48 protein-coding genes, 1 tRNA gene and 1 pseudogene are annotated in these 57,671 nt (G+C 64.8%); 16 read left to right on the forward strand and 34 right to left on the reverse strand.

Features of this window, described 5'->3' with window-relative positions:
• From BraRD5C2_RS25705 to BraRD5C2_RS25740, 8 genes are all read right to left on the reverse strand, one after another.
• The coding region (locus BraRD5C2_RS25705; RefSeq protein ID WP_223973070.1) for an acetyl-CoA acetyltransferase at positions 1–1,131 on the reverse strand (1,131 nt) is incomplete at its 3' end.
• A 45-nt stretch (positions 1,132–1,176) separates the two neighbouring features.
• Entirely contained in the window at positions 1,177–1,827 is a 651-nt protein-coding gene (gene eda / locus BraRD5C2_RS25710; protein ID WP_223973072.1) for a bifunctional 4-hydroxy-2-oxoglutarate aldolase/2-dehydro-3-deoxy-phosphogluconate aldolase, read from the reverse strand.
• Positions 1,824–2,780 carry a sugar kinase gene (locus BraRD5C2_RS25715; protein WP_223973074.1) on the reverse strand — a complete coding sequence of 319 codons (957 nt, stop codon included), beginning with the start codon at positions 2,778–2,780 and terminating at the stop codon, positions 1,824–1,826. Before BraRD5C2_RS25715 ends, eda begins: the two co-directional genes overlap by 4 nt.
• A gap of 26 nt (positions 2,781–2,806) precedes the next feature.
• Positions 2,807–3,793 carry a D-erythronate dehydrogenase gene (gene denD, locus BraRD5C2_RS25720; RefSeq protein WP_223973076.1) on the reverse strand — a complete coding sequence of 329 codons (987 nt, stop codon included), beginning with the start codon at positions 3,791–3,793 and terminating at the stop codon, positions 2,807–2,809.
• Between the two features lie 49 nt (positions 3,794–3,842).
• Entirely contained in the window at positions 3,843–4,742 is a 900-nt protein-coding gene (locus BraRD5C2_RS25725) for a carbohydrate ABC transporter permease (RefSeq protein WP_223973078.1), read from the reverse strand.
• The gene (locus tag BraRD5C2_RS25730) at positions 4,735–5,694 is read right to left on the reverse strand and encodes a carbohydrate ABC transporter permease (RefSeq protein ID WP_223973080.1); all 960 of its coding nucleotides are present in this window, start codon (positions 5,692–5,694) and stop codon (positions 4,735–4,737) included. The genes BraRD5C2_RS25725 and BraRD5C2_RS25730 overlap by 8 nt, the downstream gene beginning before the upstream one ends.
• 109 nt (positions 5,695–5,803) lie before the next feature.
• Entirely contained in the window at positions 5,804–7,126 is a 1,323-nt protein-coding gene (locus BraRD5C2_RS25735; RefSeq protein ID WP_223973089.1) for an ABC transporter substrate-binding protein, read from the reverse strand.
• Positions 7,127–7,246: 120 nt separating this feature from the next.
• On the reverse strand, positions 7,247–8,314 hold the full coding sequence (locus BraRD5C2_RS25740; protein ID WP_223973091.1) for an ABC transporter ATP-binding protein: 1,068 nt from the start codon (positions 8,312–8,314) through the stop codon (positions 7,247–7,249).
• A gap of 206 nt (positions 8,315–8,520) precedes the next feature.
• Here BraRD5C2_RS25740 and gntR point away from each other — a divergent pair, with 206 nt between their 5' ends.
• From gntR to BraRD5C2_RS25760, 4 genes are all read left to right on the forward strand, one after another.
• Positions 8,521–9,549 carry an HTH-type transcriptional regulator GntR gene (gntR, locus tag BraRD5C2_RS25745; protein ID WP_223973093.1) on the forward strand — a complete coding sequence of 343 codons (1,029 nt, stop codon included), beginning with the start codon at positions 8,521–8,523 and terminating at the stop codon, positions 9,547–9,549.
• Positions 9,550–9,762: 213 nt separating this feature from the next.
• Positions 9,763–11,601, forward strand: coding sequence for an IlvD/Edd family dehydratase (locus BraRD5C2_RS25750; RefSeq protein ID WP_223973095.1), 1,839 nt, complete (start codon positions 9,763–9,765; stop codon positions 11,599–11,601).
• A gap of 111 nt (positions 11,602–11,712) precedes the next feature.
• Positions 11,713–12,441 carry an SDR family oxidoreductase gene (locus BraRD5C2_RS25755; RefSeq protein WP_223973097.1) on the forward strand — a complete coding sequence of 243 codons (729 nt, stop codon included), beginning with the start codon at positions 11,713–11,715 and terminating at the stop codon, positions 12,439–12,441.
• Between the two features lie 190 nt (positions 12,442–12,631).
• Positions 12,632–13,378, forward strand: coding sequence for an SDR family NAD(P)-dependent oxidoreductase (locus tag BraRD5C2_RS25760; protein WP_223973099.1), 747 nt, complete (start codon positions 12,632–12,634; stop codon positions 13,376–13,378).
• Here BraRD5C2_RS25760 and BraRD5C2_RS25765 read toward each other — a convergent pair.
• A complete protein-coding gene (locus BraRD5C2_RS25765; RefSeq protein WP_223973101.1) occupies positions 13,375–14,244 on the reverse strand; it encodes a LysR substrate-binding domain-containing protein in 870 nt (289 codons plus the stop codon). The genes BraRD5C2_RS25760 and BraRD5C2_RS25765 overlap by 4 nt on opposite strands.
• A 94-nt stretch (positions 14,245–14,338) precedes the next feature.
• Between BraRD5C2_RS25765 and BraRD5C2_RS25770 the strand changes: the two genes are divergently transcribed.
• From BraRD5C2_RS25770 to BraRD5C2_RS25785, 4 genes are all read left to right on the forward strand, one after another.
• On the forward strand, positions 14,339–15,241 hold the full coding sequence (locus tag BraRD5C2_RS25770; RefSeq protein ID WP_223973103.1) for a DMT family transporter: 903 nt from the start codon (positions 14,339–14,341) through the stop codon (positions 15,239–15,241).
• A gap of 85 nt (positions 15,242–15,326) precedes the next feature.
• Positions 15,327–16,007, forward strand: coding sequence for a site-2 protease family protein (locus BraRD5C2_RS25775; RefSeq protein WP_223973105.1), 681 nt, complete (start codon positions 15,327–15,329; stop codon positions 16,005–16,007).
• 102 nt (positions 16,008–16,109) lie between these two features.
• On the forward strand, positions 16,110–16,517 hold the full coding sequence (locus BraRD5C2_RS25780) for a hypothetical protein (RefSeq protein WP_223973971.1): 408 nt from the start codon (positions 16,110–16,112) through the stop codon (positions 16,515–16,517).
• Positions 16,518–16,756: 239 nt separating this feature from the next.
• A complete protein-coding gene (locus BraRD5C2_RS25785) occupies positions 16,757–17,965 on the forward strand; it encodes an ABC transporter substrate-binding protein (protein ID WP_374708049.1) in 1,209 nt (402 codons plus the stop codon).
• 114 nt (positions 17,966–18,079) lie between these two features.
• Here the strand turns inward: BraRD5C2_RS25785 and BraRD5C2_RS25790 are convergent, their stop codons facing one another.
• The 7 genes from BraRD5C2_RS25790 to BraRD5C2_RS25820 form a co-directional block, all read right to left on the reverse strand.
• Positions 18,080–18,874 carry an energy transducer TonB family protein gene (locus tag BraRD5C2_RS25790; protein ID WP_223973108.1) on the reverse strand — a complete coding sequence of 265 codons (795 nt, stop codon included), beginning with the start codon at positions 18,872–18,874 and terminating at the stop codon, positions 18,080–18,082.
• 12 nt (positions 18,875–18,886) lie between these two features.
• Positions 18,887–19,351, reverse strand: coding sequence for a TonB system transport protein ExbD (gene exbD, locus BraRD5C2_RS25795; RefSeq protein WP_223973111.1), 465 nt, complete (start codon positions 19,349–19,351; stop codon positions 18,887–18,889).
• 3 nt (positions 19,352–19,354) lie between these two features.
• Positions 19,355–20,422: a tonB-system energizer ExbB gene (gene exbB, locus BraRD5C2_RS25800; protein WP_374708046.1), complete on the reverse strand. Its 1,068-nt coding sequence runs from the start codon at positions 20,420–20,422 to the stop codon at positions 19,355–19,357.
• 3 nt (positions 20,423–20,425) lie between these two features.
• On the reverse strand, positions 20,426–21,115 hold the full coding sequence (locus tag BraRD5C2_RS25805; RefSeq protein ID WP_223973114.1) for a Fe2+-dependent dioxygenase: 690 nt from the start codon (positions 21,113–21,115) through the stop codon (positions 20,426–20,428).
• Between the two features lie 20 nt (positions 21,116–21,135).
• Positions 21,136–23,700, reverse strand: coding sequence for a TonB-dependent receptor (locus tag BraRD5C2_RS25810; protein ID WP_223973116.1), 2,565 nt, complete (start codon positions 23,698–23,700; stop codon positions 21,136–21,138).
• A 227-nt stretch (positions 23,701–23,927) separates the two neighbouring features.
• Positions 23,928–24,167 carry a hypothetical protein gene (locus BraRD5C2_RS25815; protein ID WP_092085525.1) on the reverse strand — a complete coding sequence of 80 codons (240 nt, stop codon included), beginning with the start codon at positions 24,165–24,167 and terminating at the stop codon, positions 23,928–23,930.
• 127 nt (positions 24,168–24,294) lie between these two features.
• Positions 24,295–24,756: a MarR family winged helix-turn-helix transcriptional regulator gene (locus BraRD5C2_RS25820; protein WP_223973131.1), complete on the reverse strand. Its 462-nt coding sequence runs from the start codon at positions 24,754–24,756 to the stop codon at positions 24,295–24,297.
• A 182-nt stretch (positions 24,757–24,938) separates the two neighbouring features.
• On the opposite strand from BraRD5C2_RS25820, the gene BraRD5C2_RS25825 reads away from it, so the two are divergent.
• From BraRD5C2_RS25825 to BraRD5C2_RS25835, 3 genes are all read left to right on the forward strand, one after another.
• The gene (locus BraRD5C2_RS25825) at positions 24,939–26,108 is read left to right on the forward strand and encodes an efflux RND transporter periplasmic adaptor subunit (RefSeq protein ID WP_223973133.1); all 1,170 of its coding nucleotides are present in this window, start codon (positions 24,939–24,941) and stop codon (positions 26,106–26,108) included.
• Positions 26,105–29,251, forward strand: a complete 3,147-nt coding sequence (locus tag BraRD5C2_RS25830) for an efflux RND transporter permease subunit (RefSeq protein WP_223973140.1) — start codon at positions 26,105–26,107, stop codon at positions 29,249–29,251. Before BraRD5C2_RS25825 ends, BraRD5C2_RS25830 begins: the two co-directional genes overlap by 4 nt.
• A gap of 64 nt (positions 29,252–29,315) precedes the next feature.
• Positions 29,316–29,870, forward strand: a complete 555-nt coding sequence (locus tag BraRD5C2_RS25835) for an invasion associated locus B family protein (RefSeq protein ID WP_374708050.1) — start codon at positions 29,316–29,318, stop codon at positions 29,868–29,870.
• A 114-nt stretch (positions 29,871–29,984) separates the two neighbouring features.
• Here the strand turns inward: BraRD5C2_RS25835 and BraRD5C2_RS25840 are convergent, their stop codons facing one another.
• Positions 29,985–32,270 (reverse strand): arylsulfatase, encoded by a 2,286-nt coding sequence (locus BraRD5C2_RS25840; RefSeq protein WP_223973142.1) that lies wholly within the window; start codon positions 32,268–32,270, stop codon positions 29,985–29,987.
• 117 nt (positions 32,271–32,387) lie between these two features.
• On the opposite strand from BraRD5C2_RS25840, the gene BraRD5C2_RS25845 reads away from it, so the two are divergent.
• Complete coding sequence (locus BraRD5C2_RS25845) at positions 32,388–33,032, forward strand: TetR/AcrR family transcriptional regulator (RefSeq protein WP_223973144.1); 645 nt, start codon at positions 32,388–32,390, stop codon at positions 33,030–33,032.
• A 24-nt stretch (positions 33,033–33,056) separates the two neighbouring features.
• Here BraRD5C2_RS25845 and BraRD5C2_RS25850 read toward each other — a convergent pair whose 3' ends face one another.
• The 4 genes from BraRD5C2_RS25850 to BraRD5C2_RS25865 form a co-directional block, all read right to left on the reverse strand.
• Positions 33,057–33,464 carry a GNAT family N-acetyltransferase gene (locus BraRD5C2_RS25850; protein WP_223973146.1) on the reverse strand — a complete coding sequence of 136 codons (408 nt, stop codon included), beginning with the start codon at positions 33,462–33,464 and terminating at the stop codon, positions 33,057–33,059.
• 185 nt (positions 33,465–33,649) lie between these two features.
• Positions 33,650–33,723 (reverse strand) — tRNA-Gln (locus tag BraRD5C2_RS25855).
• A 191-nt stretch (positions 33,724–33,914) separates the two neighbouring features.
• Positions 33,915–34,115 (reverse strand): hypothetical protein, encoded by a 201-nt coding sequence (locus tag BraRD5C2_RS25860; protein ID WP_223973148.1) that lies wholly within the window; start codon positions 34,113–34,115, stop codon positions 33,915–33,917.
• A gap of 176 nt (positions 34,116–34,291) precedes the next feature.
• Positions 34,292–36,769, reverse strand: a complete 2,478-nt coding sequence (locus BraRD5C2_RS25865) for a penicillin-binding protein 1A (RefSeq protein ID WP_223973150.1) — start codon at positions 36,767–36,769, stop codon at positions 34,292–34,294.
• A gap of 470 nt (positions 36,770–37,239) precedes the next feature.
• Between BraRD5C2_RS25865 and BraRD5C2_RS25870 the strand changes: the two genes are divergently transcribed.
• Entirely contained in the window at positions 37,240–37,668 is a 429-nt protein-coding gene (locus tag BraRD5C2_RS25870; RefSeq protein ID WP_223973152.1) for a hypothetical protein, read from the forward strand.
• A 62-nt stretch (positions 37,669–37,730) separates the two neighbouring features.
• Here the strand turns inward: BraRD5C2_RS25870 and ggt are convergent, their stop codons facing one another.
• From ggt to BraRD5C2_RS25900, 6 genes are all read right to left on the reverse strand, one after another.
• Positions 37,731–39,467, reverse strand: a complete 1,737-nt coding sequence (ggt, locus tag BraRD5C2_RS25875) for a gamma-glutamyltransferase (protein ID WP_223973154.1) — start codon at positions 39,465–39,467, stop codon at positions 37,731–37,733.
• A 126-nt stretch (positions 39,468–39,593) separates the two neighbouring features.
• Complete coding sequence (locus BraRD5C2_RS25880) at positions 39,594–41,207, reverse strand: ABC transporter ATP-binding protein (protein ID WP_223973156.1); 1,614 nt, start codon at positions 41,205–41,207, stop codon at positions 39,594–39,596.
• On the reverse strand, positions 41,204–42,016 hold the full coding sequence (locus BraRD5C2_RS25885) for an ABC transporter permease (RefSeq protein ID WP_223973164.1): 813 nt from the start codon (positions 42,014–42,016) through the stop codon (positions 41,204–41,206). The genes BraRD5C2_RS25880 and BraRD5C2_RS25885 overlap by 4 nt, the downstream gene beginning before the upstream one ends.
• Positions 42,017–42,032: 16 nt before the next feature.
• Positions 42,033–42,977, reverse strand: a complete 945-nt coding sequence (locus BraRD5C2_RS25890) for an ABC transporter permease (RefSeq protein WP_223973166.1) — start codon at positions 42,975–42,977, stop codon at positions 42,033–42,035.
• A 15-nt stretch (positions 42,978–42,992) separates the two neighbouring features.
• Positions 42,993–44,534, reverse strand: coding sequence for an ABC transporter substrate-binding protein (locus tag BraRD5C2_RS25895; RefSeq protein WP_223973987.1), 1,542 nt, complete (start codon positions 44,532–44,534; stop codon positions 42,993–42,995).
• Between the two features lie 29 nt (positions 44,535–44,563).
• Complete coding sequence (locus BraRD5C2_RS25900; RefSeq protein WP_223973167.1) at positions 44,564–45,724, reverse strand: C45 family autoproteolytic acyltransferase/hydolase; 1,161 nt, start codon at positions 45,722–45,724, stop codon at positions 44,564–44,566.
• A gap of 56 nt (positions 45,725–45,780) precedes the next feature.
• Between BraRD5C2_RS25900 and BraRD5C2_RS25905 the strand changes: the two genes are divergently transcribed.
• Positions 45,781–46,722, forward strand: a complete 942-nt coding sequence (locus BraRD5C2_RS25905; RefSeq protein ID WP_223973169.1) for a GntR family transcriptional regulator — start codon at positions 45,781–45,783, stop codon at positions 46,720–46,722.
• A 13-nt stretch (positions 46,723–46,735) separates the two neighbouring features.
• Complete coding sequence (aptA, locus tag BraRD5C2_RS25910; RefSeq protein WP_223973171.1) at positions 46,736–48,085, forward strand: omega-aminotransferase AptA; 1,350 nt, start codon at positions 46,736–46,738, stop codon at positions 48,083–48,085.
• Between the two features lie 101 nt (positions 48,086–48,186).
• Here aptA and BraRD5C2_RS25915 read toward each other — a convergent pair whose 3' ends face one another.
• The 7 genes and pseudogenes from BraRD5C2_RS25915 to BraRD5C2_RS25940 form a co-directional block, all read right to left on the reverse strand.
• Entirely contained in the window at positions 48,187–49,674 is a 1,488-nt protein-coding gene (locus BraRD5C2_RS25915) for an amino acid permease (protein WP_374708051.1), read from the reverse strand.
• A 156-nt stretch (positions 49,675–49,830) separates the two neighbouring features.
• On the reverse strand, positions 49,831–50,148 hold the full coding sequence (locus BraRD5C2_RS25920; protein WP_223973173.1) for a BA14K family protein: 318 nt from the start codon (positions 50,146–50,148) through the stop codon (positions 49,831–49,833).
• A gap of 136 nt (positions 50,149–50,284) precedes the next feature.
• Complete coding sequence (locus BraRD5C2_RS25925; RefSeq protein ID WP_223973998.1) at positions 50,285–50,782, reverse strand: c-type cytochrome; 498 nt, start codon at positions 50,780–50,782, stop codon at positions 50,285–50,287.
• A 34-nt stretch (positions 50,783–50,816) separates the two neighbouring features.
• Complete coding sequence (soxC, locus tag BraRD5C2_RS25930; protein WP_223973175.1) at positions 50,817–52,094, reverse strand: sulfite dehydrogenase; 1,278 nt, start codon at positions 52,092–52,094, stop codon at positions 50,817–50,819.
• Positions 52,095–52,240: 146 nt separating this feature from the next.
• Positions 52,241–53,197: a catechol 2,3-dioxygenase gene (locus BraRD5C2_RS25935; RefSeq protein ID WP_223973177.1), complete on the reverse strand. Its 957-nt coding sequence runs from the start codon at positions 53,195–53,197 to the stop codon at positions 52,241–52,243.
• A 213-nt stretch (positions 53,198–53,410) separates the two neighbouring features.
• On the reverse strand, positions 53,411–53,533 hold the full coding sequence (locus BraRD5C2_RS39435; protein WP_263009993.1) for a hypothetical protein: 123 nt from the start codon (positions 53,531–53,533) through the stop codon (positions 53,411–53,413).
• A gap of 95 nt (positions 53,534–53,628) precedes the next feature.
• Positions 53,629–55,404 (reverse strand): annotated as a pseudogene (locus BraRD5C2_RS25940) (putative bifunctional diguanylate cyclase/phosphodiesterase); the annotation flags it as partial.
• Between the two features lie 514 nt (positions 55,405–55,918).
• Between BraRD5C2_RS25940 and BraRD5C2_RS25945 the strand changes: the two are divergent.
• Positions 55,919–57,670, forward strand: coding sequence for an ATP-binding protein (locus tag BraRD5C2_RS25945; protein WP_223973179.1), 1,752 nt, complete (start codon positions 55,919–55,921; stop codon positions 57,668–57,670).
• Position 57,671: the final 1 nt, after the last annotated feature.

Genomic DNA, 57,671 nt, shown 5'->3' on the forward strand with positions numbered 1-57,671 from the left:
CGCAGCACCACCCATGTTGAAGATGCCGCCGATCTGCGGGTTCTTGAGCTGCATGCCCTCGGGCGCTTGGCCTGTGAGCTGCATCGCGCTCATCACGTGCATGGAGACGCCGGTGGCGCCGATCGGATGGCCCTTGGCCTTGAGGCCGCCGGACGGATTGACCGGCAGCTTGCCGTCCTTCTGGGTCCAGCCTTCCATGATCGCGCGGGCGCCCTGGCCCTTCGGCGTCAGGCCCATCGCTTCATATTCGATCAGTTCGGCGACCGTGAAGCAGTCGTGGGTCTCGACAAAGGAGAGATCGGAGAGCTGCAGGTCGGCCTTTTGCAGCGCGCGCTGCCAGGCGGTGGTGCAGCCCTCGAACTGCAAGATGTCGCGCTTCGACATCGGCAGGAAGTCCTGCGCGTGGGCGGTGGCGCGGATGTTCACGGCCTTGCCCATGGTCTTGGCGGTCTCGGCATCGGTCAGCACCAGTGCGGCTGCGCCATCCGACACCAGCGAGCAATCGGTGCGCTTCAAGGGACCGGCAACGAACGGATTCTTCTCGCTCTCGGCGCGGCAGAACTCGAAGCCGAAATCCTTGCGCATCTGCGCATAGGGATTGGCGACGCCGTTCTTGTGGTTCTTGGCGGCGATCATCGCCAACGCATCCGACTGGTCGCCGTATTTCTGGAAATAGGCCTGCGCGATCTTGCCGAACACGCCGGCAAAGCCGCCGACCGTGTCGCCGTCCTCAGGCAGATACGACGCCTTCAAGAGGTTCTTGCCGATCTCCGGACCCGGAGTCTTCGTCATCTGCTCGACGCCGACGACAAGCACGATCTTCGCGGCGCCCGCCTCGATGGCGCGGATGCCCTGATGCACGGCGGCCGAGCCCGTGGCGCAGGCGTTCTCGACGCGGGTGGTCGGCTTGAAGCGCAGCGCAGGATTGGCCTGCAGCACCAGCGAGGCCGTAAAGTCCTGCGGCGAGAAGCCGGCGTTGAAGTGGCCGAGCATGATTTCGTCGACGTCGGATGCGGCAATGCCGGCGTCCGCTAGCGCTTCGTTGGCGACCTTGACCACGAGGCCCTCGACGGTCTCGGCGTCGAACTTTCCGAATGGCGTGTGCGCCCAACCCACAATGCTGGCGGTCATGGCCGTATCTCCCTGTTCCTGTTCAGGGAGTTATGTAGCGTATCTTCAGGCTGCTTTCAGCGTTTTCATCGCCTTCGCGCACATGGCGGTTATGCCCGCCCAGTTGCCGGCGCGGATATCGGCTGCCGGGCACAGCCAGGAGCCGCCGACCGCCAGCACATTGGGCTCGGCAAGCCAGGTCGCCGCGTTGGCCTCGCCGATGCCTCCGGTCGGGCAGACCCTGACGTTCGGGAATGGACCGGCCAAGGCGCGCAGTGCCTTGATACCGCCGGCCTGCTCGGCGGGGAAGAATTTGACGACGTCGAAGCCGTGCGCCAGTGCCTGCATCAGCTCCGAGGCGGTTGCGATCCCCGGCGCGAAAGGCAGCCCGCCGGCTGCGACCGCCTTCAACAGCTCCGGCGTCGCGCCCGGGCTGATGCCGAATTTGGCGCCGAGCGCCTCGGCGCGCGCCAGATCGTCACCATTGAGGATCGTGCCGATCCCGACCACCGCGTCGGGCACCTCTGATATGATGGCCTTGGCCGCATCGACCGCGACCGCCGTCCGCAGCGTCACCTCGAGCGTCCGCACGCCGCCCGCGACCAGCGCCTTGGCGAGCGGTACCGCATCGGCAAGCCGCTCGATGGTCAGCACCGGGATCACGGTGGCCTGGCGGATCAGCTCGGCGATCTGCTCCTGCTTCGATGTCGTTGTCATTGCGAGGCCTTGCGGGATGGTGGGGGACGAGGCGCCTTCTTCGGCGGCATGGCGTAGCGGGGAATGATCGCACCGGGATAGCAGACCACGACGCCGGCCAGACGATGGCCGGCGCGCGCCGCCTCCTCGGGCTCGGCGCCGCCGAGCCGCGCGGCGAGATAGGCCGCGGCAAAACTGTCGCCGGCCGCCGTGGTATCGACCACCAGCTGGGCCAGCGGCTCCGCTCTCACCTCGCGCGTTCCGCCGGCGGAGCGCACGATGCAGGCGGGTTCGGCCAGCTTCAGCACGACCTCGGGGCTCGGGATGCCGGCGAGCAGTGCGGTGTTGCCCTCGCCGGGATAGAGCGGCGCCAGATCCTCGGTCGAGGCCAGCACGATATCGGCGGTCTCGAATGCGCTGCTGAAGACTGTTCGCGCGACATTCAGGTCCGGCCAGCCGCGGGCGCGGAAATTGGTGTCGAACGCAAACCGCGTACCCAGCAGCCGCGCGCGCTTCAGCGCCGCCATCAGCCGTTCCCGTCCGTCCTCGCGCAGGATCGAGAGCGTGATCGCCGAGAGATAGACGATGTCGTAGGTCGCGAGCGAGTTCAGGAGGTCGGCCGTCTCGGGCAGGTCCATCAGCTCGCGCGCCGCGGCGCTGTCGCGCCAGTGGAAGAAGCGCCGTTCACCCTTGTCGTCGGTCTGGATCAGATACAGCCCGGGCAGCTTGCCTGCCAATCGCGCGACATGCTTGGTGCCGATGCCTTCGCTCGCCCAACCCGCGATCATCTCATCGCTCAGCACATCATCGCCGAGCGCGGTGATATAATCGATGTGGACGCCGAGCCGGGACAGATAGACGGCGGTGTTGAGCGTGTCGCCGCCAAAGGCGCGCGAATACAGACCTCCGGGCTGGCCGCCCGGTGCCTGGCGCAACTCGATCATGCATTCGCCGATGCTGGCGACCCTTGTCATGCCAAGACCCGCGTGCCTGAGCGGAGCTAGGCGGCGAACTTGCCGCCCAGTTCGTCCTCGATGTGGATGCGGATGATGTCGTCGAACGTCTTCTCCGCCGTGGTGAAGCCGAGCTTCAGCGCGCGCTCGGTGGCGAAATCGCGCGGCCAGCCCGAGACGATGCTGATGATGGTCGGATCGGGCACCCGCCTGATCCGCGCGGTGACGTTCTTGCCGGCAACGCGCTCCAGCGAGGCGATCTGCTCGCCGACGCTGACACACATCCCGGGCATGCTGAGATTGCGCCGCGGCCCCATCGCGTTGAGGTCCATGGTACCGGCGTGAACCAGGAAGCCGACCGCCGATTTCGGCGAGGCGTGCCAGTGCCGCACGTCCTCGGACACCGGCAGCACCGCCTCCTCGCCCGCCAGCGGCTCGCGGATGATGTTGGAGAAGAAGCCGGACGCCGCCTTGTTCGGCTTGCCCGGGCGCACGCAGATCGTCGGCAGGCGGATCGAGATCCCGTCGAGCAGGCCCTTGCGGGTGTAATCGTTGATCAGGAGCTCGCAGATCGACTTCTGTGTGCCGTAGCTGGTCAGCGGCGTATGGAAGAACTCGTCGCCGATCTTCTCGGGGAATGGCGCGCCGAACACGGCGATCGAGGAGGTGAACACCAGCCGCGGCTTGTAGCCGTCGCCGACGGCGCGGATCGCGTCGATCAGGTAGCGGGTGCCGTCGAGATTGATCCGGTATCCCTTGTCGAACTCGGCCTCCGCCTCGCCCGAGACGATCGCGGCGAGATGGAAGATCACGTCCGGGCGCTCGGCGATCAGGGGCGCCGCGGCACCGGCGTCGGCGAAATCGGATGCGACGACATTGACCGGAATCGAGGCGTTGGCGGGCTTGGCCGGCGCGACCACGTCCTGCAAGGTCATCCTGCTGATGTCCTGCTTGCCGAGCCGGCCCTCACGCAACAGACGCTCGGTCAATTTGCGGCCGACCATGCCGGCGGCGCCCAGAATCAGAATGTGCACGACCCTGCTCCTTTTCTTCTGTTCGAATTCGTCCGCGGGCCCTGCGCGCTTATTCCTTCACGGCACCCGTCATCGCCGAGACATAATGCTCAACGAAGAAGGCGTAAAGAATAACCAGCGGCAATGAGCCGACCAGCGCTCCCGCCATCAGCGATCCCCATTTGTAGATATCGCCGTCGACGAATTCGTTGACGATGGCGACCGGCACCGTCTTGTTCGGGGTCGATTGCAGGAACGTCAGCGCATAGATGAACTCGTTCCAGCACAGAGTGAACGAGAAAATAAAGGCGGAGATCAGGCCGGGGATCGCCAGCGGCACGATGATCTTGACCAGAATCTGCCAGCGCGACGCGCCGTCAATCAGCGCACACTCCTCGAGCTCATAGGGGATGGTCTTGAAATAGCCCATCAGAAGCCAGGTCGAGAACGGGATCAGCAGTGTCGGATAGACCAGGATCAGCGACAGCGGAGAATCGAACAGCCCATAGGCCTGGATCACCGAGGCCAGCGGGATGAACAGGATCGACGGCGGCACCAGATAGGCCAAGAAGATCAAAACGCCGACGGCCTCCGCGCCCTTGAAGCGCAGCCGCGTGATCGCATAGGCCGACAGCACGCTGGCGACGATCGACAGGAAGGTGGCGCCGACAGCGACATACATCGTGTTCCACAGCCAGCGCGGATACTGCGTCTCGAACAGCAGCTTGCTGATGTGCTTGAAGGTCGGATGAACCACCCAGAACGGGTTGAACTTCTCCATGTCGATGAGCTGCTCGTCCGGCTTGATGGACGTCAGCACCATCCAATAGAACGGGAACAGCAGCACCACGAGGATGATGAACAGCGGCAAATAAAGCGTAACGAGGCGCCGCGGCAGCGACTCCAGATAGCTCATGCCCTCGCTGTCGTCGCCGGTCGCGGTCTTCGATTGCAAGGTTGAATCAGTCATTGCTCGATCCTTGCTGCCATTTGCGGCGCTGCATTCCGAACCAGGAGATGGCGATGGCCGCCACCAGGAAGGGAATCATCGCGGTGGCGATCGCGGCGCCCTCGCCCAGCCGACCGCTGATGATGCCGCGCTGATAGCTCAGCGTCGCCATCAGGTGGGTGGCGTTGACCGGGCCGCCGCGGGTCAGCGCCCAGATCAACTGGAAGTCGGTAAAGGTGAACAGCACCGAGAACGTCATGACCACGGCGATGATCGGGGTCAGCAACGGATAGGTGATGAAGCGAAAGCGCTGCCAGTTGGTGGCACCGTCGAGCGTTGCGGCTTCATAGAGCGATGGCGAGACCGTCTGCAGGCCGGCCAACAGGGTGATCGCGACGAAGGGAACGCCGCGCCAGACATTGGCGAAGATCACGCTGGCCCGTGCCCAATCCGTGTCGCCGAGAAAGTTGATGTTGCTGTGGATCAAACCGAGTTTGATCAGCGACCACGAGATGATCGAGAACTGCGAATCGTAGATCCACCAGAACGCGATGGCCGACAGCACGGTCGGCACGATGAACGGGATCAGCACGATCGACCGGATCACGGCCTTGAACGGCATGTGCCTGTTCAACAGCAGCGCGAGATAGAGCCCGATCGCGAATTTGATGGCGCTTGCGATCAGCGTGTAAAGCAAGGTGTTGAACACCGACAGCCAGAAGATCGAGTCGTCCCACAGCCACTGGTAGTTCTCGACACCGACAAAGGCTCCGGCGCGACCGATGCGCTCGTCGGTGAAGCTCATCCAGACGCCGAGGCCGAGCGGATAGGCCAGGAACAGGATCAGGAACGCTGCCGTCGGCAGCATGAACCAGAACGCGGCCCAATTGCGGTTTCCGCTGAGCCGCGACCAAAGCGACGGCTCGCCTGCCGCGGCGGCTTGCGCCGGCATCGATGTCTGGACAGTGCTCATTCGCTCTCAACTCCGAATCAGACGGTGACGCGCGACCGATTTTGGATCGTGCGCCACCTCAGATCGCTCATGAACTTGAGCCGGCACGGCTTGCCGCGCCGGCCGTCACCTAGCGGAAAATGCGCTTGGCCGCGCGTTCGGCCGAGGCCATCGCGGTCTTCACATCCTCGCGTCCGGTGCAATAGTTCGCAAACATGTCGACCACGACGAAGTCGGCAATCGCGGCCGCCGCGTTTTCGCTCATCTGCGCCTCGCCAGCCGGGGTCGACGCCGTCTGAGCCACGCTCCGATAGGGCGTCGTCTTCGGGTCGGCCGTCCAGACCGGGTTCTTGTCGTAGTCGAGCAGGAAGTGCGACAGGTAGCCCTGCGCCGCTTCGACCCACGGATTGAACTGATCCGGCTCCAGCATGAAGGCCGTGAACGCCTTGCAAGCCTGCGGATACTTCGAGAAGCTGAAGATCAGGATCGGGAAGCCGAGATGCATCTCCCGCGTCTTGCCATCGAGACCGGCCGGCAGGTGGGCATGATTCATGTCTTCGGCGATCTGCGGATTTTCCTTCTTCGCCGTGACGTAGATCGAAATGCCGTTCACGGTGAGATGAAGCTGCCCGGCAAGGAACGCCTTGTTGTTGGAGCTGTCGTTCCACGACGCGGTGCCCGGCACGAAATTGTCATACAGGCCCTTGACGTATTCGAGCGACTTCGCGGTCTCCGGCGAGTTGACGACGACCTTGTTGTCCTTGTCGATCAGCTTGCCGCCATGCGCCCACAGCGCCCAATGCAGCCAGCCGTTGGCATCGCCCGAGGCGTGGCCGAGCGCCATGCCGGCCGGGGTGCCGTTCTTGTTCATGCCCTTTACGAGATCGGCGAAGCCGGCGAGATCCTTCGGGAACTCCTTGTGGCCGGCCTTTTCCATGGCCGCGACGCGATAATTGACCAGCCCGCCGGTGGCGGCGACCGGAATTCCGATCCACTTGCCGTTCAGCATGCCATACGCCTTGCCGGAATCGGCCCAGCCACCGCACTTCTTGCCGAGATAGTCGGCGACGTCGGTCACATCGACACACTTGCTCGGGAACAGGAACGGCAGCGAATAGAGGCCCCACACCATGTCGAGGCCCTGCCCGGTATTGGCCGCGACCGACGCTTTCGGCTGGATATCGTCGTAGGATTCGTTGGAGACGTTGATCGTAACGTTGTTGGCCTTCTGGAACGCATCGACGATCTTCATGAAGGCCACGTCTTCGGCTTCCACGAAGCGCTTCCAGCGCAGCAGGTTGATCTTGGCGCCCGGCTCCGGCTTCCATTGCGAGGTTTGCGCCCAAGCCTTGGCGTAGCCGAGCAGTTGATCGCTCGTCATCGTCGCCGCGGCGGCCAGCATGGTGGCGCCGCCCTTGAGCAACGAGCGGCGGTCAGTATCAAAAATCGACATTGGCAATTTTCTCCCGTTTTTTTGGTTGTCGCTTCAGACGTCGCTTGTCCCGCCCAAATACTGCGGGCCGGCATTCTCGTGATGAAGATGCGCCGACGCTGCCTGCGGGCGCGGCATCGCTCAGCCGTTCAGCCGCTTGCCCGTCGAATCGTCGAACAGATGGACCAGCGCCGGATCCGGCTTGAGCCGAACCTTGTCGCCCGGGTTGAACAGATGGCGCTCGCGGAACACGGCCACCACCTGCTCGCCGCCGAGCTTGGCGAACACCTGGGTCTCCGAGCCGGTTGGCTCGACCACCACGATCTCGGCTTCGGCGCCGTCATCGGCGATGGTGAAATGCTCGGGCCGCACGCCATAGACCGCGGGCTTGCCGTCGGAATTGGCCGGCGCCGATTTCAGCGGCAACTTGACGCCATTCGGTCCCTCGAAATAGGCAGCGCCGTTCACCTTGACGTTGCCCTTGAGGAAATTCATCGCGGGCGAGCCGATGAAGCCCGCGACGAACTGGTTCGCAGGCGTGTCGTAGAGCTCGAGCGGCGAGCCCATCTGCTCGACGATGCCGTCATGCATCACCACGATCTTGTCGGCCATGGTCATGGCCTCGATCTGGTCGTGGGTAACGTAGACGGTCGTGGTCTTCAGCCGCTGATGCAATTCCTTGATCTCGGTGCGCATGGCGACGCGCAGCTTGGCGTCGAGGTTCGAGAGCGGCTCGTCGAACAGGAACACCTGCGGATCGCGCACGATGGCGCGGCCCATTGCGACGCGCTGGCGCTGGCCACCGGAGAGCTGGCGCGGATAGCGATCGAGCAGCGGCGTCAGCGCGAGGATTTCCGCGGCGCGCTTGACCCCGCTCGAGATTTCCTCGGGCTTGGCGCCGCGCAGCTTCAGCGAGAAGCCCATATTGTCGGCGACCGTCATGTGCGGGTAGAGCGCGTAGTTCTGGAACACCATCGCAATGTCGCGCTCTTTGGGCTGGACATTGTTGACGACGCGGTCGCCGATCGAGATCGTTCCAGAGGTGATGTTCTCAAGTCCCGCCAGCATGCGCAGCAGGGTCGACTTGCCGCAGCCGGAGGGGCCGACCAGAACGACGAACTCGCCGTCCTCGATCGGGATCGACACGCCGTGCAGGACTTCAAAATTGCCGAACGATTTCCGCACGTCGCGAATCTGGACCGACGACATCCACTTCCCTCCCTCAAGTTCCCGACGGCGTACGACAAGTGCCGCCACCGCTCTGTTTTGTTCCGGCCACGCTGGGTACGCGGCTCTGTCGGACTTGCTTTATTGTCCGCAGTTTATCCGGTTTTGGCAATCGTTCGATTAGCAATCGCTTGGTAGCGCTGTCAATATCGGTTTGTCTGCGACGAAGGTCGTGATATGAGCGGCAAATGGCCCGAAAACACATCACGCCAGGCAAGATCCGGCTCACCGAAGTCGCGAAACTCGCCGGCGTCAGTCCGATTACGGCCTCGCGCTTCTTCAGGAATCCGGATGCGCTCTCGGCCGGCAAGCGCGCCAGGGTCGAGAGTGCGGCAAAAGAACTCGGTTACGTGCCCAATCTCGCGGCACGCGCGCTTGCGTCGCAGCGCACCGAGGTGATCGGTGTCCTGATCCCGTCGTTGACCAACAATGTGTTTGCCGACGTGCTGCGCGGCATCTATGACGCGCTCGACGGCAGCCGCTACAGCATTCAGCTCGCCAACACCCGCTACAGCATCCTCCAGGAAGAGCGCCTGCTGCGTCTTTTTCTGGCACAGAAGCCGGCCGGGCTGATCGTCACCGGCATCAACCAGACCGCGGATTCCCGCCGCATCATGGAAACCGTCGATTGCCCGATCGTGCAAATCATGGAGGTCGGCCCCTCCCCGATCGACATGATGATCGGATTTTCGCATTTTGACGCGGCAAAAGCCGCAATTGCCCACCTTCTCGCGCAGGGCAACCGGCGGATCGGCTTCCTCGGCGCGCGAATGGATCCGCGGGTGCAGCGGCGGCTTGACGGCTATCGCGCCGCGATGACCGAGGCCGCGCTGTTCGATCCGCAGCTCATCGTCACGACCGCGATTCCAACCTCAGTGACGTTGGGCGGGACGCTGTTTGCCGACCTGCTCGCCAAGACGCCCGACATCGACGCGGTATTCTGCGTCAATGACGACCTTGCGCTCGGCGCGCTGTTCGAATGCAAGCGCCGTCACGTGGCGGTGCCGGAGCAGATGGCGATCGTCGGCTTCAACGACCTCGAATTCATGGCGTCGAGCGAGCCGACGCTGAGCAGCGTGCGGACCAATCGCTACGAAATGGGCAGAAACGCTGCCATGATGGTGATCGAGACACTCGAAGGACGCCGGCCCACTGACCCCGTCGTCGATCTGGGCTTCAGTGTCATGGAACGGCAAAGCTCGGCGCGACGCAGCTGACATCAGCCCGACACCAGCCCGTCACATGGGACGCGAAAAATGACAAAATGGTAGCGCAACCAAGTGCCTTCAACTAAGGTCCAATCCATCCAGTGAAACACCTGTGCGTGATCGTCGAGGTTTGTAATGCGTGACGATTTGCGCAAGGTAGAACAACGTTGAACCAGAGCCCTTGAATGGGCCCATCAAGAGTTTGCATTGCGGGAGAAACCAATGACAAAACCCCACACCAACGGGCACAGCGCCGCAGGCGAGACCAGCAAGGGCAAGGGCCGCAGGCTCCGCTCCCAGGAATGGTTCGACAATCCGCACAATCCCGGCATGACCGCGCTCTATCTCGAGCGCTACCTCAATTACGGCCTGACCCGCGAGGAATTGCAGTCGGGCAAGCCGATCATCGGCATCGCCCAGACCGGCAACGACCTGTCGCCCTGCAACCGGCATCACCTTGAGCTCGCGCACCGCGTCCGCGAGGGTATCCGCGCCGCCGGCGGCATCGCCATGGAGTTTCCGACCCATCCGATCCAGGAGACCGGCAAGCGCCCGACCGCGGCGCTCGACCGCAACCTCGCCTATCTCGGCCTGGTCGAGATCCTGTTCGGCTATCCGCTCGACGGCGTGGTGCTGACCACCGGCTGCGACAAGACCACCCCGGCCTGCATGATGGCGGCTGCGACCGTCAACCTGCCGGCGATCGTGCTGTCGGGCGGCCCAATGCTGAACGGCTGGCACGAGGGCCAGCGCACCGGCTCCGGCACGGTGGTTTGGAAGGCGCGCGAGCGGCTCGCTGCGGGCGAGATCGACTATGAGCAGTTCATCGAGATCGTGGCCTCCTCGGCTCCGTCGGTCGGCCATTGCAACACGATGGGCACGGCCTCCACGATGAACTCGCTCGCGGAAGCGCTCGGCTTCTCGCTGCCGGGCTGCGCGGCGATCCCGGCCCCCTATCGCGAGCGCGGCCAGATCGCCTACGAGACCGGCAAGCGTATCGTCGACATGGTCTGGGACGACTTGAAGCCGTCGGACTTCCTGACCCGCGAGGCGTTCGAGAACTGCATCGTGGTCAACTCCGCGATCGGCGGCTCGACCAATGCGCCGATCCACATCAATGCGCTGGCGCGCCATGTCGGCGTCGAGCTGTCGATCGACGACTGGCAGAAATACGGCCATGACGTGCCGCTGCTCGTGAACATGCAACCGGCCGGCTTCTATCTCGGCGAAGAATATCACCGCGCCGGCGGCGTGCCGTCGGTGGTGCGCGAGCTGATCAAGCACAAGCGCATCCATGAAGGCGCCCTCACCGTCAACGGCCGCACCATGGGCGAGAATTGCAAGGAAGCGCCGAAGCCCGACGGCGACGTGATCTGGGGCTACGACAAGCCGCTGGTGAAGGATGCCGGCTTCCTGGTCTTGCGCGGCAATCTCTTTGATTCCGCGATCATGAAGACCAGCGTGATCTCGAAGGAATTCCGCGACCGCTATCTGTCCAACCCGAAGGATCTGAACGCCTTCGAGGGCCGCGCCATCGTGTTCGAGGGCCCCGAGGACTATCACGCGCGGATCGAGGATCCCGCACTCGACATCGACGAGCACTGCGTGCTGTTCGTTCGCGGCACCGGCCCGATCGGCTATCCGGGCGGCGCCGAGGTCGTGAACATGCAGCCGCCGGCGGCACTGATCAAACGCGGCATCCTGTCCCTGCCCTGCATCGGCGACGGAAGGCAGTCCGGGACCTCGGGCTCGCCCTCGATCCTCAACGCCTCGCCCGAAGCGGCGGCCGACGGTGGGCTCGCGATCCTCAAGACCGGCGACAAGGTGCGCATCGACCTCAACAAGGGCAGCGCCAACATCATGATCTCGGAGGATGAGTTGCGCACCCGCCGCGCCGAGCTGAAGGCCAAGGGCGGCTTCCCGCACCCGGCCAACCAGACGCCGTGGCAGGAGCTCTACCGCCAGACCGTCGGTCAGCACGCGACCGGCGCCTGCCTCGAGCTCGCGACGCGCTATCACGACATCGCCGGCAAGATCGGCGTGGCGCGGGATAATCACTAAACATCACCGTCATTCCGGGATGGTGCGTTAGCACCAGACCCGGAATCTCGAGATTCCGGGTTCGCGCTGCGCGCGCCCCGGAATGACGGTCAAGAGAGAAGGAAGAAACGCATGTCCAATCGACTGAAGGGAAAGCGCGCCGTCGTCACCGCCGCGGCGGCCGGTATCGGGCGCGCATGCGCGATCGCATTCGCGCGTGAAGGCGCGACCGTAATCGCCACCGACATCAACGAGAGCGGCATCGCCACCCTGGGCAAGGACGGCATCGCCGAGACCGCACGGCTCGACGTTCGCAGCACCGCCGAGGTCAACGCTTTCGCCAAGCGCGTCGGCAAGATCGACATCCTGCTCAATGCGGCGGGCTTCGTGCATCACGGCACCATTCTGGAGTGCTCGGACGAGGACTTCGACTTCTCGTTCGATCTCAACGTCAAGTCCATGCACCGGACCATCAAGGCGTTTCTGCCCGCGATGCTGGCAAGCGGCGGCAGCATCGTCAACATTTCGTCCTGCGCGGCATTGCGGCCGCCGGCCAACCGTTATGTCTACAGCGCGTCGAAGGCGGCAGTTTCGCTGCTCACGCGCGCGGTTGCGCTCGACTTCATCACCCAGGGCATCCGCTGCAACAGCATCTGCCCGGGTACCGTGGAAACGCCCTCGATGCTTGATCGCGCCGCTGCGGCAGGCCCGGACGGACGCGAAAAGTTCGTCGCCCGCCAGAAGATGGGCCGGCTCGGCACCGCCGAGGAAATCGCCGCGATGGCGGTCTATCTTGCCAGCGACGAGGCCGCATTCACCACCGGCGTCGACATGGTCGTCGACGGCGGCTTCATGCTCTGACCTTCAAACCTCTCCCCGCTCTTTGCGGGGAGAGGTCGGAAGCGAAGCTTCCGGGTGAGGGGCGAGGCACAATACCTCCGCACCAGTATGCGGGGACAACCCCTCACCCCAACCCTCTCCCCGCAAGTGCGGGGCGAGGGAGCAGAACGTCCGCGCGGCCGCACCGAGGAAACGTCAAAGGACAACACCAATGAACAAGATCGATCTCAACGACCGCTGCGCCGTCGTCACCGGCGGCGCGCAAGGCTTCGGCCGCGCCATTACCGAACGCTTCGTCGCATCCGGCGCCAGGGTCGCGATCTGGGATTTCGACCAGCCGCTGGCAGAGAAGACCGCCAGGGCGATCGGCGAGAACGTGATCGCAATCAAGACTGACGTCTCCGATCCCGCCGCGGTCGACGCCGCGCGCGATCAGACGCTGCGGGCGTTCGGCAAGATCGACATTCTCGTCAACAACGCCGGCATCACCGGAGCCAACAAGCCGGTATGGGAAACCGATCTCGACGATTGGCGCAGGGTGATGCGCATCAATCTCGAGGGTCCCTTCATCTGCTGCAAGGCGATCGTGCCGACCATGATCGGCCAGAAATACGGCCGCATCGTCAACATCGCCTCGGTCGCCGGCAAGGAAGGCAATCCGAACGCCGCGCATTATTCGTCGTCGAAAGCCGGCCTGATCGCGCTCACCAAATCGCTCGGCAAGGAGCTCGCGCAGCACGACATCCTGGTCAACGCGGTGACGCCGGCCGCGGCAAAGACCGCGATCTTCGACCAGATGACGCAAGCGCACATCGACTTCATGCTGTCGAAGATTCCGAAAGCGCGCTTCGTGCAGGTCGAGGAGCTCGCCGCGATGGTGGCGTGGCTGGCGTCGGAAGATTGCGCGTTCTCGACCGGCGCGGTGTTCGACATCTCCGGCGGCCGGGCGACGTACTAACTCCCGCGCCTCGCTGGCTGCCGAAGCGCCGTGACAAGATGATCAGCGAGCAATGACGCCGCGCGCGTGAGGTTGGGCGCGCGATGCAGACGGATCTCTGCGCGCGGCAGTCGCGGCATGCCGTCGCGCACGGTCAGGCGCCGCAACGTCGGCGGAAAGGTCCCCGACTTCACAACCGTCACGGCAAGACCCTGCGCCGCGATCGCCTCGACCGCGGACAGGCTGTGGCTGACGAAGGCGAGCCGCCACGGTCGGCTCGCTTCGTCCAGCGCCTGCATCGCCCAGCTCCGAAACAGACAGCCCTGCGGATAGAGCGCGACCGGCAGCGGGTCGAGCTCCTCGACACGATGCGTGGCGCTGGCGGCCCACACCGCCTGCTCGGTACGCAGCAACTCGCCCTCGCCGCGCCCTTCGGGGTGCATCGCGATCACGAGGTCAAAGGCTTCGCCGAGCCGATCCGTCATCGACGATGTCAGCCCGGTCTCCATCTCGACATGGATCAGCGGATAGTTGGCGATGAACTCCTTGAGCAGCGGTGGGACGATCAGCGTCCCGTAATCGTCCATCACGCCAAGGCGCACCCGCCCGCCGATGCCGTGCTCGCGCACCCGGCCGACCGCTTCTGCGTTGAGGCTCAGAATGCGGCGCGCGTAACCCAGCAGCCCCTCGCCGGCCGCGCTCAGATCGACACTGGATGTGCTGCGGTGAAACAGCTCGGCCTGCAGCCGCTCTTCCAGTCGCTTCACCTGCATGCTGACGGCGGATTGGGTCCGGTTCAGCGCCGCGGCGGCGCGAGTGAAGGAGCGATGGTCCGCCACCGCGACAAAGGCTTGCAGAAGGTCCGGGTCCAGGACGGGCGCACTCATCACGATCCGTGATTTGATTGATCAAATCTATTCCATTCCATGATTATCCCCCCTTCCCTAGATTACGCAAGCAAAACAGGGAGATCGAAGCGGGATGGGTGAGATCTGGGGGGTGTTGGCCGCGGTTGTGTCGAGTGCGCTCGGCGGAACCTCGATCGGGGCGACGCGGTTTCTGGTCGGCGCGATCGATCCGCTGGCGATCGGCGCGTTCCGCTTCGGCATCGGCGTGCTGCTGCTGCTGCCGCTGGCGTTGCTGCAGCGTGGAAGCTGGCCGCCGCGACGCGACTGGCCAGGTGTCACCGGCCTCGGCGTGCTGTTCTTTGCGGCGTTTCCAATCCTGTTCAATGCATCGCTCATCTTCACGACGGCCGCCCGCGGTGCGCTCGCGCTCTCGACGCTGCCGCTGCTGACGATGCTGGTCGGTGCCGCGCTCGGCGCCGAGCCGCTCACCGCGCGAAAGACCATAGGCGTGCTGGTCACCATCCTGGGTGTCTCGATGGCGCTGCTCTCCGGCCTTGCCACGGCCCCGCCGGGCGCCTGGCGCGGCGATCTGTTGATGGTCGCGGCCGCGCTGTGCATGGCGCTCTACAGCATCTGGTCGAAGCCCTATATCCGCCGCTCCGGCCCGATCCCCTTCACCACGCTCGCCATGTCGGCCGGTGCTGCGGTCCTGATAACAGGCTCTCTGCTACGCGGCAGTTTCGCGCCGGTCGCCGATTTCGGTGCACCGCAATGGTTCGGCGCGACCTATCTCGGCGCGTTCGGCGCAGCACTCACCTTCTATCTCTGGGCCTTCGCGCTGGAGCGGACGACGCCAACTCGGGTGGCCATATCAGTCACCGTCAATCCGATCGCCGCCTCGCTGGTCGGCGCGGCCCTGCTCGGCGAGCCGCTGAGCTGGAATCTGATGGCCGGCATCGTCACCGTGTTTGCCGGCATCTGGATCGCGACGACCCAGGCGCAACAGGCACGCGCGGTCGCGCCGGACACACCCTGACCCGCGGCCACGTCCCCCGCAAGGCCGTCCGCGAATCCGTGCTAGCCTGAGGCTCCGGTCCAAGCCAACCCGAGGCGGCACGCCATTGAACATTTCCCTCTACGACGTCTCCGTCTGGGTGCTGCCGCTGGTGATCGCCATCACCTTCCACGAAGCGGCGCACGGCTTCGTCGCGCACCGGCTCGGCGACGACACCGCCTGGAAGCTCGGCCGCGTCAGCTTCAATCCGCTGAAGCATATCGATCCGTTCGGCACGCTCATCCTGCCCGCGATGCTGCTGTTCGCACATTCGCCCTTCCTGTTCGGCTACGCCAAGCCGGTGCCGGTGAACTTCCGCAACCTCAACCATCCCAAGCTCGACATGGTGTGGGTGGCGCTCGCCGGCCCGGTCACCAACATCATCCTGGCAACCGCGGCGGCGCTGGCATTCCACGCGCTGCCCTTGGTTCCCGCAGATGCGGCAAAATGGACCGCGGACAATCTGAAAAACGCCTTCCTGATCAACATCGTGCTTGCGATCTTCAACATGATGCCGATCCCGCCGCTGGATGGCGGCCGGGTCGCCGTCGGGCTGCTGCCGCGGCCGTTGGCGGTTCCGCTCGCCCGGCTGGAGCCCTACGGCATGCTGATCCTGATCGGCCTGTTGATCCTGCTGCCCGTGATCGGCAGGCAGATCGGCCTAAATCTTGATGTTATTTCAACGATACTGCGAACTCTGACCGGCTATGTAATCAACGCCCTTCTCCTCATTACCGGAAACACATAGCCTTGATTTGCGGATGACCCGATCGGAAAGTCGGAACCCAATCTTCCTACTCATGCGCAGGGACGGGAACGCTTCGAGGCCATGGTGATCAAAGCTGCCGATATGCTGATTGCACGACGCGCCGACACCCGCGCGCGGGCGGACTTTGCAACCTGGAAGATGATGGCAAAACTGAACGGCGCCTCGGCGCTGCCGCCGGAGGCGCAGAATTTCCTGGCCATCTACAAGAGGCTGCTGGACCAGATGAGCGACGCCGACGCCGGCGAGGCGACAATCCAGGAGATGTATCGCACCTACTACGCGGAGATGGGCGGCGCCGGCAAAGCACCCGAGGTTCCGGCGCGCTCGCGCGAACCGGCCGCCGACACCGGCAACGTCACCGCGTTCCGCCGCCTGCCCGCCAAAAAGGCGACCGCCTCTGCCCCGAACGCCAAGCGTCCGATGCCGGTGGCGCTGATCTTTGCCTGCCTCGTCGTGGTCTACGTCGCGATCCGCTACTACTGGAAATAGCGCGGTCCGCGCTTCAGCCCAATTCCGCTTTCATCGTCGACGCACGCAGCGCTGCAGCGTCGCGTCGCGCGTCACTGGCCGCTTAATCGCCGCAGCGTGGAATATCGCGCGCGATCGATCGCGCCTGTGCCCTAGGCGATGCGACCGATGCCGGGCATAATGAGGAACTCAAAAACAAAAATCATACTGGAGGGAAGATGAAGCGTTCCATTGCAGCCTCGATCAAGACGGCCCAAGTCATGACAGCGTTGGTCATGACGACGAGCCTCGTGCTCGCCGGCAGCGCGTCGGCGCAGACCATGGACAAGGTCGCCAAGGTCGGCGCGCTCGGCGATCAGTCCGGTCTCTATCAGGATATCGGCGGTCCCGGCTCGACGGTGGCGGCGCAGATGGCGATCGAGGATTCCGGGCTGCTGGCCAAGGGCTGGAAGATCGACCTGATCTCGGCCGATCACCAGAACAAGCCCGACGTCGCGGTCAACATCGGCAAGCAGTGGATCGATGTCGAGAAGGTCGACGTGTTCGTCGATCTCGCGGCCTCCAATGTCGGGCTCGCGATCGCCAACCTCGCCAAGGACAAGAATGTCGTCAACCTGAACTCCGGCTCGGGCTCGTCCGACCTCACGGGATCGCAGTGCACGCCCAATACGGTGCACTGGTCGTACGACACCTACATGCTCGCCAACGGCACCGGCCGGGCGCTGGTCAAATCCGGCGGCGATACCTGGTTCTTCATCTCGGCGGACTATGCGTTCGGCCAGGCGCTCGAGCGCGACACCACCGCGGCCGTCACCGCAGGCGGCGGCAAGGTGCTCGGCAGCGTCAAGCATCCGCTCAATACGGCCGACTTCTCATCCTTCCTGCTGCAGGCGCAGAGCTCGAAGGCCAAGGTGATCGGCCTTGCCAATGCCGGTGGCGACACCACCAACGCGATCAAGCAGGCGGCCGAGTTCGGCATCGTCTCGGGCGGCCAGAAGCTCGCCGGCATGCTGATGTTCCTGACCGACGTGCACTCGCTCGGCCTCAACGTCGCGCAGGGCCTGAATTTCACCGAGAGCTTCTACTGGGACATGAACGATCAGACCCGCGCCTTCACCAAGCGCTTCATGGAGCGGTTCAAGAAGAACCCGCCAACCATGGTGCAGGCCGGCGTCTACGCCTCGCTGATCCATTACTTCAAGGCACTGGAAGCGCTCGGCGGCAATCCGCATGACGGCCGCGCCGTCGTCGCCAAGATGAAGGAGCTGCCGACCGACGATCCGCTGTTCGGCAAGGGGTCGATCCGGATCGACGGCCGCAAGATCCACCCCGCCTATCTGTTCGAGGTGAAAAAGCCGTCGGAGTCGAAGTATCCGTGGGACTATTACAAGCTGGTGGCGACCATCCCCGCGGATGAAGCCTTCCTGCCGCTCGAGAAGAGCGCCTGCCCGCTGGTGAAGAAGAGCTGAGCCGCCGCTATTCCGGGTCTCGCGACACGAGTGCCCGGAGTTCATCGATCCGCCGAGCATGCGGCACAATGGATTCCGGGTTCGCGACTTCGTCGCGCCCCGGAATGACAGCGGTTACTTCTTCGGCTTGTTGAAGGTAACGGGAAGAGTGAAGGAGAACTGGTCTTCGGTCAGTCCGGCCGGCGGCGCGGGCACCGGATCGGAACGATGGACCATCGAGACCGCGGCGTCGTCGAATGCGACGTCCCCCGACGTTTCCATCACGGCAACGGACAGGACCTTGCCGAGACGATTGAGCACCAGGGCAAGCTTGACCTTGCCCTCCTTGGCCTTGACGCTCTCCGGGAACTTCTTGTGCAGGTCGAGGTAGGCGCTGATCTTCTTGCCCCATTTGGCCGTCAGCGCGAGCTTGTCCTTGCCGATGCCGGGGTTGGGGGCCTTGGTGGTGTCCGACTGACGCGCACCCTCCAGCTTGGTCGGCGCGGCCGCCTCTGAGGCCTGCTGCGCTTCCTGCGCGTTGGTCTCGACCTTGGCGACCTTGGCCTCGTCCTCCTTCTGCTTCTTGGCGGTGTCCTCCGTCACGATGCGGTCGGGGTCGTCGGCCTCAATCGGCTTGGCCTGAGGCAGGTCGGTGTCCTTCACCTCGGCCTTCTGCTGCGCCATCTCCTGCACGGCCTGCTGCTCGTCAGCCGGCGCACCGGGCGGTGCGGCATCATCGGGCACGTCAGGAGAGGCGAGCTCGATGGCGTATTCCGCGCCGGCGGCACCAAGCCCCTCGTCGCCGTCATCGCCGCGCAAATTCGTCAGCGCCAGCGCCGCGCCACCCAGATGCAGCCCGACCGCCGTCACCGCGGCGATCACCCAGAGCCGCTTCGACGTCCGCAGATCAAGATCGGGGTTGGTGGACATCGCTGTTCGCCGTCAGGGTTTGGCCGGTTCGGCCTGCGCCGCCGCGGGCGCTCCGGGTAGGCCCTCGAGCGCAACCAGCTTGACATGCGTGTAGCCGCCGGAGCGCAAGAGCTCCATCACGCCCATCAGCTCACCATAGGGCACCATGCGATCGGCACGCAGGAACACGTATTTGTCCCTGCTCATGTCGGGCACCGCATCGAGCGAATTGACCAGGTCGGCCCGCTTCACCGCATTCTCGCCGATCGCCAGCGTCAGGTCCGGCTTGATGCTGAGATAGGTCGGCTTGTCCGGCTTCTTCTGCGGCGTCGCGCTGGAGGTCGGCAGATCGATCGGCAGGTCGACGGTCGAGAGCGGCGCCGCCACCATGAAGATGATCAGCAGCACCAGCATCACGTCGATGAACGGCGTGACGTTGATCTCGTGGGATTCCGCGAAATCGTCGTCGCCGTCGTTCTCGGAGATCGAGACTGCCATCGCCTACTCCGCCGCCGCGGCGCGCGGATGCACGGTGCGCGGAACGTCGCCGGGAACGCTGCCATGGGTGCGATCGAGATCGCGCGACAGCAGCCGTCCCGCCGCGCCCGAGGCGCGGTTGACGAGTTCGAGATAGACCTTCGTGACGCGCGAGAAATGGTTGTAGATGATCACCGCCGGGATCGCCGCGACGAGGCCGATCGCGGTTGCGAGCAGCGCTTCCGCGATGCCGGGCGCCACCACCGCAAGGTTCGTCGTCTGCGACTTCGAAATGCCGATGAAGCTGTTCATGATGCCCCAGACCGTGCCGAACAGGCCGACGAAGGGCGACGTCGCACCGATGGTCGCAAGCAGGCCCATGCCGACGCGGATCTTGCGGGCTTCGGCGCGCACGATTTCTGCAAAGCTCGACGCGGCGCGCTCCTTGATGCCGGCGTCGCTCGAAATGCCCGCCGACAGTCGTCCCTCGCGCATCGCGGCCGCAATGAACGACGACAGCACACTGCCCTTGGCGCCGAGTGCGAACTGCGCTTCCGCCAGCGACCGCGATTCAGCGATCTTGGCGAGCGCGCCGCGCAGCTTGCTCTGCGCCACGGTCAGCTCGACCATCTTGGCGATGAACACCGTCCAGGTCACGAGCGAGGCGAAAGCGAGACCGAGCATCACCGCCTTCACGATGATGTCTGCGTTCAGGAACATGTTCCACGGCGACAATTCGTGCAGACCGGTGCTGGTCGACTTCAGCACCTTGCCATCGCCGTTCGCAGACGCGGCCGGCGACACATCGAGTGCGGTCGGTGCGGGAGCTGCTGCGGCAGGTGCCGGCGCGGCCTGAGTTTGCTGGGCCTGGGCTTGCGGCGCCGGCTGGGCCACCGGCGCGGTCTGGGCAGCGGCCGCTGGCTGGGCCTGCGCAGCCGGCGGCTGAGCCGCGGGTGCGGACTGGGCCCGGGTCACCGGCGCGGACTGCGCGACAGGCGCCGTCTGCTGCTGCGCCGAGGACGGCGCAATCAGCATCAGCATCGCCAGCGAGGCGATCATGGCGGATGCAGCGGGGAACTTGAATGTCATCATCAGTTACACTTCAGCCCAGTGACGGATCAGGTTGTGATAAATCCCGGTCAATTTGACCGTTTCAGGGTCATCGCGGCCCAGCCGCTCCACCAGAGCCTGGATCGCAGTATCGAGATCAAAGATCAGACTGCGCGCGTGGGCATCCCGTACCATGCTCTGCAGCCAGAAAAAAGACGCTAGCCGGGTCCCCCGCGTGACCGGCGTGACCAGATGCAAGCTGGACGCAGGATAAACCACGAGATCGCCTGCCGGCAGCTTGATTTCATGGGATCCGTAGAGGTCCTCGATGACGAGCTCGCCGCCATCGTACTCTTCCGGCTCCGATAAAAACAGCGTGACCGACAGGTCCGTGCGGATCCGCATGCCCGTCAGTCTGTCGCCCCGCACCGCATTATCGACATGCAGGCCGAAATGGTGCCCGTCGCTTGCGGCATAGCGGTTGAACAAGGGTGGAAAGATTCTAAGCGGGATCGCCGCCGAGATGAACCGCGGGCTTGCCGACAGCGCCGACAGGATCCGGTTGCCGAGCTGCCGCGCGACCTCGCTGTCGGGCGGCAGCTGCTCGTTGCGCTTGACAATCGCGGACGCGGCACCCGCGGTCGAGCGGCCGTCCTCCCAATCGCTGGCATCCATGATGCGGCGGAAGTCCGCCACATCAGCCTTGCTCAATACATTGGGAATACAGACCAGCATCTCGTGCCGCGAAGCCTCCGTCAGTAACGCGCAGACACAACCAGATACGCAGCGCGTCCCGGCGCCTCGAGCACGAACGGTGCTGCGCTCTGGTACAGCGCGTCGTAGTAGCGCTTGTCGAAGATGTTGTTGACGAACAGCTTCATGGTCCAGTGCTTGTCGATCTTTGCCTCGGCAAAGGCGTCGAAGCGCCAATAGCTCGGGATCGACGTGCCCTGGTTTGCCGCGAGGAAGGTGCCGCCGTACATCTTGGAACGATACACCGCCTGCCCGCCGATTTCCCACATGTCGGTCAGTTGGTATTTCGAGAGCATGCTGAACGACTGATGTGCCACGTTGGCGAGCGGCAAGCCGACGTTCGAAGTGTACAGAATCGTGTTAGCCGGCGGAATATTCGATTTGGTCACCTCCGACTGCATTAACACGAGGCCACCGAACACGCTCCACTTGTCGGTGATCTTGCCGCCCACTCCGAGATCGATGCCCCGGATGCGATAGGCCGCGCCTGCGCTGATGCAGGAGACAGTTCCGGTCGTACCAGCCGGATAAGGACATGCGGCGGTTGCAGTCGCCGCGGTCACGTTCATGGATTCGCGCGCGTTCTCCTTCTCAGTCTGGAACAGCGCCGCCGTAACCAGCAAATGACGATCGAACAACTCCCACTTGGTGCCGACTTCAATCGCCTTGTTTTTCTCCGGCCCGAATATCTGGTTTGGATTGCCGTTGAGAACTGGCGCGATGCCACCATACTGAATGCTCGTGCCGTCAAACTCCGCGCCGACGGGGTTGGATGACGTGGCATAGGCGGCATAGACGCTTCCGTTCGGCAACGGCTTGAGCGTCAAGCCGAGGTTGAAGTTCGGCATGCCGTAGTCTTGCTGTTGCTGACCGAAGACGTTCGCGACACCATTGACCGTACCATAGCCGCTGGTCTTGATGGTGTAGTCGTCATAGCGGACGCCGCCATTGAGGATGACGAAGTCGTTGTAGTTGGCGGAATCCATGACGTATCCGCTCACGGTGTCGATACCGATCTTGGTCGGCCTGCCACTGAGGCTCGCGCTGTTCGTAAACGGGATGTTTGTGTATTGCGGGTTGAAGACGCTGACACCGGAGAGCGAGCCGCTCCCTGTGAAAGACGATGTACCGGTGGTTATTTCGGAGGCAAGGCCAGTGAAGCTGTCGATCGAAGACCGCTCGTTGTCGTATTCGACGCCCGCCGTCGTCGTGTGTTTGAAGCCGAGCCCATCGACCGATTTGTAGGTCGCCTCGGTCTGGTTGGCGAACACGTCGGTAACCTGGAAGCGGCTCTGCGGGTTGGCGCTCAGCGTATATGCTGTGAACGGTGCACCCGCGGCCAGCGTCGGCGATTCCGGCAGCGTGCCGATGTATTTCTGGGTCGAACGCGATTCCCGGATCTTGTTGCTGATCGTCAGGTCGGGCGTGATCTGCACCTCGGCATTGATCGTGCCGATGTCCTGCCCGGTCCGGAAGAAGTCGCGATTGACGAAGCCGTAGAAATTGTTGCGGTTGACGCCGAAGTCCGGGAACGGGCCGCCGGCCGTGCTCGCGGTGCTCGGCCGGTAGTAAGGCACGCCGAAGTCCGGGATGCCGGTGAGTTCGGTATGGATGTAGTTGCCGCTGATCTTCACCGCATCGACCGGCTTCCAGGTCGCAGCGACGAAACCACCATCGCGATTGTCGGTGACATAGCTGCGGCCGGCGACGCCGGCATCCTGGAACAGGCCGCCGGCGCGGATCGCCAGCGTCGGGCTGATCACCTGGTTGACATCGAGCGTCACCCGCTTGGTGCGATCGGTGCCGAACGAGGTATCCATGTTGTAGAAGCTGTTCTCCGTCGTCGCTTGCTTGGTGACGATGTTGATCGCGCCGCCGGTGGTGCCGCGGCCCGCGAAGGACGAGCCCGGACCGCGCAGGATCTCGACCTGCTCGGTGAAGAAGTTCTCGCGGACACTGACGCCGGCGTCACGCACGCCGTCGATGAAGATGTCGTTGCGGGCGTCGAAGCCGCGGATGAAGAAGCGGTCGCCGAAGGCATTGCCGCCCTCGCCCGTACCGAGCGTGACGCCGGCCGTCGACAGGATCGCCGATTTCAACGAAGTGGCGTTCTTGTCCTCGAGCACGTCCTTGGTCAGCACTGTGACCGACTTCGGCGTGTTCAGGATCGGCTCGGGATACTTGCCGGATGCCTGCAAGCGGTCGCCCTTGTACGGCGCGGCCGGGTCGGCGTAGCGGTCGCGGTCAGCGGGAAGACCGCCGGCGTTGGGAAACGGCACTGGCGCCTGCTGGGCCTGCTGATTGCTGCGGCGTGCGGCGCGGCGCAGCGCGTTGCGGGCGCGGACCTGGTCCGACGTAGGCTTTGACGTGACGGGCCGCGGACGCGCGACCGGGGCGTCCACATTCACCGGCGGCAGGCTGGATTGCTGCGCCTCAGCCCCCGAAAACGACGCCACCGCGATCAGGCTCGCGACAGCGGAGACCTTCGTGGCGGAATAACCCGTATCATCAGCCGAACCGATCGCCGCATCGAAGCGCAGCGATCTCGGCGCCTTCACATTGCTCATTTCTTGCACGCCCCCAGAAAAGCAAATCCGTTCGCAAAATCACCGTGCGACGAACTGTCTCTTTCGGTTATCGAGCGCGACTTTTTTTATCAATGCGAACAGCGCCACAGTTGGCTTGAATCGCCCCAATTCAAAGCGATTCTAATCTGTGGTTTGAAATCGTTCTAAACTCTAGTTTTTAAGCGTTCTAATAATCGTTCTAAACTAGTGCCAAGGCGTCTCGCCAATCACTCGGCGCTTGGTGGCTTCATCAGCGAGAACAGCTCGTCGATGGTCCGTTGCGCGACCTGCCGCACGCGGTCGCTGTTCTCGAGACCGGCGATATTGACGCCGCCAACGACCGCTTTGATCTCGTCGCGGAAGTCGGTGAGAAAGCGCAGCGGGTCACGCTGCTCGTTGGCGACGCGCGCGATCAACCCGGTGACCAGGATCTGGCATGCCATCATGCGTCCGTTCAACTCGTCCATCGCTGCCCTCATCCTCTCGCATCGTCGCTGCGCGATATGAACGACATCCCGCAGCGTTTCAACCACGTCGCGCAAGCCGCATCAGGTGAACGGATGGAGAGCAGGTCTGGACGCGGCGAGGCGCGCGCTATTTCGCGGCGATGTGCCCGGCATCCTCGCCGAGCGCCTTGATGCGATCCTTGACCTCGCGCAGCGTGGCCAGTCCGCTCTCGACATGCTTGTCCGATACGTCGCGGAGCACGTCGCCGGCGATCTCATCGCGCAGACTGTCGAGATCGTCGACGAGGCGGCGCCCGCTCTTGGTCAGGAACAGGCGATTGGCGCGGCGATCCCTGGGATCGGGACGGCGTTCGAGCAGGCCATGTTCGACGAGGCGGTCAAGCAGCCGCACCAGCGAGATCGGCTGCAACTCGAGCACGTCGGCGAGATCGACTTGGGACAGTCCCTCCTGCTCGCGCAGGCGGAAGAGCACGATCCATTGTGCGCGCGTGGTGCCTCGCGCCTTGGCGCGATGATCGATATAGTTGCGCAGCAGCCTGGAACTCTCGACGAGCTGCGCAATGAACTGGCGTTTGAGATCGCGCGACATGGGGGTCCTCGGAGCGTTTCCCGGACGGAATGTTTCTGCTCGTTTCTGACCTAAACCTTTCCAAATGTTTAGGATTCTCAAGCCTTGGTGTGTTTACACATTAAGTGCACGCATATTATATCCGCAAGCTCTGTGAACCGTTTCGATCACCCTTTATTGTTACGTCGAGCCCAAGAGTCCGCATGTCAAAGTCACGCACCATCGGTTGGGTCTTAGTGATCGCTGCGGTTGGCGCGGCCGGTTATTTCGGCTGGCAGAAACACACGAACGACCTGCAGGCGGCTGAAGCCGCGCAAAAGCGTTCCGCCCAGCGCCCGGCCGTACCGGTCAAGATCGCGCCGGTCGAGAAGGCCGACTTCCCGGTCTACCTGACCGGTCTCGGCACGGTGCAGGCGTTCAACACCGTCCAGGTCCGCACCCGGGTCGACGGCCAGATCACCAGGATCGCGTTCAAGGAAGGCCAGTTCGTCAAGGCGGGCGACACGCTGATCGAGATCGATCCGCGGCCCTATCAGGCGACGCTCGACCAGGCCAAGGCCAAGAAGGCCCAGGACGAGGCCAACATCGCCAACGCCAATCTCGACCTGCAGCGCTACACCAAGCTCGGCGAGTTCGCGACGCGCCAGCAGCTCGACACCCAGCGCTCCACCGTGGCCCAGCTCACGGCCCAGATCGCGGCCGACGACGCCGCCATCTTCAACGCCCAGACCCAGGTCGATTACGCCACCGTGAAGTCCCCGATCGACGGGATCGTCGGACTGCGACTGGTCGATATCGGCAACATCGTCAACGCTTCGGCCCAGACCGGCATCGTGACGATCACCCAGATCGAGCCGATCACGGTGATCTTCACCGCACCGGAAGACCAGCTGCCCGATATCAAGGCGGCACTGGCTGTGGCGCCGCCCAAGACCATTGCCCTGACCACCGACGGCAAGCGGGTGCTGTCCACCGGGACCCTGGCGCTGATCAACAATCAGGTCGACACCACCAGCGGGACTGTCCGGCTGAAGGCGGTGTTTGATAACAAGGACCATGCGCTGTGGCCGGGCCAGTCGGTCTCGACCCGGCTTCTGGTCAGAACGTTGAAGGATGCCACTGTCGTCCCGGATGACGCGGTGCAGCATGGCACCGAAGGCCTGTACGCGTATTCAGTCAATCAGGAGAACAAGGCCGAGCTTCGCAAGCTCAAGGTCAGTCAGTCGATCGACGGCAAGTCGGTGATCGAGGATGGCCTGTCGCCGGGACAGCAGGTGATCACAGCGGGCCAGTACAAGGTCTCGCCGGGAACCCTGGTGACGACGGCGGTGGCGAGCTCGGATCAGTCCCAGTCGAAGGTTACGCAGGAATGAGCGACGGAATTTCCGCACCATTCATTCGCTTCCCCATCGGCACCTCGCTGCTGATGGCCGGCATCCTGTTCGTCGGCCTTGTCGCCTATCCGCTGCTGCCGGTCGCGCCGCTGCCGCAAGTCGACTTCCCGACCATCCAGATCACCGCGACGCTGCCGGGCGGCAGCCCGGAGACGATGGCGAGTTCGGTCGCCCAGCCGCTGGAGCGCCAGTTCGCGCAGATCCCCGGCATCGCGCAAATGACCTCGACGAGCTATCTGGGCACCGCGTCGGTCACGATCCAGTTCGACCTCAACCGCTCGATCGACGGCGCCGCCAACGACGTGCAGGCCGCCATCAACGCCGCCAGCGGCCAGTTGCCGAAGAACCTTCCCTCGCCGCCGACCTATCGCAAGGTCAATCCGGCGGACGCGCCGATCATGCTGCTGTCGGCGACATCGGACACGCTGCCGCTGACTACGGTCAGCGATTCCGTCGACGCCCAGCTTGCCCAGCAGATCAGCCAGATTTCCGGCGTCGCGCAGGTCATCATCGGCGGCCAGCAGAAGCCGTCGGTTCGCGTCCAGATCGACCCGGCCAAGCTGGTCGCGAAAGGCGTGTCGCTGGAAGACGTCCGCGCCGCGATCAACATCGCAACCGTCGACAGCCCGAAGGGCAATATCGACGGCGCCACCCGCGCCTACACCATCTATGCCAACGACCAACTGCTCACGGCGGAGCCCTGGAACGACGTCATCATCGCCTACCGCAATGGCGGGCCGCTGCGCATCCGTGACATCGGCCAGGCCGTGACCGGACCCGAGGACGCCAAGCAGGCGGCCTGGGCCAACGGCAAGCGCGGCGTGTTCCTCGTCGTCTTCAAGCAGCCCGGCGCCAACGTCATCGACACCGTCGACAAGATCAAGGCGGCGCTGCCCCGGCTGGTCGCGGCCATTCCGCCGGCGGTCAAGATCGAGGTCATCAGTGACCGCACGACCACGATCCGCGCCGCGGTGGAGGACGTCCAGTTCACCCTGCTCCTGACCATCTTCCTGGTCGTGATGGTGATCTTTGCCTTCCTGCGCAGCTTCTGGGCCACCGTCATCCCGGCCGTGACCGTGCCACTGGCGCTGCTGGGCGCCTGCGCGCTGATGTGGATCTTCGGCTACACGCTCGACAATCTGTCGCTGATGGCGCTGACCATCGCGGTCGGCTTCGTGGTCGACGACGCCATCGTGATGCTGGAGAACATCAGCCGCTACATCGAGGAAGGCGAGCGGCCGATGGCCGCCGCCTTCAAGGGTTCCAAGGAAATCGGCTTCACCATCGTCTCGATCAGCATCTCGCTGGTCGCGGTGCTGATCCCGCTGCTGCTGATGGGCGGCATCATCGGCCGCCTGTTCCGCGAATTCGCGGTGGTGCTGGCGATGACCATCTTCGTCTCGATGTTCGTGTCGCTGACGCTGACGCCGATGATGGCCTCGCGCTTCCTGCGTGCCCACAATGAGGAACGGCACGGTCGTCTCTACAAGCTCAGCGAGCGCGGCTTCGACGCGATGCTGCGCGGCTATCAGAGCGGGCTCGACCTCGCGCTGCGCTGGAAGTTCACGACCCTGATGATCTTCTTCGCGACGCTGGCGCTGTCGGTCTACATGTTCGTCATCATCCCGAAGGGCTTCTTCCCGCAGCAGGACGTCGGCCTGATCACCGCGACCTCGGAGGCCAACCAGGACATTTCGTTCGCTGAAATGAAGGGTAAGCAGGAGGAGCTCAGCAAGATCGTCATGCAGGATCCCGGCGTGGCGACGGTGGCGATGGCGATCGGCGGCAGCGGCCGGGCCGGCAACAACGGCAACATGTTCATCACGCTCAAGCCGCTGAACGAGCGCGATGCCAACGCGCAGCAGATCATCGCCCGCCTGCGGCCGAAGCTGGAGAAGGTGCTCGGCGCCCGGCTTTTCATGCAGGCCGCGCAGGACGTCCGCCTCGGCGGCCGCCCCACCCGCACCCAGTTCGAATTCACGCTGCAGGACGCCAACCTCGCCGAGCTGAACGAATGGGCGCCGAAGATTCTCGGCAAGATGCAGACGCTGCCGCAGCTGCGCGACGTCGCCACCGACCAGCAGACCAACGGCACCACGGTCGAGCTGAAGATCAACCGCGACACCGCCTCGCGCTATGGCATTCAGCCGCAGCTGATCGACGACACGCTCTATGATGCGTTCGGCCAGCGCCAGGTCACGCAGTACTTCACCCAGCTCAACAGCTACCACGTCATCCTTGAGGTGCTGCCGGAGTTGCAGGGCTCGATCGATACGCTGAACAACATCTACATCAAGTCGCCGCTGACCGGCGAACAGGTGCCGCTGTCAACCTTTGCGAAATGGACCAGCACACCGGTGCGACCGTTGTCGATCAGCCACCAGGGCCAGTTCCCGGCGATCACCATCTCGTTCAACCTGGCGCAGGGTGTCGCGCTCGGCCAGGCGACAGACGCGGTGCAGAAGGCGATGATCGACCTTGGCGCGCCGCCGACCCTGAGCTCAAGCTTCCAGGGCACCGCGCAGGCGTTCCAGCAATCGCTGTCGACCGTGCCGCTGTTGATCCTGGCAGCGCTCGTGGTCGTCTACCTGATCCTCGGCATTCTCTACGAGAGCTACATCCACCCGATCACCATTCTGTCGACGCTGCCCTCGGCCGGCGTCGGCGCGCTGGCGATCCTGATGGCCGCCGGCTTCGACTTCTCGCTGATCGCGCTGATCGGCATCATCCTCCTGATCGGCATCGTGAAGAAGAACGGCATCATGATGGTCGACTTCGCAATCGCCGCCGAGCGCGATCAGCACATGGAGCCGGTGGCAGCGATCCGCCAGGCCGCCCTGCTCCGCTTCCGCCCGATCATGATGACGACGATGGCCGCGATGCTCGGCGGTGTGCCGCTGATGCTAGGGACCGGCACCGGCTCCGAAATCCGCCAGCCGCTCGGCTACGCGATGGTCGGCGGCCTGATCGTCAGCCAGGCGCTGACATTGTTCACGACGCCCGTGGTTTATCTCTATCTCGACCGGCTCTCCAACGCGTTTGCGAACTGGGGCCGCTCGCCGCGCGCCGACCACGATGCCGACGATGGCGAGGACGGATCGGTCAAGCAGGCCGCCGAGTGACTTGACTTTTGCCCGCATACCGGCACACCCGAAAGGTGTTCATTTCGGAGCCGGTATCGTGAAGATTGTCGCAAAGTCGCTCTTGGTCCTGTTCGCCGTGCTCGGCATGGCCGATCTTGGCCAGGCCCAGACACCCAAGGCGAAGAATTCACCCGCGCCGGCTCTGGCAGCTGCTCCGGCCGCTCCGCAAGGCGATGCCGCATCCCCCAACAATACCGGCTGGGTCGCGCGTTGCACCAGCGCGAGCCGCGACGCGCCGCTCGAATGCGCGATGGAGCAGACGGCTGTTCTCACCAAGACCGGCCAGCTCATCGTGCTGGTCAATATCCGCGTTCCCGGCGACACGCGCGCGCCGGTTGCGCTGATCCAGCTTCCGCTCGGGCTGAACCTGCCCGTCGGCGCCAAGCTGCAGGTCGACGACGGCAAGGCCGTCGATGTGCCGATCCAGACCTGCGAGGCGCGCGGCTGCTACATTAATGCGCCGATCGCGCCCGACGTGCTGGCCCAGCTGAAGACAGGCAAGCAGCTCAAGGTGTCGTTCCAGAATCTTGGCAAGGAGACCATCAGCATCCCGATGCCGCTCGCCGACTTCGCGACGGTGTACGACAAGATCAAGTAAAGCGCGGGGCTCCCTCCGTCATTGCGAGGAGCGAAGCGACGAAGCAATCCATGCTTCCGTTGCGGCGCCGTGGATTGCTTCGCTCCGCTCGCAATGACGCCGGGAAGAACTCGCCTACTGCCGCGCCATCTCCGCATTCCCCACACCGTCGCCATCGAGCTTCTGGTCGTCATGCATCACGACCGTCACCTGCAACAGCCTGCCGGTGAATTCGAACGGCGCCGCGTAGTGCGAGACCGGGCTGCCGCGATCGCGTCCGATGTCGAGCCCGGACCATGAGATGAAATTGTGGAAGCCGAGCTGAGTCGGCATCGATCCCACCGGTTCGCCGTCGATCGTCAGCGCGTATTCGGTGACGCCGGTCCGCGCACCCTTGGCCGGCGGCTCCTTGCGCGTTAGCCGCTCGACATGCAGGCCGAGCCGGTGCGCACCCGCGGGCACCTTGCGGCTCGAGGTGACGAGCTCATGGCCGCCGCCGACATTCAAATCGTGCACCAGGAGGCCATCCTTGATGTAGAGGCTGTAGCCCGAGGTGGCGTCGCCATGCGCGATCAGCACGCCGCTCGCGCCCTCGGCAATCTCGACATGCGCCTCGATGGTGTAGCTGCGACTGCGCACGTCGGGCGCGACATCGGTCGGCACGTGCCCCATGCCGGCATGAAAGGTGAACTTCGTCCGCGCGCCATGAAAGCGCGCAGCGTTCTCGGCAAAGCGCGGCCCGAAGCGATCGTCGAGCGGCAGCACGTTGTGCGCCTCGGCCTCGCTCCACCACAGCTTCGTCATCTGCTCCAGACGCTCGGGCTCCTTCGCGGCGAGGTCGTCGACCTCGGAGAAGTCCTGATCGAGATGATACAGCTCCCATGTGTCGTTCTCGAACGGCGTGCCGGAGGGATGAAACGACACCGCCTTCCAGCCGTCCTTCCAGAGACCGCGATGGCCGAACATCTCGAAATATTGCGCCGATGTCTTCGACGGCGCCGAGGCGTCGTCGATCGACCGTGCAAAGCTCTCGCCTTCCAGCGGCATCTGCGGACAGCCGGCGATCTCGGCCGGCGCGGAGATTCCGATCAGATCGAGCAGCGTCGGCGTCAGGTCGCAGGCGTGGACGAACTGATGGCGTAGCTCGCCTTTGGCCTTGATGCGCTTCGGCCAGCTCATCACGAAGGGATCGCGGATGCCGCCGCCATGGGTGTTCTGCTTGTAGCGCCGCAGCGGCGTGTTCGAGGCCATCGCCCAGCCGTGCGGAAAGTTGGAGTGCGTGTCCGGCCCGCCGATGTCGTCGATCCGCTGCAATTTCACCGGCAGCGGCTCGGGCCGGAAATTATACGGCCCCATCGCGTTGACGAAACCGAGCGGGCCGCCCTCCTGGCTCGCGCCATTGTCGGACATCACGATGACCAGCGTGTTGTCGCGGATGTCGGCCTTGTCGAGGAAGGCGATCAGCCGCGCCAGATGCCGGTCGGCGTGGTCGAGCATGCCGGCATAGGCCGCCTGCAGCCGCGTGAACACGCGCTGCTCGTCGGCGGAGTGCGCATCCCATGCTTTCACGCCGTCGTTTCGCGCCGGCATCCTGGTGGCTTCCGGCACCAGCCCCATCGCCTTCTGCCGCGCCATCCGCTGCGCGCGCTCGACGTCCCAGCCATGGGCAAAGCTTGCGTCATAGCTCTTGATGATGTCGGCGGGCGCCTGATGCGGCGCATGGCAGGCGCCGAGCGCAAGCCAGGTCAGCCACGGCAGATCGGGACGATCGGCCGTGTGATCGGCGATGAAGCGGATCGACTGGTCGACCAGATCGGATGTCAGATGATAGCCGGACTCGTAAGTCCCCGGCGGATCGATCTGCGTGTTGTCGGATACCAGCTCCGGCGCATATTGATCGGTTTCCGCGTCGAGGAAGCCGTAGAAGCGGTCAAAGCCGCGGCCGAGCGGCCAGCCGTCGAACGGACCGGTGGCGCCGCTCTCGGTCAGCGGCGTGACGTGCCACTTGCCGACCATGTAGTTGCGATAGCCGTGCTGCCGCAGCATCTCGGCAAGCGTCCCCGCCTCGCGCGCGATCTTGCCGCGATAGCCGGGATAGCCGGAATCGAAATTGGCGAGGCACCCGACGCCGACCGAATGATGGTTGCGCCCGGTCAGCAGCGCCGCGCGCGTGGTCGAGCACATCGCAGTGGTGTGGAAGCCGCTGTAGCGCAACCCCTCGGCGGCGAGCCGGTCGATGGTCGGCGTCCGGATCGGTGAGCCGTAGCAGCCGAAATCGGAGAAGCCGACATCGTCGAACAGCACGACGAGGATGTTCGGCGCACCGGCCGGCGGCTGGCGCGTATCGGGCCACCATGGCTTCGAGGTCGCAACCGTCTTGCCGATGCTGCCGCCGAACGGCGGCGTCCGATGCTCGCTCATGGCGTTCTCCCTGTCCTCGCCGCGGTTGGCCTGCGGCCCGTACCGGCACGGTGCGGCCGGATTGCTTCAAATGATAATCAGAATTATGATTATGAAAACCAGGAGACGCAAGCGCAAATGCCGCGGCTTTCAGCCCAGTTCGACCTTCCCGGCGTCACCCCCTCGCGCCAGAAGCGCAGCCGTGAGACGACACTGGCGCTGCTTGAAGCCGGTGCCGAGCTGTTGCGGACAAGAAGCCTCGCGGAGCTGTCGATCGAAGCCTTGTGCAGCAAGGTCGGCGCCACCGTCGGCGCCTTCTACAGCCGCTTCGAGAGCAAGGAAGCCTACTTCAACGCCCTGATCGCGCTGGCGGCGCAGGACGGCGCGCGGCGTCTCGCCCGGATGGACAGCCCCGCCGGCAATGCCGCGCTCGACGAGCTCTGCCGCCGCGTCGTGTCGGGCGTGATCGGCTGGATCCGCGCCCATGAAGGCGTGCTGCGCGCCGCGCTCCAGCACGACGACACCCGGCCGGACAGATGGACCACGTTCAAGAGCCTCGCGCGCGCAACCACCCAGCACGCCACCCCGCTGCTGCTGCCTGCGATGGGCAAGGGCCGCAAGGCGGCGAAGACCCGCGCCATCGCCTTCGGCTTCCAGGTCGTGCTGGGCACGCTCGTCAACGCGATCCTCAACGATCCCGGCCCGCTGTCGCTGCGCGACAGGGAGATCGAGCAGCGGCTGGCCGATTGCCTCGCGCTGCTGCTGAAGGCAGAGATCAGATAGCGCGCGGCAGACCTTGGCCGGCCGCTATCGCTCGCGCTTGTAGAGAAACGCGTTGTCCGGCTGCGGCATGCCGATGGTCTTGTAGAACCCGATCGAGTCGGGCGCCGACAGCAACAGGCACATCGATTCAGGTCCGGCGTGGCGCCGGGTTTCCGCGATCAGGCGCTTGCCGATGCCATGCCCCTGAAATTCGCGATCGACCGCAAGGTCCGACAAATAGCAGCAATAGGCGAAATCGGTCAGCGCGCGCGAGACGCCGACGAGCAGGTGCGCCTTGCGCGCCGTCACGATCAGGTTCGCATTGGCGATCATGCGCGCCATCCGGTCGGCATCCGCCAGCGGCCGCCGCTCGCCGAGGCCCGACTGGCGCAGCACCTCGATGAACTCGTCGACGCCGATCGACGGCTCGCGGGCATAAAGAATTTCGTCCATCACCTTCAACCTCTGTCGCACCAGGCTGCACCACAGTCGCGAGACCATGGTGGATTACGCCGCGCTGATCCACCCTCGATGCCGTGACAACACATCGCGTCACGTCACCACCGGTCCCGCATCAGGCGCAGGCGAGCCCGGCAAGTCATCGGGATTTGGAGGATGATCGCGTCACCGAGGCAGATTGGCTGGGGAACCTGGATTCGAACCAAGACAAACAGAGTCAGAGTCTGTTGTGCTACCGTTACACCATTCCCCAAGAATTGTCCGTGGTATCAACAACTTAGTTGGACGACTGGACATCTCGGTGCAGCGGGTTCGCCTGCCAAATCAGCGCCCGCGCGAGTGCGACCTTCTACCCGCTTGGTCCCACGCTTGGCAAGCATTGATGGCGTGGAACGGGCGTGAAAATCGCAGCCGAAAGCGAGCGATCAGCGTCGGCCAGAGGCGTTACATTTCAGCGAGCAGTTCAAGTAGCACTTCCGGGCAGGCTGCAAGCAGAGCTCCAAGGCCAAATCCTACGGTGCCGAGCGCGATGGCACCAATCCAGCCGTGCCACCCCCATCCAAGGACCGCGCCCATCAGGGTTGCCGCCCCAACCACGAGAACGGTCCAGATCAGCCGCATTACGACAAGCAACGCCTTGATCATCGCGATCCACGGCTCGACACGCGCGGACACGAATGGAAACGCCGCACTTCGGGGGTTCTCCGGTCGAGGACTCTATTTTGGGTCGGCACCGCGCGCGGCACGTTCAACCACGGCGGCGTGATGCGCACTGACAAAGCGCCGCACCACCCGAGCCGCGAATGGCCTGCCGTTTGGACTCAGTACAGCCCGCTCGGACTGGACTGCATGACCGCGCGGCCCGCGTCCGGCGGGATTGCCTGCTGGGTCCCGTCGATCACATCGGTGCCGGCGACCAACGTCGGATCATAGAACGGCGGTGCCTGGCCCGGCTTGAAGGCCTCGAGCACCACGCCCCGGTTCTGACCGGACGAGGCGCGCAGGCCGGTCTTGGCATCGACCAGCACCAGCCGGATGCCGACCGGCTGCTTGAACGGGGTGGCGGGCTTGTCGGCCAGCGCGAGCTTCAGGAAGTCGCGCGCGATCGGCGCCGCGGTGTGGCCGGCCTGCGCGTTGCGGCCGAGCGAGCGCGGCTTGTCGTAGCCGACATAGAGACCGACCACGAGGTCCGGCGAGAAGCCGACGAACCAGAGGTCCTTGGCCTCGTTCGAGGTGCCGGTCTTGCCGGCGAGCGGCTTGCCGACGTCCTTTAGCGCGGTGCCGGTACCGGCCTGAATCACGCCCTCCATCAGCGAGGTGATCTGGTAGGCGGTCATCGCGTCGAGCACCCGCTCGCGGCGATCGACGAGCTGCGGCTCGGGCTGGTTCTTCCAGCCCTCCGGCGCGTCGCAGCCGCGGCATTCGCGCTGGTCGTGCCGGAAGATGGTGCGGCCGTAGCGATCCTGAATGCGGTCGATCAGGGTCGGCTTCACGCGGACGCCGCCATTGGCGATCATCGAATAGGCCGTGGCCATCCGCATCACCGTGGTCTCGCCGGCGCCGAGCGCATAGGCGAGATAGTTCGGCAGCTCGTCATAGACGCCGAACCGCTTGGCATACTCGCCGATCACAGGCATGCCGATTTCCTGCGCCAGCCGCACCGTCACGGTGTTGAGCGACAGGCGGAGCGCGTTGCGCAGCGTGACTTGGCCTTGATACTTGCCGGTGGAGAAGTTCTCCGGCCGCCAGATGTTGCCCTGCCCCTGGTCGATCTCGATCGGGCCGTCGATCATCACCGTCGATCCGGTGTAGCCATTGTCGAGCGCCGTCGAATAGACGATCGGCTTGAACGTCGAGCCGGGCTGCCGGTAGGCCTGCGTCGCGCGGTTGAACTGGCTCTGGTCGAACGAGAAGCCGCCGACCATCGCGAGCACACGGCCGGTATGCGGATCCATCGCCACCATCGCGCCCGACAGTTCGGGGATCTGGCGCAGCCGGTACTGGCCCTCGACCACCTTGCCGTCCTTGAACAGCGGATCGGCGTAGATCACGTCGCCAGGCTGCAGCACCTGCGAGACCGCGGTCGGCGTCTTGCCCTTGGTCCTGGCCCAACGCACGCCGTCCATCGTGATGATGCCGGTCTCGCGCTGCTTGCTGACGGCGCCGCCGAGCTCGCGGCCAGGCTGGAAGCCGATCCGCGCCGACTGGTCGTTGCTTTCCAGCACCACCGCCATCCGCCACGGCGAGATGTCCGAGAGCGACTTGATTTCGGCGAGCGGGACGCCCCAGTCGCTGCTGAGGTCGAGCTTCTGGATCGCGCCGCGATAGCCCTGTTGCTCGTCATAGTTCACGAGCCCCGCCACCATGGCCTTGCGCGCCATCACCTGGACCTTGGGGTCGAGCGTGGTGCGCACCGACAGGCCGCCCTCATAGAGCTTCTTCTCGCCGTAGCGCTCGAAGATGTCGCGGCGGACCTCTTCGGAGAAATATTCGCCTGCGAAAGTGTGCGCGCCGTTGCTGCGGTTGGTGACGGTCAGCGGATCCTTGCGCGCCTTGTCGGCGTCGGCAGCGGTGATCCAACCGTTCTCCTGCAGGCGGTCGATCACGTAGTTGCGCCGCTCGATGGCGCGCGCACGGTTGCGCACCGGATGCAGGCTGGCCGGCATTTTCGGCAGCGCCGCCAGGTAGGCCGCTTCCGAGACCGTCAGTTCGTTGACGGACTTGTCGAAATAGACCAGCGAGGCCGCCGCGATGCCGTAGGCGCCGAGGCCGAGGTAGATCTCGTTGAGATAGAGCTCGAGGATCTTGTCCTTGGAATAGGCCCGCTCGATTCGCATCGCCAGCAGGGCTTCCTTGATCTTGCGGGTGAACGACACCTCGTTGGTCAGAAGGAAGTTCTTGGCGACCTGCTGGGTGATCGTGGAAGCACCCTGCGGACGGCGGTTGGAACCGAAGTTCTGGATGTAGGAGACGCCCGCGCGCGCCATGCCGGTATAGTCGATGCCGCCGTGCTCGTAGAAATTCTTGTCCTCGGCCGCGAGGAACGCGTTGATCACGAGCTTCGGCACCGCCTGGATCGGCAGATAGAGCCTGCGCTCCTTGGCGAATTCGCCCAGCAGCGATCCGTCAGCCGCATGCACCCGGGTCATCACCGGCGGCTCGTAGTTCTGGAGCTGCGAATAGTCGGGCAGGTCCTTGGAGAAATGCCAGAACAGCCCTGCGACCGCGGCGAGACCAGCCAGGAACAGGATGGTTCCTGCGGTGAACAGGAACCCGAAGAACCGCAACAGAAATTTCATCGACCAGATTTTCCGTGGCGAATACGTCGCTCGTTCTGAGTGCGCTGCCTGCCACTTAGGCCGCCCGGTATATCGGTCGCACCATGGACCTGCAATTCAACACGGGAGAATTAAAGCGCGCCAGGCGTCAAACTTATGCCATAGAGCCCGGCTCGCGCGCTGCCAAATCAGGCCCTCCCCGCTGTTCGGACGCTCCGCAGGACCGCATTGGCCTCCAGCCCTCCGTCCTCCGATTTGCCGGCACGCCCGGCGGACGGCACGTCGGTCTCCAATCACGGCACTGCGCGGCGAGCCGGTTGCGAAAGAAAAGCGCAGGCCGGACCGAGCGGGTTCACTACCCGGCTGCCGTTCCAGGCACCGTGTCGTCAGAAACCGGTGGACAGTGCCGGCGGGCCGCCAGGATTAACGGTCTATTAACCATAACTACCGCAAGTTGTTGTCATACACGCGACTCGCGAGAGCTGGTTTGCATGGCACTGCGCGGATTTAGACGACCTTTTGCGGCCGACCCGAATATCCTCGGATTTCCGAGACCTCCCACATCGGCGATGGGCACCGAGGCCTTGGACCTCGTCTATCAGGCGGCGGACCTGTTCCGCAGCATCGAGGACCGGGCCCGCGCCGGCGAAGCGCGCGCCGAGGCCGCCGAACAGGCGCAGCTCGAAATCATCGCCGCCACCGAACGCAAGCTGAGGGACGCGTCCCGGGCGCTTGAAGAGGCCCGACGGCGCATCGAATCCCAGCAGGAGCAGCTCGATGCGGTCGAATTCCGAGCCCAGGCTGCGGAAGCCGAGGCGCGTGAAGCCAGGCAATCGCTGGCCCTGATCGAGGATGCGATCCGCCGGCGCCTGCTGCTCACAAGCGGGCACGACGACGGCAGGTCGACGGCCGTCGCCTGACGCACGACCGGCTTTGCAAGCGGTCCCTGCCCGGCCGTCCGCATGCGACCGCGCAACGGCAATCAGTAGCCGCCGGCAAGCCCCGAGTTGCGGCGCGGATCGTTCGCCCCATAGAAGCGATTATTGCCGACCGGCTTGCCGCCCAGCGACGGCGCCCCGATGATGATGACCGCGAGGTGATTGGCCGGCTGCGGCGGACCGAACGTCTGGCCCATGCCTTCCAAAATCTTCCGCGTGTCCGGCGATAGCGTGAAGTCCTCGAGGTTGGTCAGGTCCGGCAGCCATTGCTGGTGGAAGCGCGGCATGTCCACGGCTTCCTGTGCATTCATGCCGTAGTCGATGGCGTTGATCATCGTCAGCAGCACGGCCGTGATGATGCGGCTGCCGCCCGGCGTCCCCACCACCATGACCGGCTTGCCGTCCCTGGTGACGATGGTCGGGCTCATCGAGGACAGCGGACGTTTGCCGGGGACGATGGAATTGGCCTCCCCCTGCACCAGGCCGTAGAGGTTCGGCACGCCGACCTTGGCGGTGAAGTCGTCCATCTCGTCGTTCAGCAGCACGCCGGTTTTGGCCGCGGTCACCTTGGCGCCGAACCAGTCGTTGAGCGTGTAGGTCACCGACACCGCGTTGCCGTCCTTGTCGGCGATCGAATAATGCGTGGTGTTGCTGCCCTCGTGCGGCGGAACGCCGGGCTTGATGTCCTTCGACACGCCGGCCTTGGCCGGGTCGATCACGGCGCGGATCTTCGCGGCATAATTCTTGTCGAGCAGACGCTCGAGCGGATTCTTCACGAAGTCGGGATCGCCGAGATAGCTGTTGCGATCGACATAAGCGTGGCGCATCGCCTCGATCTGGTAGTGCACCGCCTGCGCGGAATGGTAGCCGAGTTCCTTCAGCGGGTAGCCCTCTAGGATGTTCAGTATCTCGCAGATCACGACGCCACCCGAGCTCGGCGGCGGCGCCGAGACCACGTGATAGCCACGATAGTCGCATTCGACCGGCGCGAGCTCGCGAACCTTGTAGTTGTCGAGGTCCTCCTGCGTGAGCAGGCCCTTGCCGGCCTGGCTCGAAGCGACGATCGCTGCGCCCACCCAGCCCTTGTAGAAGCCGTCGGTGCCGCGCTTGCTGATCTCGCGGAGCGTCTCGGCGAGCTCGTGCTGCGTCAGCCGCTCCCCGACCTGGAACGGCTTGCCGTTGTTGAGGAAGATCGCACCCGAGGCCGGATCGTCCTGAAAATCCCTGGTCGAGGTTTCCAGCATGCTGACGTCGCCCTGGTCCAGCACGAAGCCGTCCTCGGCGAGTTGCAGCGCCGGCGCGATCACGTCCGCACGCTTCATCGTGCCGTATTTCTCGCGCGCATATTCCATGCCGGCCACCGAGCCGGGCACGCCGACCGCGAGATGCCCCTTGGTCGACAGGCCGGGAATGACGTTGCCGTCCTTGTCGAGATACATGTTGGCGGTGGCGCCCTTCGGCGCCGTCTCGCGGAAGTCCAGGAAGGTCTTGCGGCCGTCGGCGAGCTGGATGGTCATGAAGCCGCCGCCACCGAGATTGCCGGCGGCGGGATAGGCGACCGCGAGCGCGTAACCGACCGCAACCGCAGCGTCGACCGCGTTGCCGCCCCGCTTCAACACCTCGATGCCGACCTGCGTCGCAAGATGCTGCGCGGATACCACCATGCCGTTTTCGGCGGCGACCGGCGCAACCGACGCGGCGCGGCCAGGGGCTGACGCCGTGACGCCGATCGCGACAAGGACCGCGACCGTCCATCGCGCGCCCGTTCGTGGATTTCGCATTGGAGTTCCCCCCGATTTGCGCCGTCTGGGTGCGGCGCATGTTGCTTCTATCGGAGCGAGCAAGTGTAGCAGGCCGCGCGCCCGCGCACTACAGGATCGTCGCGCCGCATCAGTCTTGACTTTCCGTCAGCCCGACGCGCGCGCGGCGGCTTGCCCGGCGAAATCCAGCACCGGCGTCGCAGCGAGCAGCGCTCTGGTATACTCGTGCTGCGGACGGTCGAACACGTCGTCGCGCGACCCTTGCTCGACGATACGGCCGCCCTGCATCACCACCACGCGGTCGGCGACCTGCTCGACCGCGGCGAGGTCGTGGCTGATGAAGAGGCAGGCAAAGCCGTATTGCGCTTGCAGACGTTCGAACAGCTTCAGCACCTGGGCCTGGATCGTCATGTCGAGCGCGGAGACCGGCTCGTCGGCGACCACGAAGGACGGATGCCGCACAATCGCGCGCGCGATCGCGATGCGCTGGCGTTGACCGCCGGAGAGCTCATGCGGCCAGCGCTGGGCGAAGCCGGCGAGCCCGACCTCGTCGAGCATGCTGGCCACGCGCCGGTCGCGCTCGCTGGATGACAGCTCCGGGACATGCCGCAGCGGCTCGGCGACAATCTCACCGACCCGCATGCGCGGGTCGAGGGACGAATACGGATCCTGGAATACGAGTTGCGAAGCCAGACGGAACGCGCGGTCGCGCGTCGCGATCACATCCCTGCCCTGAAAGCGGATCTCACCTGCGGCCGCCGGGATCAGCCGCAGCATCGCGCGGCCGAGCGTGGTCTTGCCTGAGCCGCTGCCGCCGACCACGGCGACGGTTTCACTGGCGCCGATCTCGAGGTCGACACCATTGATCGCAGCAACATCGGCATCCCTGCGGAACAGGCGCTGCCGCCCGCCGAACGCGACCTTCAGGCCACGCACGCTGATCAGCGGCTCGCCGGCTGCGCGGGGCCCGGTCGCGGCGCGCCGCCGCGGCAGCGCATCGACGAGTTGACGCGTGTAAGCCTCGCGTGGCGCGGAGAGGATCTGCCGGACGCTGCCGGTCTCCACCAGTTTGCCTTGCCGCAGCACGACCGCACGCTGCGCATAGCGCGACACCAGGCCGAGATTGTGGGTGATCAGCATCACCGCGGTGCCGTGATCGCGCGCCAGTTCGACCATCAGGTCGAGCACCTCGCGCTGGCTCAGCGTGTCGAGCGCGGTGGTCGGCTCGTCGGCCAACAGCAGCTTCGGCTTCAACAGCATCACCGAGGCCAGCATGATGCGCTGGCGCATCCCGCCGGAGAATTCGTGCGGATAAGCATCGAAGGTCCGCTCGGGATCGCGTATCTGCACCCGCGCCAGCATGTCGAGGCAGCGCTGCCTGATCTCGCCCCGCGTCAACCTCTCGTGCAGGGCAAGGCCCTCGGCCATCTGCGCGCCGACGCTGATCGCCGGATTGAGCGACACCATCGGCTCCTGGAACACCATGCCGACCGAGCGGCCGCGCAGCGCACGCATGCGCCGTGGCGCGATATCGGCGAGATCCTCGCCGTCGAGCCGGATCGCGCCGCCGACCCGCCGCAGGCCCGGCGGCAGCAGCCCGAGAATGGCGCGCGCCGCGGCGGTCTTGCCGCTGCCGGATTCACCGACCACCGCGAGGAATTCGCCGCGCTCGATCGCAAACGACACATCGTCGACGACGACAGCGCCGGTCCTGGCAGCCTCGATGCGCAGATGGTCGACGGTCAGCAGTGGCGCGGTCATCCGTGCGCCATCCTGGGATCGAAGCTATCGCGCAGGGAATCGCCGAGCAGATTGATGCCGAGCAGCGTCAGCGCGATGCACAGTCCCGGTGCGATGCTGAGCCAGGCCGCGGTCTCCATGTACGGCCGGCTCGCCGCCAGCATGTTGCCCCAGGTCGGCGCCGGCGGCGGCACGCCGAGACCGAGGAAGCTCAGCGCGCTCTCGGCCAGCAGCACCCAGCCGAACATGCTGGTCGCGAGCACCGCCACCGGTGCGATCGCATTGGGCAGCACGTGGCGGAGCATCGAATAGAATTCGGAGTTGCCGATCACCCGCGACGCCTCGATATACTCCTTCTCGCGGATCGACAGCACGGTGCCGCGAACCACACGCGCGACCGACGGGATGTAGGCGAGCCCCAGCGCCAGCACGAGGCCCGACTTGTTGGCGCCGATCACGATCATCACCGCGAGCGCCAGCAGGATGCCGGGAAAGGCCAGCAGCGCGTCGTTGACGGCCATGATGATGCGATCGGTCCAGCCGCGCAGATAGCCCGCGACACCGCCGACCAGCACGCCGACACCGACGGCAATCAGGACGGTGGCGAGCGCCACCACGACGCTGGCGGCGGCCCCTGCCATCAGCCGGCTCAGCACGTCGCGGCCGAATTCATCGGTGCCGAACCAGTGCAGCGCGGACGGCGCGTGCAGCCGCGCCTTCAGGTTAATGCGCAGCGGATCGAACGGCGTCCAGAACGCGGCCGTCGCGGCTGTGCCGAGCACGAGCCCGATCAGCGCGCCGCCGATGACGGTGTTGATGCGCCATTTCATGCCACGGTCACCCTTTTCATGCCACCGCCACCCTTGGATCGAACAGCGGATAACAGAGATCGACGATCAGGTTGACGACGACATAAATCACCGCGGTGAACAGCAGGCAGCCCTGCACCACCGGATAGTCGCGCGCGAAGATCGAATCGACCAGCAGCCGTCCGAGCCCCGGCAGCGTGAACACGGTCTCGATGACGGCGATGCCGCCGAGCAGATGGCCGAGCACGAGGCCAATCAGCGTCCAGGTCGGCGCAAAGGCGTTCGGCAGCACATGGCGGCCGAGCACCAGCCATTCCGGGACGCCTTTGGCGCGCGCATGCGTGACGTATTCGAGCCGCAGCACCTCGATCGAGGCCGCCCGCGCCATCCGCGTCAGCACGCCGATCTCGACCGCGGTCAGGGTGACGATCGGCAGCACCATGAACAATGTAGCCTGCCAGACATTCTCCGAGAACGGCACGTAGCCGATCACCGGCAGCCATTTCAGCTTCAAGCCGAACAGCAGAAGCAGCAGCAGACCGAGCCAGAAGCTCGGGATCGACAGCAGGAGCGTGGCGCCGCCGACGATCGCCAGATCGAGCGCGCTGTTCTGCTTCCATGCCGCGACGAGGCCCGCCACGACGGCGATGCAGGCGGCAAGGCCGACCGCCACCAGCACGATCGTGGCCGAGACCTGGAAGCGCTCCAGGATCAGCGGCAGCACCGGAAGATTGTTGGTTATGGAGTGGCCGAGGTCGCCGGTCGCGAGCTTGCCGAGCCAGTACAGGAATTGCAGCGGCACCGGCTGGTCGAGCCCGAGCTGCGCGCGCAGTTGCGCGGCCTGCGCCGGATCGGCGTTGTCGCCGAGCATCACCTGCACCGGATCGCCGGGGATCAGGCGCACCAGCGTGAACACCGCGACCGCCACCAGCAGCAGCGTCGGGATCGTCATGGCCAGCCGTCGTGCGAGGTAGCCCAGCATCGCCGCGATCCCTCCCTACTGCAGGCTCACGCCCCAGAAGCGCGGCTGTCCGAACAGCCAGCCGGCAAATCCCTTGACGTTGTTGCGCAGGGCGGCGATCTCAGCGCCGTTGAACAGGACGATCATCGGCACATCGTCGATGAAGCGGCGGTGCAGCTCGTCGAACAGAAGCTGGCGCTTCGCCTTGTCGTCGATCATCATCGACTCCTGCAGCATCCGCTGCGCCTCCGGATCGTCCCAAACCTTGCGCGGCTGCGTCGCTTTGGGCCCCATCAGCATCTCGAAAGAGAGCGACGGGTCTAGCCGCGGTGAGTAGACGAAGGCCATCGACTGGTAGTCGCCGCGGTTGTAGCGATCGAGCTGGGCGGCCCAGTCCAGCACCTCGATCTCGATGTTGATGCCCGCGGCCTGCGCCATCGCCTGCACCAAAACGGCGGAATCGAACACGTAGCTGTAGCGCTTGTTGGCGATCATCTTGATCGGCTGGCCGTGATAGCCCGCTTGCGCGAGCAGCTTCTTGGCTTCCGCGATATCCTGGGTGTAGCCGTGGGTCTCCACCTCGCCATAGAACGGACTTCCGATCGGCAGCGCCGAATTGTTGGCGCGCGCGATGCCCTCCATGACCGCGTCGATGATCTGCGGCGTGTCGAGGCTGAGCGCGATCGCCCGCCGGATCCGCACGTCCTTCAGCAGGGGATCGCGGGTCTGGAACAGGATGCCGGTGAGACCGAGCGCGGGCGTGATGCTGAGCTGCACATCCGGCCGCGTCTTGAGGTCCTCGACATCGGGGATCGCAAGATTGCTGATCGCATCGAGCGAACCGGACAAGAGGCCCGCCTTCGCCGCCGAACCGTCGGGAACGACGTTGAACCTGATCCGGTCGACTTGCGCGATCTTGGCGCCGGTGTAGCCGGTGCGCGGCTCGCTGCGCGCGGCGTAGCCGTCGAACCGCACCAGGTCGACGTACTGGCCGCGTTTCCATTCGCCGAGCTTGAACGGTCCGGTCCCGACTGGCACAATCCACTTGCCGTCGGGCCCGACCGAGTCACGATGAATGATGGCGGTCTGTCCGCAGTCGGGCCGCGCCAATGTCGACAGGAACAACGCGGTCGGGCGGTCCAGGGTGATCGCGACCGTCTGCGGGTCAGGCGCCTCGATCTTCTGGATCTGGGCGATGCCGGTTGCGCTGAATTCAGACAGGCAGCGCCATTGCGTGGCCGGATCGAGCCAGCGCTTCAGCGACCAGATGACGTCATCCGCGGTCATGCCGGCGCCATTGTGGAACTTGACGCCTTGCCGGAGGTGGAAGGTGTAGGTCTTGCCCTCGTTCGAGACGGTCCAGCTATCCGCCAGCATCGGACCGATCGAGGTATCGTCGCGGAACGCGACCAGGCCCTCGACGATATGCGCCATCACGCCGTCGGTGTTGGCGTCGCGGTTGGTGCCGGGATCGGTGGAGCGGATGTCGGCGTTCAGCCGCGTCCGCAGCAGCGTCTCGGCATCCGCGCGCAGCGGCGCCACGGTCAGCATCGCCGACAGTGCCAGCAGGCCGACCATCATCGCACGCGATGGCCGACACAGGACCATCAGGACGCCCTCGCGGCCGCCGATGGCGCGCCCTCATTGCGGGGGCTGGCCACCACGTCGAGCCGATAGGAGGTGAACTGCCGGTTCAGCGCCGGCAGCGGCGCGACTTCCATCAGCCCGCTCGCCGGCTCCATCAGGATCATTGCTACGGTAGCGCTGAGATTGTTGCCGAGATTGCGGCGCGGCGGCCGGCATACCGACCACGGATAGGCGAAGTCGTCGAACAGCGCCGACTTCACTGTCTCGAAGCTAATGGCGCCGAGATGCGGCTGCAACAGATCGCGGACCCGGATGTCGCGATAGAGGCTGTCGGGCGTGCTGGCGATGCCGGTGTCCTTGAGCTTGCCGAGCGCAACGGGGCTGACGAAATGATTGGCGTGCACCAGGAGCCCACGATCGGGATGCACCTGGAAGGTCTCGTCCGGCGCACATTCGAAGTCGATCGCAACACCGTCGCGATGGCTGACGATCATGTTGTTGGCGGCGGATTTCTTCGTGCAATAGACGGTGCGCATCGACAGCGCGACGTGGTCGCTCTCCAGCACCTTGCGTCGGATCAGCGCCAGCGGCGCCCCGATCTGGCGATAGTCACGGTCGCACTGCAGATAGTTCGCGGTGATGGCGATGCCGGCCGCGTTGAAGCCGCAGCGACCGAGCGCGCCGGCCTCGGTGAAGGTCATGAGATCGGGACCGTCGTCGCGGCGCACCTTCAGCACCACGGCCGTCTCGGCGCATTCTCGCTTCCAGTCCCAGTTCTGGGCGTGGATCAGCCGCCCCGACGCGGTCGCTTGCGGCAGCACGACGACGCCGGTGCAGCCGTCGGGCTCGTCTGGCGTCTTCAGCCGCGCCCGAACCGACGGCTCGGCGAGCTTGAGGATCTCGGTGCGGGCGTTGAGCAGCACGATATCCTCGAACGGAACGCCGGCGCCCTCGGCAATGCCGTGCATCTCCTCGATATAGGTCGGCTCGAACGCCTCGATGACCGGAAGATAGTCGCGCACCAGCTCGGCGACGCCGGCGGCGTCGAGCGAGAGCTCCTTGAGCTGCGTGAAGTAGTGCGAGGTGCCCTTGCGGATGCGATCGGCCGCCTGGCGGCCATACTGCTTGCCGCGCTCGTGCGGCGGGCCTGAAATCTCGATGAGGGGAAATGGTTCGACCATCGCTTGCGCCAACTTCCTTTTGCGTTTCCGCAAAGGCTAATGTATTTTGTCAGTACATGAAACAAAAATCTACGCCCATTGCGAAGGCAGCCCCGAGCCGCCTGCAACGCGAACTGTCCGCGGGCATCCTGGAGCTGATCCGGGCGGAAAAACTCGCGCCCGGCACGCGACTTGCGGAGGTGGCGCTGGCGGAACGCCTGCAGGTTTCACGCACGCCGGTGCGCGCGGCGCTGAAAATATTGGCAGGCCGACGCCTCATACGGGTCGGCGCAAGCCGCGGCTATTTCGTCACGGACACGGCCCCGCCGGCTCCGAAGACGGCTAGCAAGCCGACGCCTGCGGACACCGACCGGCTGTTCGTGGCGATCGCGCGCGACCGGCGCAGCGATCGCCTTCCGGTCGACGTCTCCGAGCGCGACCTCATGCAGCGCTATGGGGCGTCGCGCCCGGTGGTGCAGCGCGTGCTGGCCAAGCTTGCAGAGGTCGCGGCGGTGCAGCGCAAGCCCGGGCATGGCTGGCGCTTCCAGCCGATCATCGCCGACGCCAAGGCGCGCGAAGAGAGCTACCGCTACCGGATCCTGATCGAGCCGGCCGCCCTGCTGGAGCCGGGCTTTCAGCTCGATCCAGGCTGGGCCGCCGAGATGCGCCGGCGTCATCAGGATGCGACCAAGCAAACCTGGAGCGAGACCGCGAGCATCGCCTTCTTCGAGATGAATGCTGCCTTCCACGAGGGATTGGCGGCGGCCTCCGGCAATCGCTTCCTGCTGGTCGCCGTACAGCAGCAGAACCGGCTGCGCAGCTTTGCGAACTACGACTGGACCTTCGGCTACGAGCGCGTGCTGGTGAACTGCCGCGAGCATCTTGCGATCCTCGACCGGCTCGAGGCCGGCGAGCGCGAGGCCGCGGCCGCGCTGATGCGCAAGCATCTCGAGGGCGCGTCAAAGGTCAAGCGCGTCACCGACGATCCGGCCAGCGGCCGCAGCAACACCCGCAAATAACAGGAGCTCATCCATGCATTCACCGCACGCCGCGGCAACGAACACCCCCCTCACCCGCGAGGCGATGGAGCCGTTCTGGATGCCGATGACGCCCAATCGCCAGTTCAAATCCAACCCACGGCTGTTCACCGGCGCCGAGGGCATGCACTACATCACCCAGGACGGCCGACGCATTCTCGACGGCATGGCGGGACTCTGGTGCGTCAACGCCGGCCACGGCCAGAAGCGGATCGTCGAGGCGATCCAGGCGCAGGCTGCGAAACTCGATTTCGTCTCCTCATTCCAGATGAGCCACCCCGCCGCATTCGAGCTCGCCGGACGCATCACCGAGATCACGCCTGAAGGTCTCGACCATGTGTTCTTCACCAATTCCGGATCGGAATCGGTCGACACCGCGCTCAAGATCGCGCGCGGCTATCATCGCGCCCGCGGCGAAGCCAGCCGCATCCGCTTCATCTCGCGCGCCAAGGCCTATCACGGCATGGGCTGGGGCGGATTGTCGGTGAGCGGCCTGTACCGTCACCGCCGCGATTTCGGTCCACTGCTGCCCGAAGTCGACCATCTGGCGCTGCCCCACGATCCCGAGCACACCGCATTCTCGCGCGGGCAGCCGGCATGGGGCGCGCATTTCGCCGATGAGCTGGACAAGCTGTTGCAGATCCACGACCCCTCGACCGTCGCGGCTGTCATCGTGGAGCCCGTGACCGGCTCGGGCGGCGTCTACCCGCCTCCGTCAGGCTATCTCGAGCGGCTGCGCAAGATCTGCGATCAGCACGGCATCCTGCTGATCTTCGACGAGGTGATCACCGGCTTCGGACGGCTCGGCGCGCCGTTCGCGGCCAATGCGCTCGGCGTGACACCCGATCTCATCACCTGCGCCAAGGGCATGACCAATGCTGCCGTGCCGATGGGTGGCGTCATCGTCAGCGACAAGGTCTATTCCGCGTTGATGAACGGGCCGGAAAACACCGTCGAGCTGTTCCACGGCTATACTTACTCGGCGCATCCGCTCGCCTGCGCGGCCGGCCTCGCCGCGCTCGACGTCTATCAGGACCTCGGCCTGTTCGAGCGCGCCCGGCGCATCGCGCCGATCTGGGAGGCGGCGGCGCATGGGTTGAGGGACGCGCCGCATGTCATCGATATCAGGAACATCGGCCTGCTGGCGGCGATCGATCTGAAGCCGCGCGACGGCGCGGCCGGCGTACGCGGTCCCGAATGCGCCCGGCGATGCTACGACGAGGACGGCATCCTGATCCGCGCCGCCGCCGATACACTGATGATCTCACCGCCCCTGATCATCACCGAGGACCAGATCGAGGCGATCTTCGCAGCGATCCGGCGCGCGTTAAACGCGATCGAGTGAAGGTGGCCGCGGACGTTTGACTTCAATGCCGCAACAAATCCGGTGTCGTCCCTGCGAAAGCAGGGACGACAGCCTTTTCGCGGAGGCACCGCGAGCGCGATCTATGCTCCGCCCCTCGCCCGCAGCCGGCTATGGCGCCGGCCATAGGCGGCATAGATCACAAGCCCGATCACGAGCCACACCGCGAGCCTGATCCAGGTGTCGATCGGCAGGCCGAACATCAGGAAGAGCGAGGTTCCCGCGGCAGCCGGCGCCACCAGCCAGATCGCCGGCGCCTTGAAAGGGCGCGGCAAGTCCGGGTCGCGGACGCGCAGCACCAGCGTTCCGATCGAGACCACGGTGAACGCGAACAGCGTGCCGATCGAGACGAGTTCGCCGACCAGCCCGATCGGCAGCAGCCCGCCGAGAATCGCAGCGACGCTGCCGGCGAAGATGGTCGAGACATAGGGCGTCTGGAACCGCGGATGGATCTTAGCCGCGATGCCCGGCAACAGCCCGTCATGCGCCATGGCGCGGAAGATCCGCGGCTGCGCCAGCAGCATGATGAGGATCACCGACGTTAGCCCGAACAGGATGCCGAGCTTGATGAAGGGACCGAGCCAGCCGACGCCAACGGCATCGATGCCGACGGCGATCGGATCGGGCACGCTGAGCTTGTCGTACGGCACGATGCCGGTCAGCACGAAGCCGACCGCAACATAGAGCGCGGCGCAGATCACCAGCGAGCCGAGAATCCCGATCGGCATGTCGCGCTCCGGCGTCTTCGCCTCCTGCGCCGCGGTCGAGATCGCGTCGAAGCCGATATAGGCAAAGAAAACCACCGCCGCGCCGCGGACCACACCGGACCAGCCGAATACGCCGGGACCGGCATTCGGCGGGATCAGCGCGCCTTCCGGATTGCCCGCCGTCACCCAGTTCGCCAGCGATACCGAGGAAGCTGCGGTGGCGAGAAACAGGGCGATGACGACGAGCTTCACCACGACGACGAACCCTGTGAAGCGCGCGGACTCGCGGATGCCGAACACGAGCAGTGCGGTGACGAACGCGATGATCACCATCGCCGGGATGTTGATGACCGCGCCGGTCGACGACCACGCACCACTGTTGGCATCGTAGGCGAGCGGCGCCGAGGTGAATTGCGGCGGCAGGTTGATGCCGAAATCGCGCATCAAGCTGACGAAATAGCCGGACCATCCGACCGAAACCGCGATCGCGCCGACCGCATATTCGAGGATCAGGTCCCAGCCGATGATCCAGGCGATCAGCTCGCCGAGCGTGGCGTAAGCGTAAGTGTAGGCGCTGCCGCAGATCGGCACGGTCGACGCCATCTCGGCGTAGCACAGGCCGGCGAAAGCGCAGGCGACGGCGCCAAGCATGAAGGAGAGCGTGACAGCGGGTCCGGCATTGGCGGCGGCCGCGTGGCCCGTCAGCACGAAGATGCCGGCGCCGATGATGCCGCCGATCCCGAGGGTCACGAGTTGCAACGCCGAAAGCGAGCGCTTGAAGATCGGCGTCTCCGCGTCGCCGTCGGCACGCGCCGCTTCCCGCAGCAGTTCCGCGGTCGGCTTTCGGTCCCAGAAGCCGGCCAAGGTGTCTGTCACGCCAGCTGCCCTCCGCCGCTCGGGCCCGGCGGGACCCGACACGATCATCGGACTATAACGCGTCCGACGTCCAGGCGTTCGGGCACAGGATGACGGCCGGCGCGCTTATCCACCGCCAAGAACGACGGCCAAGCGCAGTGCGGCCTATTGGCAGGGATGGCGGCGGCCGTCGCGGCCAAGGAAGGTGCCGGACGCCGGATCGAACGAACGGTAGCGTGCGCAAGACGAGGACGGCGCGGATGACGGTGCCGCCGGTATGGCGCCATAGGCATTCGCGGGATTGCCGCCCCGTTGCAGCGCCTGCTGGGCCTCTCCCCACGGCGTTAGGGCGCCGCCGTTGATCGCGCTGCGACCGGGGTTTTCGGACTCGAGCAACGCCGGCTCGGAAATCTGGGCAACGACAGGCGAGAACGACATCCCTGCGAGCAATATGGCGGCTGCAACCGCCCTCAATCCGGACATGCGACCACTCCTATCGATCAGTGAAACATGTCAAAGGCCGGCCGAGCCGCCCCAAGACCATATGGTGGCGACGCCTCTCCGGGCACAGGAGCCACGGCCTCACGATGCCGCGAGCCAACAGGCCGTGGCTCGCCGCTCAGCGATTATGCACGTCGGGCCGCGGGTCGGAGACGAACCCGTCGCGGTTCGGCATCTTGACGGCGGCGAGCGACTTCGCGTCGAGCACCGCATTGGCCGGCACGATGCCGTTCAGGCTGAGGATATAGGCGGACACCGCGTAGACGTCCTCATTGCTCAGCGACTGCGGCGCGTTCTGCGGCATTGCGCGGCGGATGTAGTCGAACAAGGTCGGGGCGTAGGGCCAGTAGCTACCGACGGTGCGGATCGGCTTTGGGCTCGCCAGCGTGCCCTGCCCGCCGACCAGGCGGTCCCCGACGGCGCCCTGCCCGCTGTCGCCATGGCACACTGCGCATTGCTCGCTGAACACGATGCGGCCGCGTTCGACGTTGCCGCTGCCCGGTGGCAGGTTGGAGCCATCGCGACCAATGTCGATGTTCCAGCCGGCGATCTCCGCCGGCGTCGCCACGCGGCCGATGCCGTAGCGCTCCTCGGCACGAACAGCGACACCGAGCATCGCGATCGCGCCGGCCAGCAGCGCGGATTTGAGGTTACGCCTGGCCATTGGTCACCTCGCCATTCGCATCGATACGCCAGGGCCAGATCGCGTTGTTGTGGTAGAACGAGTTGAGACCGCGCACCGCCACCAATTCCGCCAGCGTCGGCTGCACGTAGCCGGTCTCATCGATGGCGCGGCTCTGGATCACGGCGGGGGTGCCGTCCCAGTGCCAGGGCAAACGGAAGCGCGTGAGCGCGCGCGTCAGCACTGGCTCCTGCAGCTCCGCCTGCTGCCAGCTCTTGCCCTCGTCGAGCGAGATCTCGACGCTCTTGATCTTGCCGTGGCCACTCCAGGCTATCCCGGTGATCTCGTGAAAGCCGTGCGTGGTCAGTTTCTGACCGCCGGACGGTCGTGTGATGATCGATTTGGCCTCCATGTAGAAGGTGAATTCGCGCGACGTACCGTCCGGCATCGGGTCGGTGTATTTCGAGGTCTCCTCGCGCGAATAGGCCGGCTCGGCGACCACCTTGAGCCGGCGCAGCCATTTCACGTTCATGTTGCCCTCGAAGCCCGGCAGCAACAGGCGCAGCGGATAGCCCTGCTGCGGACGCAGCCGCTCGCCGTTCTGGCTGTAGACCAGCATGGCGTCGTCGAGGCACTTCTCGATCGGGATCGAGCGCGTCAACGCGGCGGCATCGGCGCCTTCCGCGACGATCCACTTGGCGCCGGCCTGCAGGCCGGCTTCGTCCAGCACCGTCTTCAGCGGCACGCCGGTCCATTCCGCGCAACTCAGCAGGCCGACGAGGTCGGAAGCCGTCTTGCCGTAGGGCTTGGTGTAGACCGGATTGCCGGAGCATTCGAGGAAGTGGATGCGCGACTGCGACGGAAAGCGGCGGATATCCTCCATCGTGAACACCAGCGGGCGATCGACCATGCCGTGCAGCATCAGCCGGTGCTCGGCCGGATCGATAGTCGGCACGCCGCCATGGTGGCGTTCGTAGAACAGACCGTTCGGCGTGATGATGCCGTCGAGCTCCTGCAACGGTGTGCGGCCCGACGCGGAGATATATTGCGGCAGCGTCTTCGAGATGTTCTTGACGACGCCCTTCTCGTGAACCGACGGCGTGCCATAGGGCTGGCTTCCCATCGGATCGCCGGGCGCTTTCATCCATTCCGGCACGCTGGGCGGAAGATTATTCCCCTGTTCAGCAAGCGCGGTAGAACCGGCAACTCCCGCGATCGCGGAGCCACCGGCCAATGCTGCGCCCGCCTGAAGGAATCGCCTGCGAGACGCCTCTCGCACGCGCTTGTCCGTCGTGTGTTCGTTCATCGACGTTTTCCTCTGACGTTACGAGGTGCAGCCTAACACCAAACGGCCGAGGCGAGGCAATGCTGCTGCGCGCAGTGCAGCATTCCGCAATGAGATGCATGATACCGAGCGCGTGGATTGCACGACGGCGCAAGTGGACGCGCGTTTCAGTCCTTCACCGGTGGCGTGCCATGGGTGTGGAACGACTCGATCGTCTTCAAACCCCAAGCCTGGCCCTTCTTGCGCTCCTCCTCGGTCCACACGATCGGCTTCCAGTCCGGCGCGAGGATCAGGCGGGCTCCTGCATTGGCAACCTCGACGCGGTTGCCGCCGGGTTCATAGACATAGAGGAAGAAGGTCTGCTGGATCGCGTGCTTGTGCGGCCCGGTCTCGATGTGCACGCCGTGCTCGAGGAAGATATCCGCCGCGCGCAGGATCTCCTCGCGGCTATCCAGCGCGTAGGTCACGTGATGGAAACGTCCCATCTTGCCGTAGTGGTCGCGGGTATAGGCGAAGTCGTAGCTCTTGTTCGACATCGTCATCCACATCGCGGCTTCCGTGCCGTCGTTGAGCACGATCTGCTCGGTGGTGCGGCATCCCAGGTAGTTCTCGAAGAACAGGCGATTGGCCTTGATGTCGACCGCGAGGCAGTTGAGATGGTCGAGCCGGCGGACATTGACGCCGCGCGCCGGAAAACGTTGCGCCTGGTTCTTCAACGCCGGCTTCAGCTCGGCCGGCGCCTCGTACCATTCGGCCTCGTAATAGAGCTCGATGACGTGGCCGTCGGGATCGCGGCAGCGGAATGCCGGTCCCTGCCCCATGTCGCCTTCAATCCAGCCGATGTCGAAGCCCGAGCCCTTCAGCGCGGCGACGCGGCGCTCGAGCGCCTGTGGGCTGCGCGCCCGCAGCGCCATGTGCTCCATGCCTGAAGTCTTCGACGCGGTCAGCTTCAGCGAATAACGCTCGTAATCGTCCCAGCCGCGCAGATAGACCGACTCGCCCTTCCGGCCGCTGACCGTCATGCCCATGACATCGACGAAGAACTTCAGGCTCTCGTCCGGCTTCGGCGTCAGCAGCTCCATGTGCCCGAGATGAGCGAGATCGAAGATCGGTTCCGGCTGCATGGACGGTCTCCCTCCGTGACGACGCCGGACCGACCTCTTTCAGCTCGGGCGGTGAACGGCGGGCGGATTTGTACTAGTGTACAAAGGATTAGGTCCCGTCAACAAAATGTTGACGCCGAAAATTGCGCCCCTCGTTGAAGCCAGCGCGCGCCTAGCCCTTTGACGCCATCACCGGTGCCGGACCATGCGGCCGGGAAATGGTCGCCGACACGGTCAGCGCAACGGCAGCGCGCACACCATGCAGAGCTTCATCCGCGCAGTACGGCGATCGGTCATCGGCAGAAAGAAGAAGAACGCGATCGCCAGAACGAGAAGCGCATTCACGAGAATGTACATGGCGGAGCCCTCTTGTTGCGTATCAACAAGATGGCAGGCGCTCGCGCGGCATTCCGTGGCAGAAATCACATATCGATAGCGGTTGAGGCCGGCGCTCAGGCTACCGAAACGGCCTTCTCGCGATGCGACGACAAGAGCTCGCGGATTTCGACATTCGGCACCGGCCGGCTGAACAGATAGCCCTGCATCTCGGTGCAGCCGAGGATGCGGAGCATATTGCGCTGCTGCTCGGTCTCGACGCCCTCCGCAGTGGTCGTCATGTCGCTCGCGGCGGCAATGTTCACGACGGCCTGGACGATCGTGGATGACGCGCCGGTCCCGGCGAGGTCCTTGATGAAGGCGCGATCGATCTTGATTTTGTCGAAGGGGAAGCGCTGCAGATAGCTCAGCGACGAATAGCCGGTGCCGAAATCGTCGAGCGCGATCCGGATGCCGAGCTCGCGAAGCTGATGCAGGATATCGAGCGCGGCCTCGTCGTCGCGGATCAGCACCGCCTCGGTAATCTCGAGTTCGAGCCGCGAGGGCGCGAGCCCCGACGCCGCGAGCGCGGCGGCGACGTTGAGCGCCAGCGTCTGGCTCTTGAACTGAATCGGAGACACATTGACCGCGACGTTGATGTGATCAGGCCAGTTCACCGCTTCCCGGCACGCGGTGTTGAGCACCCAGTGCCCGAGATCGTTGATCAAACCGGTATCCTCGGCGACCGGGATGAAATCCGCCGGCGAGATGATGCCACGCTCTGGATGCCGCCAGCGTACCAGCGCTTCGCAGCAGCTGACCCTGCCGTCCTCGAGATGGAGCAACGGCTGATAGTGCAACTCGAAGCTGCCTTCGGCGATCGCCTGGCGCAATTCCAGTTCCAGGCCGCGCCGCGCCTTGGCGCGCGCGTCCATGCCGGCCTCGAAGAACCGGTAGGTGCGGCGGCCGTCGCTCTTCGCGCCATAGAGCGCGAGGTCGGCGTTGCGCAGCAATTGATCGAGGTCGAGGCCGTCGTCGGGCGCGACCGCGATGCCGATGCTGGCGTCGGTCGTGATCAGGTGCCCGCTGCATTCGATCGGCTGGCGGATGGTCTGATAGATCGCGGCCAGCAGCTGCATGGTCTCAGTCTGATCGCGGACCGCAGTCTGGATCACGGCAAACTCGTCGCCGCCGAGCCGCGCCGCGACATTGGTCTCCCCGACGCAGGAGCGCAGACGTTCGGCGATTGCCCTGAGCAGTTCGTCGCCGATCTGATGGCCGAGCGCGTCGTTGACGCTCTTGAACTCATCGATGTCGATGTACATGACCGCGACCTGCTCGTCGGGCCCGATCGACTTCAACGCTTGCTCGAGGCGCTGACGGAACAGCAGGCGGTTGGGCAGGTCGGTGAGCGCATCATAGTGCGCCATATGCGCGATCTTGTTCTCGGTGCGGGTCCGCTCGGTGACGTCCTCGATGGTCGCCACCCATCCGCCCTCCGGGAGCGGCTTGTTGACGATCTCGATCGCCCGCCCGCCCGGTGCCTCGGTCAGCTGACGCGTCCCCCGGCCAAGCTTCACATTGCGGATAATGGCATCGCAGAATTCGTCGACGTCGCCATCGAACGAGCCGGTCTCCTGCCGGTGCGCGATCAGCCGCTGCATGGTGCAGCCGGGCTTCGCCACATCGGGCGAGAGCCCGAACATCTCGATGTAGGGACGGTTGCAGATGATGATGCGCGCCGATGCGTCGTAAAGCACGAGCCCCTGCGGAATATTGTCCACGGCGGTCATAAGATTGCGACGTTCGGAGGCGAGCCGCGCGTCGGAGATTTCATGCCGCTTCAGCAACAGGAAGACGATCACAGCCATGATCGCAAAGGCCGCCATCAGCAGGCCTTCGCGCTCGCTCCACTGCGCGGTCACGCTTCCGAACAGGCTGCCGACCAGCAGGCCGGCGCAGAACGCCAGCCCCTTGGTCGAGCCGGCCTCGGCATTTCCTGACGATGAATTGCGGTGTTCGATGCGCACGCTGATCTCTCCCGGACGCGGCATCGTTACGCAGCACTGATGGAAAGGTCGTTACAACTCGCAGTTAGCAATCGGTTACACGATACCTGGAGACAGCGCGTAACACATCGCGCCGAAACCCCCGTAAACTTACGGAGCTGCCGATGCACTCATCAGAGATGGTAAATCCCGCCTTAACAGGAAAACCGCGAAACAAGCCCGGCTGTGCCGGAAAGCGACGATTTCGCCGCCGATGCGTACGACGGAACGCAATCTCGCGGCACGATAGAAACAAATCGTCACCGGGAAGGTGTAGATTTAGCCGATGCGCAACCTCGGCGATTTAACGGTTTTTCCAAACCCGGGCGCGCATATTGGTCCGGACATTTAGATTTTGCCAACGAGCCAGGCTGGAACTGTGACATCTTTTGGACGTGTGATCTCTGTGCGCGGCTCGCAAGCCCGGGTTGGGCTGCTGACTGGTGGCCAGATGCAGCTTTCAGAAATGCGTGCGACCGTTGGCCGCTTCGTCAGTATCCGCTGCGCGAGCTCGGTCATCGTCGCCATGATCACCGAAGTGTCGTGCGAGAACCTGCCGCCGTCCGACGAATACATGGCGACCGCCTCGGTCGACCTGCTCGGCGAAATCCTCGGCGGCGACCGCCCGAAATTCCAGCGCGGTGTCACCCACTATCCGACCATCGGCGACAGCACCGATCTGATCACGAACCAGGAGCTGCGCACGGTCTATGCGCCGAGCGGCTCGGACCAGATCAATGTCGGCACGCTGCAACAGGATCGTTCGGTTATCGCCTATGTCGACGTCGAGGAAATGCTGTCCAAGCACTTTGCGGTGCTCGGCTCGACCGGCGTCGGCAAATCCACCGGCGTGTCGCTGCTGCTCAACGAAATCCTGAAGTCGCGGCCGAACCTGCGCATCTTCCTGCTCGACGTGCACAACGAATATGGCCGCTGCTTCGGCGAGCGCGCGCAGGTGCTCAACCCGCGAAACCTGAAGCTGCCGTTCTGGCTGTTCAACTTCGAAGAGATCGTCGACGTGCTGTTCGGCGGCCGGCCTGGCGTGCCCGAAGAGCTCGACATCCTCGCCGAAGTGATTCCGATGGCGAAGGGCATCTACACCCAGTACCAAAACTCCGACCGGGTCGGTCTCGGGCTGAAGCGCGTCGACCCCAAGCAGGTCGGCTACACCGTCGATACGCCGGTACCCTACCGCCTCGTCGACCTGATCTCGCTGATCGACGAGCGCATGGGCAAGCTCGAGAACCGCTCCTCGCGCATCATCTACCACAAGCTGATCTCGCGCATCGACGCGGTGCGCAACGATCCGCGCTACGCCTTCATGTTCGACAACGCCAATGTCGGCGGCGACACCATGGCCGAGGTGATCAGTCATCTGTTCCGCCTGCCCGCCAACGGCAAGCCGATGACCATCATGCAGCTCGCCGGCTTCCCGGCGGAAGTCGTCGATTCCGTGGTGTCGGTGCTGTGCCGCATGGCGTTCGATTTCGGACTGTGGAGCGACGGCGTCTCGCCGATGCTGTTCGTCTGCGAGGAAGCGCACCGCTACGCCTCCGCCGACCGCAACATCGGCTTCGGGCCGACCCGCAAGGCGGTGTCGCGCATCGCCAAGGAAGGCCGCAAATACGGCGTCTATCTCGGCCTGATCACCCAGCGTCCGGCCGAGCTCGACGCGACCATCATCTCCCAGTGCAACACGCTGTTCACGATGCGGCTTGCCAACGACCGCGACCAGGCGCTGCTGCGCTCCGCGGTGTCGGATGCCGCCGCCAACCTGCTGTCGTTCGTGCCTTCGCTCGGCACCCGCGAAGTGCTGGCGTTCGGCGAAGGCGTGGCGCTGCCGACCCGGCTGCGCTTCAAGGAGGTGCCGCCTCACCAGCTGCCGCGCGGCGAAGCCACCATCGCTACGGTGCCGTCGGTCACCGCCGGCCATGACATGCATTTCGTCAGCGCCGTGCTGGAGCGCTGGCGCGGCGCCACCTCGCATCGCGATTCGGCGAGCGGCGATGCCAACTTCAACCCTCCGACGCAGCCGCCGCGCACGATGGCGCCCGCCGAGGCGCCGATGCTGCAGCCGTCACTGGGCCTCGATCCGGACCGCTTCTCTCTCCTGAAGAAGCCGCTGCGCTGAC

Source organism: Bradyrhizobium sp. RD5-C2, from assembly GCF_019972155.1.
Lineage (GTDB): Bacteria > Pseudomonadota > Alphaproteobacteria > Rhizobiales > Xanthobacteraceae > Bradyrhizobium.

Excerpts from the sequence above, each read along its gene's own strand:
- eda (WP_223973072.1), bottom strand. The coding sequence starts at position 1,827 with ATGACAACGACATCGAAGCAGGAGCAGATCGCCGAGCTGATCCGCCAG.
- BraRD5C2_RS25715 (WP_223973074.1), bottom strand. The coding sequence starts at position 2,780 with ATGACAAGGGTCGCCAGCATCGGCGAATGCATGATCGAGTTGCGCCAG.
- BraRD5C2_RS25725 (WP_223973078.1), bottom strand. The coding sequence starts at position 4,742 with ATGACTGATTCAACCTTGCAATCGAAGACCGCGACCGGCGACGACAGC.
- BraRD5C2_RS25730 (WP_223973080.1), bottom strand. The coding sequence starts at position 5,694 with ATGAGCACTGTCCAGACATCGATGCCGGCGCAAGCCGCCGCGGCAGGC.
- BraRD5C2_RS25735 (WP_223973089.1), bottom strand. The coding sequence starts at position 7,126 with ATGTCGATTTTTGATACTGACCGCCGCTCGTTGCTCAAGGGCGGCGCC.
- BraRD5C2_RS25740 (WP_223973091.1), bottom strand. The coding sequence starts at position 8,314 with ATGTCGTCGGTCCAGATTCGCGACGTGCGGAAATCGTTCGGCAATTTT.
- gntR (WP_223973093.1), top strand. The coding sequence starts at position 8,521 with ATGGCCCGAAAACACATCACGCCAGGCAAGATCCGGCTCACCGAAGTC.
- BraRD5C2_RS25750 (WP_223973095.1), top strand. The coding sequence starts at position 9,763 with ATGACAAAACCCCACACCAACGGGCACAGCGCCGCAGGCGAGACCAGC.
- BraRD5C2_RS25755 (WP_223973097.1), top strand. The coding sequence starts at position 11,713 with ATGTCCAATCGACTGAAGGGAAAGCGCGCCGTCGTCACCGCCGCGGCG.
- BraRD5C2_RS25760 (WP_223973099.1), top strand. The coding sequence starts at position 12,632 with ATGAACAAGATCGATCTCAACGACCGCTGCGCCGTCGTCACCGGCGGC.
- BraRD5C2_RS25765 (WP_223973101.1), bottom strand. The coding sequence starts at position 14,244 with ATGAGTGCGCCCGTCCTGGACCCGGACCTTCTGCAAGCCTTTGTCGCG.
- BraRD5C2_RS25770 (WP_223973103.1), top strand. The coding sequence starts at position 14,339 with ATGGGTGAGATCTGGGGGGTGTTGGCCGCGGTTGTGTCGAGTGCGCTC.
- BraRD5C2_RS25780 (WP_223973971.1), top strand. The coding sequence starts at position 16,110 with ATGCTGATTGCACGACGCGCCGACACCCGCGCGCGGGCGGACTTTGCA.
- BraRD5C2_RS25785 (WP_374708049.1), top strand. The coding sequence starts at position 16,757 with ATGACAGCGTTGGTCATGACGACGAGCCTCGTGCTCGCCGGCAGCGCG.
- BraRD5C2_RS25790 (WP_223973108.1), bottom strand. The coding sequence starts at position 18,874 with ATGTCCACCAACCCCGATCTTGATCTGCGGACGTCGAAGCGGCTCTGG.
- exbD (WP_223973111.1), bottom strand. The coding sequence starts at position 19,351 with ATGGCAGTCTCGATCTCCGAGAACGACGGCGACGACGATTTCGCGGAA.
- exbB (WP_374708046.1), bottom strand. The coding sequence starts at position 20,422 with ATGATGACATTCAAGTTCCCCGCTGCATCCGCCATGATCGCCTCGCTG.
- BraRD5C2_RS25805 (WP_223973114.1), bottom strand. The coding sequence starts at position 21,115 with ATGCTGGTCTGTATTCCCAATGTATTGAGCAAGGCTGATGTGGCGGAC.
- BraRD5C2_RS25810 (WP_223973116.1), bottom strand. The coding sequence starts at position 23,700 with ATGAGCAATGTGAAGGCGCCGAGATCGCTGCGCTTCGATGCGGCGATC.
- BraRD5C2_RS25815 (WP_092085525.1), bottom strand. The coding sequence starts at position 24,167 with ATGGACGAGTTGAACGGACGCATGATGGCATGCCAGATCCTGGTCACC.
- BraRD5C2_RS25820 (WP_223973131.1), bottom strand. The coding sequence starts at position 24,756 with ATGTCGCGCGATCTCAAACGCCAGTTCATTGCGCAGCTCGTCGAGAGT.
- BraRD5C2_RS25825 (WP_223973133.1), top strand. The coding sequence starts at position 24,939 with ATGTCAAAGTCACGCACCATCGGTTGGGTCTTAGTGATCGCTGCGGTT.
- BraRD5C2_RS25830 (WP_223973140.1), top strand. The coding sequence starts at position 26,105 with ATGAGCGACGGAATTTCCGCACCATTCATTCGCTTCCCCATCGGCACC.
- BraRD5C2_RS25840 (WP_223973142.1), bottom strand. The coding sequence starts at position 32,270 with ATGAGCGAGCATCGGACGCCGCCGTTCGGCGGCAGCATCGGCAAGACG.
- BraRD5C2_RS25845 (WP_223973144.1), top strand. The coding sequence starts at position 32,388 with ATGCCGCGGCTTTCAGCCCAGTTCGACCTTCCCGGCGTCACCCCCTCG.
- BraRD5C2_RS25850 (WP_223973146.1), bottom strand. The coding sequence starts at position 33,464 with ATGGACGAAATTCTTTATGCCCGCGAGCCGTCGATCGGCGTCGACGAG.
- BraRD5C2_RS25860 (WP_223973148.1), bottom strand. The coding sequence starts at position 34,115 with ATGATCAAGGCGTTGCTTGTCGTAATGCGGCTGATCTGGACCGTTCTC.
- BraRD5C2_RS25865 (WP_223973150.1), bottom strand. The coding sequence starts at position 36,769 with ATGAAATTTCTGTTGCGGTTCTTCGGGTTCCTGTTCACCGCAGGAACC.
- BraRD5C2_RS25870 (WP_223973152.1), top strand. The coding sequence starts at position 37,240 with ATGGCACTGCGCGGATTTAGACGACCTTTTGCGGCCGACCCGAATATC.
- ggt (WP_223973154.1), bottom strand. The coding sequence starts at position 39,467 with ATGCGAAATCCACGAACGGGCGCGCGATGGACGGTCGCGGTCCTTGTC.
- BraRD5C2_RS25880 (WP_223973156.1), bottom strand. The coding sequence starts at position 41,207 with ATGACCGCGCCACTGCTGACCGTCGACCATCTGCGCATCGAGGCTGCC.
- BraRD5C2_RS25885 (WP_223973164.1), bottom strand. The coding sequence starts at position 42,016 with ATGAAATGGCGCATCAACACCGTCATCGGCGGCGCGCTGATCGGGCTC.
- BraRD5C2_RS25890 (WP_223973166.1), bottom strand. The coding sequence starts at position 42,977 with ATGCTGGGCTACCTCGCACGACGGCTGGCCATGACGATCCCGACGCTG.
- BraRD5C2_RS25895 (WP_223973987.1), bottom strand. The coding sequence starts at position 44,534 with ATGGTCGGCCTGCTGGCACTGTCGGCGATGCTGACCGTGGCGCCGCTG.
- BraRD5C2_RS25900 (WP_223973167.1), bottom strand. The coding sequence starts at position 45,724 with ATGGTCGAACCATTTCCCCTCATCGAGATTTCAGGCCCGCCGCACGAG.
- BraRD5C2_RS25905 (WP_223973169.1), top strand. The coding sequence starts at position 45,781 with ATGAAACAAAAATCTACGCCCATTGCGAAGGCAGCCCCGAGCCGCCTG.
- aptA (WP_223973171.1), top strand. The coding sequence starts at position 46,736 with ATGCATTCACCGCACGCCGCGGCAACGAACACCCCCCTCACCCGCGAG.
- BraRD5C2_RS25920 (WP_223973173.1), bottom strand. The coding sequence starts at position 50,148 with ATGTCCGGATTGAGGGCGGTTGCAGCCGCCATATTGCTCGCAGGGATG.
- BraRD5C2_RS25925 (WP_223973998.1), bottom strand. The coding sequence starts at position 50,782 with ATGCTCGGTGTCGCTGTTCGTGCCGAGGAGCGCTACGGCATCGGCCGC.
- soxC (WP_223973175.1), bottom strand. The coding sequence starts at position 52,094 with ATGAACGAACACACGACGGACAAGCGCGTGCGAGAGGCGTCTCGCAGG.
- BraRD5C2_RS25935 (WP_223973177.1), bottom strand. The coding sequence starts at position 53,197 with ATGCAGCCGGAACCGATCTTCGATCTCGCTCATCTCGGGCACATGGAG.
- BraRD5C2_RS39435 (WP_263009993.1), bottom strand. The coding sequence starts at position 53,533 with ATGTACATTCTCGTGAATGCGCTTCTCGTTCTGGCGATCGCGTTCTTC.